This window comes from Phragmitibacter flavus, from assembly GCF_005780165.1.
GTDB classification, from domain to species: domain Bacteria; phylum Verrucomicrobiota; class Verrucomicrobiia; order Verrucomicrobiales; family Verrucomicrobiaceae; genus Phragmitibacter; species Phragmitibacter flavus.
Genome location: NZ_VAUV01000014.1, coordinates 1 through 57,671, shown reverse-complemented (window position 1 = coordinate 57,671; position 57,671 = coordinate 1). Strand labels below are relative to the sequence as shown.

General features: G+C 53.6%; 52 protein-coding genes (1 of these 52 running past the window's edge). 12 read left to right on the top strand and 40 right to left on the bottom strand.

What is annotated here, in order from left to right; genetic code table 11:
* Positions 1-452 carry the 5' end (the start) of an aminoglycoside phosphotransferase family protein gene (locus tag FEM03_RS18155; RefSeq protein ID WP_138087714.1) on the bottom strand. 553 nt of this gene lie to the left of the window's left edge, so the window shows 452 of its 1,005 coding nt (coding positions 1-452); the start codon lies at positions 450-452; the stop codon falls past the left edge of the window.
* 74 nt (positions 453-526) lie between these two features.
* Here FEM03_RS18155 and FEM03_RS18150 point away from each other — a divergent pair, with 74 nt between their 5' ends.
* The gene (locus tag FEM03_RS18150; RefSeq protein ID WP_138087713.1) at positions 527-3,124 is read left to right on the top strand and encodes a DUF1800 family protein; all 2,598 of its coding nucleotides are present in this window, start codon (positions 527-529) and stop codon (positions 3,122-3,124) included.
* A gap of 11 nt (positions 3,125-3,135) precedes the next feature.
* Positions 3,136-4,611 (top strand): DUF1501 domain-containing protein, encoded by a 1,476-nt coding sequence (locus FEM03_RS18145; RefSeq protein ID WP_166442979.1) that lies wholly within the window; start codon positions 3,136-3,138, stop codon positions 4,609-4,611.
* A 3-nt stretch (positions 4,612-4,614) separates the two neighbouring features.
* Here FEM03_RS18145 and FEM03_RS18140 read toward each other — a convergent pair whose 3' ends face one another.
* A complete protein-coding gene (locus FEM03_RS18140) occupies positions 4,615-5,529 on the bottom strand; it encodes a sugar phosphate nucleotidyltransferase (RefSeq protein WP_138087711.1) in 915 nt (304 codons plus the stop codon).
* Positions 5,530-5,660: 131 nt separating this feature from the next.
* Between FEM03_RS18140 and FEM03_RS18135 the strand changes: the two genes are divergently transcribed.
* The 4 genes from FEM03_RS18135 (at position 5,661) to FEM03_RS18120 (ending at position 9,240) form a co-directional block, all read left to right on the top strand.
* Complete coding sequence (locus tag FEM03_RS18135; RefSeq protein WP_138087710.1) at positions 5,661-6,134, top strand: tetratricopeptide repeat protein; 474 nt, start codon at positions 5,661-5,663, stop codon at positions 6,132-6,134.
* A 35-nt stretch (positions 6,135-6,169) separates the two neighbouring features.
* Positions 6,170-7,339: a serine hydrolase domain-containing protein gene (locus FEM03_RS18130; RefSeq protein ID WP_138087709.1), complete on the top strand. Its 1,170-nt coding sequence runs from the start codon at positions 6,170-6,172 to the stop codon at positions 7,337-7,339.
* 134 nt (positions 7,340-7,473) lie between these two features.
* On the top strand, positions 7,474-8,745 hold the full coding sequence (rsmB, locus tag FEM03_RS18125) for a 16S rRNA (cytosine(967)-C(5))-methyltransferase RsmB (protein WP_138087708.1): 1,272 nt from the start codon (positions 7,474-7,476) through the stop codon (positions 8,743-8,745).
* Positions 8,746-8,835: 90 nt separating this feature from the next.
* Positions 8,836-9,240: an RNA-binding S4 domain-containing protein gene (locus FEM03_RS18120; RefSeq protein ID WP_138087707.1), complete on the top strand. Its 405-nt coding sequence runs from the start codon at positions 8,836-8,838 to the stop codon at positions 9,238-9,240.
* 62 nt (positions 9,241-9,302) lie between these two features.
* Here FEM03_RS18120 and FEM03_RS18115 read toward each other — a convergent pair whose 3' ends face one another.
* Both FEM03_RS18115 and FEM03_RS18110 read right to left on the bottom strand, forming a co-directional pair.
* Complete coding sequence (locus FEM03_RS18115) at positions 9,303-9,656, bottom strand: hypothetical protein (protein WP_138087706.1); 354 nt, start codon at positions 9,654-9,656, stop codon at positions 9,303-9,305.
* A 50-nt stretch (positions 9,657-9,706) separates the two neighbouring features.
* A complete protein-coding gene (locus tag FEM03_RS18110) occupies positions 9,707-10,387 on the bottom strand; it encodes a hypothetical protein (RefSeq protein WP_138087705.1) in 681 nt (226 codons plus the stop codon).
* Positions 10,388-10,478: 91 nt separating this feature from the next.
* Here FEM03_RS18110 and fbaA point away from each other — a divergent pair, with 91 nt between their 5' ends.
* Both fbaA and FEM03_RS18100 read left to right on the top strand, forming a co-directional pair.
* Positions 10,479-11,510, top strand: coding sequence for a class II fructose-bisphosphate aldolase (gene fbaA / locus FEM03_RS18105; protein WP_138087704.1), 1,032 nt, complete (start codon positions 10,479-10,481; stop codon positions 11,508-11,510).
* Between the two features lie 187 nt (positions 11,511-11,697).
* Positions 11,698-12,192: a hypothetical protein gene (locus tag FEM03_RS18100; RefSeq protein WP_138087703.1), complete on the top strand. Its 495-nt coding sequence runs from the start codon at positions 11,698-11,700 to the stop codon at positions 12,190-12,192.
* Here the strand turns inward: FEM03_RS18100 and FEM03_RS18095 are convergent.
* The 35 genes from FEM03_RS18095 to FEM03_RS17925 all read right to left on the bottom strand — a co-directional run bounded on the left by FEM03_RS18095 (position 12,189) and on the right by FEM03_RS17925 (position 51,287).
* On the bottom strand, positions 12,189-12,905 hold the full coding sequence (locus tag FEM03_RS18095) for a GDSL-type esterase/lipase family protein (RefSeq protein ID WP_166442978.1): 717 nt from the start codon (positions 12,903-12,905) through the stop codon (positions 12,189-12,191). The genes FEM03_RS18100 and FEM03_RS18095 overlap by 4 nt on opposite strands.
* A gap of 84 nt (positions 12,906-12,989) precedes the next feature.
* Positions 12,990-13,724: a hypothetical protein gene (locus FEM03_RS18090; RefSeq protein ID WP_138087701.1), complete on the bottom strand. Its 735-nt coding sequence runs from the start codon at positions 13,722-13,724 to the stop codon at positions 12,990-12,992.
* A gap of 55 nt (positions 13,725-13,779) precedes the next feature.
* Entirely contained in the window at positions 13,780-15,249 is a 1,470-nt protein-coding gene (locus tag FEM03_RS18085; protein WP_138087700.1) for a DUF1501 domain-containing protein, read from the bottom strand.
* 94 nt (positions 15,250-15,343) lie between these two features.
* Positions 15,344-16,465, bottom strand: coding sequence for a glycosyltransferase family 2 protein (locus FEM03_RS18080; RefSeq protein ID WP_138087699.1), 1,122 nt, complete (start codon positions 16,463-16,465; stop codon positions 15,344-15,346).
* Between the two features lies 1 nt (position 16,466).
* Positions 16,467-17,600, bottom strand: a complete 1,134-nt coding sequence (locus FEM03_RS18075) for an endonuclease/exonuclease/phosphatase family protein (RefSeq protein WP_206171070.1) — start codon at positions 17,598-17,600, stop codon at positions 16,467-16,469.
* Between the two features lie 37 nt (positions 17,601-17,637).
* On the bottom strand, positions 17,638-17,868 hold the full coding sequence (locus FEM03_RS18070) for a pilus assembly FimT family protein (protein ID WP_138087697.1): 231 nt from the start codon (positions 17,866-17,868) through the stop codon (positions 17,638-17,640).
* A gap of 43 nt (positions 17,869-17,911) precedes the next feature.
* Positions 17,912-19,036, bottom strand: a complete 1,125-nt coding sequence (locus FEM03_RS18065; protein ID WP_166442976.1) for a glycosyltransferase family 2 protein — start codon at positions 19,034-19,036, stop codon at positions 17,912-17,914.
* Between the two features lie 4 nt (positions 19,037-19,040).
* Positions 19,041-20,249, bottom strand: coding sequence for a glycosyltransferase (locus FEM03_RS18060; RefSeq protein ID WP_138087695.1), 1,209 nt, complete (start codon positions 20,247-20,249; stop codon positions 19,041-19,043).
* 2 nt (positions 20,250-20,251) lie between these two features.
* Complete coding sequence (locus FEM03_RS18055) at positions 20,252-21,787, bottom strand: ArnT family glycosyltransferase (RefSeq protein ID WP_166442975.1); 1,536 nt, start codon at positions 21,785-21,787, stop codon at positions 20,252-20,254.
* 122 nt (positions 21,788-21,909) lie between these two features.
* Positions 21,910-23,397 carry an exopolysaccharide biosynthesis polyprenyl glycosylphosphotransferase gene (locus FEM03_RS18050; RefSeq protein WP_138087693.1) on the bottom strand — a complete coding sequence of 496 codons (1,488 nt, stop codon included), beginning with the start codon at positions 23,395-23,397 and terminating at the stop codon, positions 21,910-21,912.
* A 125-nt stretch (positions 23,398-23,522) separates the two neighbouring features.
* Positions 23,523-24,065 (bottom strand): polysaccharide biosynthesis/export family protein, encoded by a 543-nt coding sequence (locus FEM03_RS18045; RefSeq protein ID WP_166442974.1) that lies wholly within the window; start codon positions 24,063-24,065, stop codon positions 23,523-23,525.
* Positions 24,066-24,346: 281 nt separating this feature from the next.
* Positions 24,347-25,201 carry a hypothetical protein gene (locus FEM03_RS18040; protein ID WP_138087691.1) on the bottom strand — a complete coding sequence of 285 codons (855 nt, stop codon included), beginning with the start codon at positions 25,199-25,201 and terminating at the stop codon, positions 24,347-24,349.
* 48 nt (positions 25,202-25,249) lie between these two features.
* Positions 25,250-27,022: a hypothetical protein gene (locus FEM03_RS18035; protein ID WP_138087690.1), complete on the bottom strand. Its 1,773-nt coding sequence runs from the start codon at positions 27,020-27,022 to the stop codon at positions 25,250-25,252.
* A 630-nt stretch (positions 27,023-27,652) separates the two neighbouring features.
* Complete coding sequence (locus tag FEM03_RS18030; RefSeq protein ID WP_138087689.1) at positions 27,653-29,899, bottom strand: polysaccharide biosynthesis tyrosine autokinase; 2,247 nt, start codon at positions 29,897-29,899, stop codon at positions 27,653-27,655.
* Between the two features lie 53 nt (positions 29,900-29,952).
* A complete protein-coding gene (locus FEM03_RS18025; protein WP_166442973.1) occupies positions 29,953-30,237 on the bottom strand; it encodes a PLDc N-terminal domain-containing protein in 285 nt (94 codons plus the stop codon).
* 201 nt (positions 30,238-30,438) lie between these two features.
* Positions 30,439-31,791 (bottom strand): O-antigen ligase family protein, encoded by a 1,353-nt coding sequence (locus FEM03_RS18020; RefSeq protein ID WP_166442972.1) that lies wholly within the window; start codon positions 31,789-31,791, stop codon positions 30,439-30,441.
* 111 nt (positions 31,792-31,902) lie between these two features.
* Positions 31,903-32,907, bottom strand: coding sequence for a glycosyltransferase (locus FEM03_RS18015; protein WP_240772834.1), 1,005 nt, complete (start codon positions 32,905-32,907; stop codon positions 31,903-31,905).
* A 419-nt stretch (positions 32,908-33,326) separates the two neighbouring features.
* Positions 33,327-33,905 carry a class I SAM-dependent methyltransferase gene (locus tag FEM03_RS18010; RefSeq protein WP_166442970.1) on the bottom strand — a complete coding sequence of 193 codons (579 nt, stop codon included), beginning with the start codon at positions 33,903-33,905 and terminating at the stop codon, positions 33,327-33,329.
* 295 nt (positions 33,906-34,200) lie between these two features.
* The gene (locus tag FEM03_RS18005) at positions 34,201-34,959 is read right to left on the bottom strand and encodes a class I SAM-dependent methyltransferase (RefSeq protein ID WP_138087684.1); all 759 of its coding nucleotides are present in this window, start codon (positions 34,957-34,959) and stop codon (positions 34,201-34,203) included.
* A 374-nt stretch (positions 34,960-35,333) separates the two neighbouring features.
* Positions 35,334-36,140, bottom strand: a complete 807-nt coding sequence (locus FEM03_RS18000) for a putative nucleotide-diphospho-sugar transferase (protein ID WP_138087683.1) — start codon at positions 36,138-36,140, stop codon at positions 35,334-35,336.
* A 45-nt stretch (positions 36,141-36,185) separates the two neighbouring features.
* On the bottom strand, positions 36,186-37,163 hold the full coding sequence (locus FEM03_RS17995) for a glycosyltransferase (RefSeq protein WP_138087682.1): 978 nt from the start codon (positions 37,161-37,163) through the stop codon (positions 36,186-36,188).
* 108 nt (positions 37,164-37,271) lie between these two features.
* Positions 37,272-38,267 (bottom strand): glycosyltransferase, encoded by a 996-nt coding sequence (locus tag FEM03_RS17990; protein WP_166442969.1) that lies wholly within the window; start codon positions 38,265-38,267, stop codon positions 37,272-37,274.
* Positions 38,268-38,275: 8 nt separating this feature from the next.
* Positions 38,276-38,998, bottom strand: a complete 723-nt coding sequence (locus FEM03_RS17985; RefSeq protein WP_138087680.1) for an FkbM family methyltransferase — start codon at positions 38,996-38,998, stop codon at positions 38,276-38,278.
* A gap of 1 nt (position 38,999) precedes the next feature.
* The gene (locus FEM03_RS17980; protein WP_166442968.1) at positions 39,000-39,881 is read right to left on the bottom strand and encodes a glycosyltransferase family 9 protein; all 882 of its coding nucleotides are present in this window, start codon (positions 39,879-39,881) and stop codon (positions 39,000-39,002) included.
* 264 nt (positions 39,882-40,145) lie between these two features.
* Positions 40,146-41,297: an acyltransferase family protein gene (locus FEM03_RS17975; RefSeq protein ID WP_138087678.1), complete on the bottom strand. Its 1,152-nt coding sequence runs from the start codon at positions 41,295-41,297 to the stop codon at positions 40,146-40,148.
* Between the two features lie 21 nt (positions 41,298-41,318).
* On the bottom strand, positions 41,319-42,476 hold the full coding sequence (locus tag FEM03_RS17970; RefSeq protein WP_138087677.1) for a glycosyltransferase family 4 protein: 1,158 nt from the start codon (positions 42,474-42,476) through the stop codon (positions 41,319-41,321).
* Positions 42,477-42,507: 31 nt separating this feature from the next.
* Positions 42,508-43,524 carry a glycosyltransferase family 2 protein gene (locus tag FEM03_RS17965; RefSeq protein ID WP_138087676.1) on the bottom strand — a complete coding sequence of 339 codons (1,017 nt, stop codon included), beginning with the start codon at positions 43,522-43,524 and terminating at the stop codon, positions 42,508-42,510.
* On the bottom strand, positions 43,514-44,203 hold the full coding sequence (locus FEM03_RS17960; protein WP_138087675.1) for a class I SAM-dependent methyltransferase: 690 nt from the start codon (positions 44,201-44,203) through the stop codon (positions 43,514-43,516). The genes FEM03_RS17965 and FEM03_RS17960 overlap by 11 nt, the downstream gene beginning before the upstream one ends.
* Before the next feature lie 191 nt (positions 44,204-44,394).
* Positions 44,395-45,102 (bottom strand): FkbM family methyltransferase, encoded by a 708-nt coding sequence (locus FEM03_RS17955; RefSeq protein WP_138087674.1) that lies wholly within the window; start codon positions 45,100-45,102, stop codon positions 44,395-44,397.
* 165 nt (positions 45,103-45,267) lie between these two features.
* Positions 45,268-46,584 (bottom strand): ABC transporter ATP-binding protein, encoded by a 1,317-nt coding sequence (locus FEM03_RS25675; RefSeq protein WP_138087673.1) that lies wholly within the window; start codon positions 46,582-46,584, stop codon positions 45,268-45,270.
* A 37-nt stretch (positions 46,585-46,621) separates the two neighbouring features.
* Complete coding sequence (locus FEM03_RS17945; RefSeq protein ID WP_166442967.1) at positions 46,622-47,317, bottom strand: FkbM family methyltransferase; 696 nt, start codon at positions 47,315-47,317, stop codon at positions 46,622-46,624.
* Positions 47,318-47,352: 35 nt separating this feature from the next.
* Positions 47,353-48,654: an ABC transporter ATP-binding protein gene (locus tag FEM03_RS24525; protein WP_166442966.1), complete on the bottom strand. Its 1,302-nt coding sequence runs from the start codon at positions 48,652-48,654 to the stop codon at positions 47,353-47,355.
* 38 nt (positions 48,655-48,692) lie between these two features.
* Positions 48,693-49,553 carry an ABC transporter permease gene (locus FEM03_RS17935; RefSeq protein ID WP_138087671.1) on the bottom strand — a complete coding sequence of 287 codons (861 nt, stop codon included), beginning with the start codon at positions 49,551-49,553 and terminating at the stop codon, positions 48,693-48,695.
* A 299-nt stretch (positions 49,554-49,852) separates the two neighbouring features.
* Complete coding sequence (locus FEM03_RS17930) at positions 49,853-50,395, bottom strand: hypothetical protein (protein WP_138087670.1); 543 nt, start codon at positions 50,393-50,395, stop codon at positions 49,853-49,855.
* Between the two features lie 61 nt (positions 50,396-50,456).
* Entirely contained in the window at positions 50,457-51,287 is an 831-nt protein-coding gene (locus FEM03_RS17925) for a class I SAM-dependent methyltransferase (protein ID WP_166442965.1), read from the bottom strand.
* 643 nt (positions 51,288-51,930) lie between these two features.
* Between FEM03_RS17925 and FEM03_RS17920 the strand changes: the two genes are divergently transcribed.
* From FEM03_RS17920 to FEM03_RS17910, 3 genes are read left to right on the top strand one after another with little or no spacing between them, the layout of a single operon-like run.
* Positions 51,931-52,689, top strand: coding sequence for a class I SAM-dependent methyltransferase (locus tag FEM03_RS17920; RefSeq protein WP_138087668.1), 759 nt, complete (start codon positions 51,931-51,933; stop codon positions 52,687-52,689).
* 57 nt (positions 52,690-52,746) lie between these two features.
* Positions 52,747-53,898, top strand: a complete 1,152-nt coding sequence (locus tag FEM03_RS17915; RefSeq protein ID WP_138087667.1) for a glycosyltransferase — start codon at positions 52,747-52,749, stop codon at positions 53,896-53,898.
* A 42-nt stretch (positions 53,899-53,940) separates the two neighbouring features.
* Positions 53,941-55,185, top strand: coding sequence for a glycosyltransferase (locus FEM03_RS17910; RefSeq protein ID WP_138087666.1), 1,245 nt, complete (start codon positions 53,941-53,943; stop codon positions 55,183-55,185).
* A gap of 8 nt (positions 55,186-55,193) precedes the next feature.
* Here FEM03_RS17910 and FEM03_RS17905 read toward each other — a convergent pair whose 3' ends face one another.
* The gene (locus tag FEM03_RS17905) at positions 55,194-56,333 is read right to left on the bottom strand and encodes a glycosyltransferase family 2 protein (RefSeq protein WP_166442964.1); all 1,140 of its coding nucleotides are present in this window, start codon (positions 56,331-56,333) and stop codon (positions 55,194-55,196) included.
* A 131-nt stretch (positions 56,334-56,464) separates the two neighbouring features.
* On the opposite strand from FEM03_RS17905, the gene FEM03_RS17900 reads away from it, so the two are divergent.
* A complete protein-coding gene (locus FEM03_RS17900; RefSeq protein ID WP_138087664.1) occupies positions 56,465-57,538 on the top strand; it encodes a hypothetical protein in 1,074 nt (357 codons plus the stop codon).
* The last annotated feature ends 133 nt before the right edge of the window (positions 57,539-57,671 follow it).

Below are 57,671 nucleotides of genomic sequence, written 5' to 3'. Positions count from 1 at the left end.
TATAGCCCCTCGTCAAACCCCGGCTCCATGTCGTCCAGATCCGCCGCCGAAAGCTCCGTCACATCAACCTCGTGCAACTTCGCCACCTCGCGCAGCGCCTCGCGATACAACGGCTCCCTAATTTCCCAGGCCTCGTCACGGAACGCATGCAAATCCACCGCCCCCAAATCCTCCAGCCAAACCAGCAATCGCTCCTCATCGTGAGCAAACACCTCCGGAGCCTTCACTCCCAATCCCCGCAACCGTTCGGTGGCCGCCACGAACCGCAGATTGTCTGGACGCACCAGGGTGTAGGTCATCAAAATCATTGACGCCCTCGCCTCATCCGCCATTCGCACCCGGTAAAAGCGGCGGTCGGATCCCCCCTTCAAAATCTCCTCCAGTGAAATCGGCACAATTCCGCCCGGCAACCTCAACCGCGTCAGCTCCAACAAATCATCTTCCGTAAACATCCAGCCGCCATTCTCAAACCATAAGCGCCAATTGCAACAAGCCCCGTCACACTCTCCGAAAAAAGGCCAATACGTTGGCAACCACTTCCGAACCTATGGTGTCGCTGCAAAAACCCCTCGTCCTGTTCTGCCTTCTCGTCTTCTCCTTCAGCAGGACCCATGCGGAACTCGACAAAAACGCCAACTCCCAAAGCGACATTTGGGAACTCCACTTCAACGCCTTCAACCTGACCCCCGGACTTGATGCCGACAATGATGGCTACTCCAACCTCCAGGAAGCCACCAGCGGCACTGATCCCTTCGACCCCACGTCCCTGCCCCAGCTAAAAATCGAAGCCGACGGCTCCTCGATTCACACCTTCTGGTCCACCCTCCCCGGCAAACGCTACCGCATCGACACCAGCGAAACCCTCCTCCCCAACTCCTGGCAACCCCTCCTCACCATCACCGGCACTGGCGAGGAAACCGAACTCCCCCTCGACCTCGCCGATCCCCGACATTTCTACCGCCTCAGCGTCAGCAACCTCGACTCCGACGCCGATGGCCTCTCCGACTGGGAAGAACTGACCCTCGGCCTTAACCCCTTCAGTTCCCGCTCCGACCGACTCGACACCACCGATTTCCAACAGATCAACACCAACTGGAACACCCCCAGCACTGTCACTATCGGCGTGCTTGACCAATCCATGCGCGAAGACTGGCCCAACAACGGCCTCATCGCCATCCGCCGCAGCGGTGGCATCCAGCCCCTCACCGTTTTTTTCACCATCGACGGCAGCGCTGCCCGCGGCTCCGACTACACCACCCTCCCCACCAATCAAATCACCATCCCACTCAACACCCGCGAAGTCTGGATCGAGTTCATTCCCGTTCCCGACACCGATCCCGAAGCCACTGAAACCATCACCTTCACCCTCCAACCCGGCACCGGCTACACCCTGGGTGCGGCCACCAGCACCACCCTCAACCTCCACGACACTTCCACTCAACCCTCCCCCCAAGCGGCCGCCCGTTTTCTCCTTCAAGCCGCCTTTGGACCCGACTCCGCCCCGGTTGGACCCGACACCATTCCGCCCAACGTCCAGGACGTCATCACCCGCGGCTTCTCCGGATGGATCACCCATCAGTTCGACCGCCCCATCGGCTACCTGCAACCCTACGTCGACTGGGCCGTGACCGGCAACGCCGCCAACAGCGCCGGCCTCTACGGCAACTACAAACAATTCGCCTGGTGGCACCGCACCATGGGCAGCAACGCCATTCCTTCCATCTCCTTCGCTGCCCAGGACCCCGATCCCCTGCGCCAGCGCATCGCCTTCGCCCTCAGCCAGATCCTTGTGGTCTCCGACCGACCCGAACGCCTCATCGTTCAGCATCAAGGCATGGCCAACTACTACGATCTCATGGTCAAACATGCCTTTGGCAACTACCGCGACCTCCTCTACGACGTCGCCACCCACCCTGCCATGGGCATCTTCCTCAGCCACCTCGGCAACCGCAAGGCCAACCCCGTCAACCGCATCTATCCCGACGAAAACTTCGCCCGGGAAATCATGCAACTTTTCACCATCGGCCTCTGGCAACTCAACCCCGACGGCACCCGCCAGCTCGACCCCGAAGGCCAGCCCATCCCCACTTATGACAACGGCGACATCACCGAACTCGCCCGCGTCTTCACCGGACTCTCCTTCGGCGACAGCAACGTCTTCAACGCCTACTCGGATGTCTTCACCATGCCCATGAAAATGTGGGACGCCGAACACGACTGCGACCCCAAACTCCTCCTCGGCACCCATCCCCTCCCCGCCCGCACCCCCAGTCCCGGCAACACCGGCACCGCAGGACTCGCCGACGTCAACGCCGCCATCGACCACCTCTTCAATCATCCCAACGTGGGGCCCTTCATCGGCAAACAACTCATCCAACGCCTCGTCACCTCCAACCCCAGCCCCGCCTATATCAACCGCGTCTCCGCCGCCTTCGCCGACAACGGCAGCGGCATCCGTGGCGACATGAAAGCCGTCATCGAAGCCATCCTTCTCGATCCCGAAGCCCGTGATCCCGCCAAAATGTCTGATCCCACCTGGGGCAAACTGCGCGAACCTTTTCTCCGCGTGGTCAACTTCGCCCGCGCCTTCAACGCGCGCTCCACCTCCGGCCACTATCCGCTTGATCAATTCACCACCGATCACCTTCAGGATCCCATGAACGCGCCCAGCGTTTTCAACTTCTTCCTCCCCAACCACAGCCCCCCCGGCCCCATCACCGAGCAAAACCTTGTCGCTCCCGAATTCCAGATCATCAACGCCAGCACCGCCATCACCGGCCCCAACTACTTCTGGAACGCCATCAATGGCAGCCTCCACCGCTTTGGCAACGGCACCGCCGCCTACAATGTCCGCCTTCAATCCGACACCGAACTCGGCATGGTCGTCAACCCCGCTGTCATCAATCAGGACACCCCCTCCGCCGCCAACGCCCTCGATCCCGATCCCCTCCTCCGCCGACTCGACCTCGCCCTCACCGGCGGCACCCTCTCCCCCCATCAATTCCAAATCATCCGCGAAGCCATGCTGCGCATCGGCACCGGCACGTGGCAATGGCATCGACAACGCCTCCGCCTCGCCATCTACCTCATCGTCACCTCCACCGACTTCAACGTCCAACGCTAACGCCGACCGCCATGAAGAAACCGCACTCATCTTCCCCCCTCTCCCGTCGGCGTTTCCTCGGTCAACTCGGCTGCAAGGGCATGACCTCCCTGCCCATCCTCAACACCCTGCTCAACCTCCGCCTCGCCGAAGGCATCGCCAACGCCTCCACCCCTGCCCAGGGCGAATACCGCGCCCTCATCTGCCTGTTCTTCGCCGGCGGCAACGACTCGTTCAACATGCTCGTGCCCCGCGAACCCAGTGCCTACACCACCTACCAAAACTCCCGCGCCAACCTCGCCCTCCAATACAGCGCCAATCCCGCGCAATCCCAACTCATCGAAATCCAACCCGAAAACACCAGCACCTTCGCCATCCACAGCGGCATGCCTCATCTGGCCAGCCTCTTCGAAGCCGGACACGCCTCCTTCCTCGCCAACGTCGGCACCCTTATCGAACCCGTCACCAACCGCAGCGAAGTCGAAGCCAGCCTCAAACGACTCCCACTCGGCCTCTACTCCCATTCCGACCAGATCGAGCAATGGCAAACCGGCATCCCCCATTCCCGTTCCGGCATCGGCTGGGGCGGGCGCATGAGCGACCTCCTGCAGGACCTCAACAGCATCCAGAGCATCCCCATGCAAATCAGCCTCGACGGCGGCAACGTCTGGCAAACCGGCAATCAGGTCTCCGAATACGCCATCACCCCCAACGGTGCCGTTGGCCTATCCGACTACAACTTCGCCTGGCAGCAATACCAGGACCTGCGCAATGCCATGAGCCACGCCGTCGACAGCCAGCTCTCCCAACCTTACTCCAACCTACTCGCACAAACCTTCAACACCCGCAAAAAACAGGCCCTCGACGCCTACGAAATCTTCGCCGCTGCCACCGCCCCTCCCCTGCCCCCCGGCATCACTTTCCCGTCTACCTACGTCGGACAACGCCTTGCCCAAATCGCCCGCACCATCCAGGGTCGCGTCGGTTTGGGAGCCACCCGACAGACCTTCTTCATCCAATGGGGCGGTTGGGATCACCACAGCGACGTCCTTCTCTACCAGAATGACATGCTCCCCCAAGTCAGCGAAGCCCTCAACGCCTTCCACTACGCCATGATCGCCATCGGCACCGCCCAATCCGATCCCACCCTCAAAGACAAAGTCTGCCTCTTCACCGCCTCCGACTTCGGCCGCACCCTCACTTCCAACGGACGCGGCTCCGACCACGCCTGGGGCAGCAACCAGCTCATCCTCGGCGGCGGAGTTCAAGGAAAACGCATCTTCGGCCAATACCCCAACCTCGCCGTCAACGCCGACACCGGCTCCGAAGTCAACCCGCTCGACACCGGCCGCGGTCGTTTCATCCCCACCACCAGTTGCGACCTCTTCTTCGCCGAACTCGCCCTCTGGCTCGGCGTCAACAAATCCGACCTCCCCCTCATCCTCCCCAACATCGGCAACTTTTACGACATCACCAACCCCGCTCCCCCCATCGGAATGCTGCTGTAAAAACTACACATCCACATTCTCCAACGTCCCCCTCGCCACCATCCCGCGTCTCACCACACAATTTTTCAACACCGCCCCCGCCTCCACCCGCGCTCCCGGCCAAAGCACGCACTTCTCCAGTCTCGCCCCCTCACCCACCACCGCCTGCGGCCCGATCACATTCATCCCCACCAGCACCGCATCCGCCGCCACTTCCGCCTCCGCATGCACCGCCTCCGCCGCTCTGCCGCTATCCCAATGCGCCTGCAAATAAGTCGCCCGATCCCCCAAATCACCCCATCCTCCTTCACCCAACACCCCCCCGCCAATCCGCCGCCCCTCCTTAATCAACCTCAGCCACACCGGCACCACCGACTCCACCTTCCCCGGCGTCAACTCCCTCACAAACTCCGCACTCACCACATACACTCCCGTGAACTGAAACGACCCCGCATCCCCCGTCCTCAGCCGATTCAAAATATCCGTCACCAGTCCACGCTCCGCATCAAATGCCACACACAACGACGGACCCGACGATCTCAGCGCCAGCGTCACCAGATTCCCGCTTCCTTCATGCGCCCTCAACAACGGCTCCAGCGGCAAATCTGTCAAAATGTCCCCGTTATAAACCACAAAATCCTCATCCCCCATCAAGTCACCCACGTTCGCAATGCCCCCGCCCGTCTCCAGTAATACCGGCTCATGCCGAAACGTAATCCCCGCCCCCGCATACTCCCCCTCAGGAAACGCCTCCCCGTAAGCGCCCGGCAAATGATGCGTGTTCACCACAAACTCCCCCACCCCTGCCCCGAGCAAATGATCAAAAGCACTCACCATCAGCGGTCGATGAAAATACGGCACCAGCGGCTTCGGCAACTGATCCGTCAACGGTCGCAATCGTGTTCCCAACCCCGCACCCAAAACAAAAGCCTTCAACATACGGCCAGACCTATGCTCCCCAGCGAAAACTTGGCAAGCCCCGCTTCACCGGAAAGTTTGCATTCCCCGTCAACTCCCCACTTGCCAACCCCCAAAACGCCACGCACCTTTCACTCCGATCCCATCCTTTCATGATCGAAGACCACGAGCGCATTATTCTGGCCGCCCACGGCTATCTCGAGCTCGGCATGTATAAAAACGTCTGGCAGGAACTCCATCAGCTTCCCTCCGACGCCCTGGGCCGCTCCGACGTCTTGGAAATTCTCACCCTCAGCCTCATGGGCGAAAAACGTTGGGACGACGCCCTCAACGTCGCCCGCCGGCTCCGCCAGGCAGCCCCTCTTGAACCCAGCGGTTACATCCACGAAGCCTTCTGTCTCCACGAACTTGGCGACACCCGCGCCGCCCTCGACGTCCTTCTCGACGGACCCCGCTCCCTCTTCGACAAATCCATCTTCTTCTACAACGCCGGCTGCTACCACGCCCGCCTCGGCGAACCCGAAAACGCCATCCTCATGCTCGAAAAATCCTTCGAGCTTGATGCCGACCTCCGCAAAGCCGCCCGTCGCGATCCCGACCTCGCCAGCCTCAAGGAAATGCTCTAAAAAACGCCGCTCCTTTACCGACATTCAAAGCCAAAATGCCACCCACCACCGCCGACCTCCTTGCCGCCCTCACCCCAGAATTCGAACGCAACTTCAGCGAACGCAACGAACTCGGCGCCAGCATCTCCATCCATCATCGCGGCGTCGAGATCCTCAATCTCTCCCACGGCATCGCCAACCCCGCCGACCAAACCCCCTGGACCGCCGACACCCTCGTCCCCGTCTGGAGCGCCACCAAAGGACCCGCCGCCGTCGCCACCCTTCACGCGCTGCACACCTCCAACCTCACGCTCGACCAACCCGTCGCCCACCTCTGGCCCGACTTCGCCAAAGCCGGCAAATCCACCATCACCTTCGCCCAACTCCTCTCTCACAACGGTGGCCTCAGCCCCCTCGACGAAAAAGTTTCCATCGAAGACTTCGACGCCGTCATCCAAACCATCGAAAATCAAACCCCCAACTCCGCTCCCGGCACGCAGCAAGCCTACCACGCCCGCACCTTCGGCTTTCTCCTCGACCAAATCGTCCGCCTCGCCACCTCCGCCCCCACCCTCGGCCACTACTTCGACGAAACCTTCCGCCGCCCCATGAACCTCGACTTCTGGATCGGCCTCCCCTCTGAACAAAGTCCCCGCGTCGCCCAGCTCCAACCCGCCAAAATCAAAGCCGGGACCCAACCCGACGCCTTCATGAAGGCCTTCACCCAGCCCGGCAGCCTCACCCAGCGCACCTTCGCCTCGCCTACCGGACTCGGCTCCGTGCGCGACCTCAACCGACCCGAAATCCAGCAGCTCGGCCTCGCCAGTTTTGGCGGTGTCGGCAGCGCCCGCGGCCTCTCCGCCTTCTACGCCATGCTCGCCAACAAGGGTCAATGGCAGGACCAAACCCTCGTCCCCTCCACCATTCTCACCCAGCTCGAAACCACCCTAAGCCAGCAAACCGACGCCGTCCTCCAGTCCCCCGTCGCCTTCGCCGCCGGCGTCATGCGCGATCCCGTCAACGAAGATGGCCAAAAAACCCGTCAAATCTATAGCCTCAGCCCCCGCGCCTTCGGTCACCCCGGAGCCGGCGGCAGCCTCGCCTTCGCCGATCCCGCCCGCCAGCTTTCCTTCGCCTACGTCATGAATCAGATGGAAACCGGTGCCCTCCCCAACGAAAAATCCCTCAGCCTCATCCGCCTCCTCGACCAAATTTGGCCCGCGTGACACAGGCTTGCAGCCTGTGGGTGTGGCAGGCATTCTGCCTGCCCGGTCCAGAGCCATAGGCACCCGCCCTCACCCACCACAACCCCCGCTCGCCAAACCACCCCATCCGGTGTAGTCTCCACCTCTTACACCCGATGCCCAGCCCCAGATCCACCAACGCCAACGCCAAAGCCCCACGCTTCGTCAACACCCGCGAACTCGCCCTCGACATCCTCATGAACTGGGAGCACGGCGAAGAATTTGCCGCCAACCTCGTTGACCGCGACGCCAGCGCCCATCACCTCGAACACCGCGACGCCGCCCTCCTCCAGGCCCTCGTCTTCGGCACCCTCCGCCACATCACCCTCCTCGACCACTGGCTCGAAGAACTCTGCAACAACAACCACCTCGAACACCGCGTCCACTGGCTTCTCCGGCTCGGCCTCACCCAAATCCTCCTTCTCGACCACGCCCCCCACGCCGCCGTCAACGAAACCGTCAATCTCGCCGATGGCAAAGCCCGTGGCCTCATCAACGCCATCCTCCGCCGCACCCTGCGCGAACGCGAAACCCTCCTCGCTCAACTCCCCACCCTTCCCCTCGACGAACGTTACTCCCACCCCGATTGGCTCGTCGACCGCTGGATCAAACAATTCGGTCCCAGCGACACCGAACAGCTCTGTCAGTGGAATCAAAAGCCCGCCACCACCTTCATCCGCCTCAATCAACTTCACCCCAAACCCGTTGAACCCGGCGACCTCAAACCCTCGACCATCCCCGGCTTTTACTTCGCCGAAAATCCCCCCCTCACCTGGCTCCACACCGGTCAGTGCTACGCCCAGGATCCCAGCACCTCGCACGCCTGCCGACTGCTCGATGCCCAACCCGGCGAACTCATCCTCGACGCCTGCGCCGCCCCCGGCGGAAAAACCGCGCTCATCGCCCAAATGATGCAAAATCAGGGCCGCATCATCGCCTGCGACTCCAGCTCCAAGCGACTCCAGCGCATGCGCAACAACCTCCAGCGCCTTCACGCCACCATTGCCGAACCCGTTCTCCACGACTGGACCCAAACCGCCAAACCAACCTTCGGCGACCTCCAGTTCGACCGCATCCTCATCGACGCCCCATGCAGCAACACCGGTGTCATGCGCCGCCGCCTCGACGTCCGCTGGCGCCTCGAACCCGAAGTCTTTGCTGAAATGCAAAAACTTCAAACCGACCTCACCAACGCCATTCTCCCTTTCCTCAAACCCGGCGGTCAACTCGTCTACAGCACCTGCAGCCTCGATCACGACGAAAATGAAATCGTCATCCAAAAACTCCTCGCCCAACACCCCAACCTCCGCCTCGAACAATCGCACACCGCCCTCCCCTGGCGCGATCAAACCGATGGAGCCTACGCCGCCCTCCTCATCAAAAGCTAACTCCTCTGGACCGCGAAGTTTCACTTCGCAGCACCCGTCCCCATCTTCGATCTCTCATCTCCCATCTTCGCCTGCGCAGCAGGCTTAGCCATGCGCGCCGACGTTTACCTCCACCACACCCGCATCTTCAAAACCCGCAGCCAGGCCACCCAGTCCTGTCAGCGCAATCACGTGCGCATCATCGGGCAGCCCATCAAACCCTCACGCACCCTAAAACCCGGCGACATCCTCGACGTCGCCCGCGGCGAACTCAATCTGGTTCTGCGCGTCATCGACTTCCCCCTGCGCCGTCTCAGCGCCCCCGACGTCGGCACCTACCTCGAAAATCTCACCCCCGAAGCCAACTTCATCCAAGCCGCCGCCGCCCGTCGCGAACAGCTCGCCCAAGCCCCCATCACCAAAGCCGCCAAACCCGACAAAAAACAACTCCGCGCCATCCGCGAATGGATGGAAGCTAATAGCCACAATTTTCCCGAATCTCCTCCGTCTAGCTAACATGCTCACCACGCCATTTCATGGTTGGTCTTATTCCGCGCCGACTTGCAAATCAGCGATTACTAACGCTCAACAAAACGTTTAGCGATCAAGCCAACTTTCTCCGCCTCATCGAAAAAACCATTTTCGCGCAGCACAGTCGAAAGGATCTGTAGATATAGCTGTTCAGCAACCAAGATTTCCCACCCAGGAGGAATGGCGATTCGATACCTATAAATTTTGAGCTGGCCTCTTGCCAAGGAGATTTCGCCCAATGTTATTTCGTATTCATCTAAATCCTCTGGATAAGTAACTCCCGAGCCACAATTAGAGTTGCTATATCCGTGCCGTCTTTCCGCAAACTCGACCAACTCTTGTATGCTTGACCAACAAGCAATTGCCTCACGGCATGCAACTTCGGGCTCAGGAGCTACCATAACCGTTTTGAGGCGTTGAGGCGAAGATTTCGATTTAAAACAAACACCCCTCATTCACCCTTCGGCCCAGCAGGCCCGGGCAAAACATCACGGGCACCCCGCTGATAGGCCTCCTTCAACTGTCCCCAAAGCTCAGCTCGTTTCTCGGGCGGGGCCTCCAGCAGTCGCTTTACCAAGTCCGCCACCGCTGGCGAACCCATCACCCGCTCATGCAATCGTCCCTCGCGATCCCCGCGATGCAATCCCTCAAACCGTAACCGGTCCATCACCTTCCGCGCAAACTCCGGATCATTCACATCCGGCAACGGCGGCGGCTTCGGCCTCGATTTCTCCAACAACTTCACCACTTCCGGGTCCACCTGCATCATCGCCGCTTCCATCACCTTTCGATAATCATCATTCGCCTCCTTTAGCCTTTCCCTCGCCGCTTCCACCTCCGGACGGACCCAAACCTTTTCAAACGCCTCGCGCACCTGCTTGCGCTCCGACTCCGACAAATTGCGGAACATATCCCCGCGATCCCGCCCCCCACGACGCTCCGGCCCGCCCTCGCCCGGTCCTCGATCACGGTCACGATCACGATCTCCCGGCCCCTTTTCCCCACGATCCCACGGCTTTTGATTCGGCGGTGGTCCCCCCTCCTGACCAGACACCGGCAGCAATCCAAGCAACAGCCACAGCATAAGCCCCAGTCCCCGCATCACAAAATCGTTCAAGTTCGGCATCATCATCACAAAGGCATCAAAAACCACCCAATGCAAAAAGTTGCTCAATCGATCAAAAGTTGCAACCGGCCCAAATCATGCTCCTTTGCAAGCGACCATGCCCATTGCCACTCCCGCCCAATATCGCGCCATGCTGGACGCCGCCCAAAAAGGTGGCTACGCCTACCCGGCCATCAACGTCACCTCGACGGCCTCCCTCAACGGAGCCCTCAAAGCCTTTGCCGACTCCAAGTCCGACGGCATCATCCAGGTCAGCACCGGCGGTGGTGAATTTGCCTCCGGCATTGCCGTCAAGGACATGGCCCTCGGTGCCATCGTCCTCGCCGAAGCCGCCCATCGCCTCGCTGCGCGCTACGACGTCCTCATCGCCCTCCACACCGACCACTGCCATCCCAAGAACGTCGAGAAATTTCTCAAACCCTTGCTCGCCGCCACCGCCGAACGCCGCGCCGAAGGCAAAGGCAACCTCTTCAACAGTCACATGTTCGACGGCTCCGAGCTCCCGCTCGAAGAAAACATGCGCGTCTCCAAGGAACTCCTCGAGCAATGCGTTGAGCTCGACATCATCCTCGAAATCGAAGCCGGCGTTGTCGGCGGTGAAGAAGACGGACACGACACCTCAGGCGTCGCCAACGAAAAACTTTATACCACCCCTGAGGACATGCTCGCCGTCTACGAGACCCTCAACGGCGTCGGCCAGTTCATGTTCGCCGCCACCTTCGGAAACGTGCACGGTGCCTACAAACCCGGTGCCGTCAAACTCCAGCCCACCATCCTTCGCGACGGCCAGAAAGCCGTGACCGACAAATACGGTCCCGAAGCCGAAATGGACCTCGTCTTCCACGGCGGCTCAGGAACCGCCCTCGAAGAAATCCGCGAAACCCTTGGCTACGGTGTCATCAAGATGAACATCGACACCGACACCCAATACGCCTTCACCCTCCCGATCGCCCATCACATGTTCAAGAACTACGACGGCGTCCTCAAACTCGATGGCGAAGTCGGCGACAAAAAAATCTACGACCCGCGCAACTACCTCAAAAAAGCCGAGCAAGGGCTCTGCGAGCGTCTCATGCAAGCCTGTGACGACCTCCTCAGCACCGGCAACACCATCTTCGGCAAAGTGTAAACGTTGAAGGCTCGTCCCCGAGCCTTTCATCCAACCTCAAGGGCCGGGACGGCCCTTCTACTTTCCAGCCGCAGGCCACCACCTGCGGCTTTTTTGTGTCCAAAGCCTCAACCCCATCCTGCCGCGTATCCCATCCACCATGAAAAACCCAGCCATCTTCCGACGTTGCCCTCCCATGCCAAGCCCAATGCTCAACCAAATAGCAGCCCACGTAAGGAGGCTCACCTTATCCGTCATCCATCCACTCATCCTCGCCCTCACTCTTTTCCTCACCAGCTGCGCCATCCCCTACAACCACGCGTGGAACCAAGCTGCCGCCACCAGTTCCACCACCGCGCCCACCGACCTCTCCGGTGCCTGGCAAGGCACCTGGCGAAGCGAGGGCACCGGCCATCACGGCAAACTACGTGCCATCGTCAGCCCCGACCCCGACCCCAAACAGCCCAACGCCTGGACCTTCCGCTACCATGCCACTTGGGCAAAATTCCTTAGTGGCGGCTACAAGGCCCATCACATCGCCACTCCTCAACCCGACCAAAGCTACAAAATCTCCGGCGAACAGAACCTCGGCAAACTCTTCGGCGGCATATTCAAATACGACGGCAATGCCACCTCCACCCACTTCAAAGCCACCTACCAAAGCAAAGCTGACCACGGCGTATTCGAACTCACCCGTCCTTAGCCCTTCGCCTTTTTCTCCCACTCTTCCCGCAATACCGGCCCCAAAATCTTCTCCCACTCCACATATCCTTCAGGGCTCAAATGCAGCTGATCCTTGGCAAAAAATCGGTCAATCGGCTGCCCATTCTCATCCTCGAGATATTGGGCAGTCTCCACCCACCGGGTCCAAGGCCGCTCCGCGCACCACGCCTTCAATTTTCCATTCAACTCCCGCACCTTCTCGATCTGCTCAATCCGCTTCCGCGAAATTTTCACCGGATTCACAAGGACCTTGGTCTCTGGCAACTTGCGGTTCACCAATTCCAAAAACCCGGTGAAATCGGCGAGCGCCTCTTCCACCGTCAGCTTCGCATTGATGTCATTGCTCCCGGTATAGACCACCAACACTTTCGGCTCATAGCGCAGCACGACCTGATCTGCATAAACGATCAAATCATTCGCCACTGATCCTCCAAATCCACGATTCAGCACGGGAAGATCCGCAAACGCTTCCCCCAACTTCCACAACCGGATGCTGGAACTGCCGGTAAAAACAATCCCGCCACGGGGAGGCGCATTCTCCAGTTCTTCCTTGTCAAACGCCGCAATCTCCTTCGCAAATCGCGCCGGATCAGGTCGCTTGGTTTCCGACAAAACCTTCGACTTCAATGGGGCTACCGGCACCTCGCCCTCCCTGCAGCCCACCACCAAAATCGCAGCAAGAAACCAAACCAAGAAGCCAACCGGCCAACAAAAGTTCCTTTTGCTCATAACATCCCCATCGAATCAGTATTCTCGACTCACGACTTCCGAAATTTCTCATTTCGCGTTCGCCGCCTTCAACTCTTCCACACGCTTCAACGAAGCCGCATCCAAATTCGCCAGAGGATAATCCACCTTGCTGCCGTTCGGCATCTGAAACACCACCTTGTCCGCCGCGATCGCAATCACGGCCGCCTGAATGGTTTGACCACCCGAATTCGTCCAGGCCGCCGCCACCGGGGTTTTGATCACCACCGCCCCAGGGGTGCTTGCCGCTGTCATTGCTCCCGATGCAGCTGCTGCAGCCGCAGGATTTTTGTTGGCCACCTCCATCTCCGTTCCAAATGCCTTCACCGCCTTCTCGTCAGCCGCAATCAACTGCTCCGCCGTCATTTTCCCCAAAACTACTCCGGCATCGGAGGACGTTACCATCAGCTTCGGATACGCCTTGCCCAAGTCTGGGCCGGTCAAAATCCCATACAACGTTTCTCCCATCCGACCCTTGGCCGCCGTCATCAAATTCGACATCACCACCACCATGGTCGCGTCCTTTTCCATCCCCCAAAAAGCACGGCTGTTCGCCTCTTTCACTGACTCCTCCTCCGTCCGGTAATCAATGACCAAGATCGCCAGCGGTTTTTTCTTTTTCACCGCCTCCTCCTTCGCCTCATCGAACGTGTAAACTCCCCAACGCCCCTCCTTCTCCTTGGGAATCGCCTTCACTTCAGCTTCGGCCAAACCTTGCAGACTCAAACCAGCAACCAGGGTAAACAAAAGTGCGCGCGCGTTCATAAGTTCCGATCCTATAACAAATCCTCAACCGTGCCAACCCCTTGATTGATTGACCTCAACCAATCAACTGCTTCACCACGTGGGCGGCCTCAACCCCCGTCAGTTTTCCGTCCAGCCCTTGCGATTTGAACGAGAATTTCTCATGCTCAAACCCCAATAAATGCAGCATCGTCGCGTGAAAATCCCGAATATGCACCGGATCTTTGACGATGTTGTAGCTGAAATCATCCGTCTCGCCATGCACCACGCCCCCCTTGGCTCCACCACCCGCCATCCACATCGTGAAACAACGCGGATGATGATCCCGCCCATAATTGGTCTTGGTAAGCCCGCCCTGACTATAAATCGTCCGCCCGAATTCCCCGCCCCAGACAATTAGCGTGTCTTCAAACATTCCGCGCTGTTTCAGATCCTCAATCAGCGCATGGCACGGCTGGTCAATGTCCTTGCACTGCGATGGCATCCGCCCGTTTACATTGGAGTGGTGATCCCAGTTGTTGTGATACACCTGCACAAACCTCACGCCCCGCTCCACCAGTCGGCGCGCCATCAACGTCGTGTTCGCAAACGATCCCGGCTTGCGTGCCTCCTCCCCGTAAAGTTTAAAAATGTGCTCCGGCTCCTTGCTGATGTCCGTCAACTCCGGCACACTCGCCTGCATCCGAAAAGCCATCTCATACTGCTGAATCCGGGTGTGTGTCTCCGGATCACCCACCGCCTCATAGTTCAACTGGTTCAACGAATTGATCCCATCCAAAGTCCGGCGGCGCACACTGCTCGGCACCCCTGGCGGATTATTGATGAACAAAATCGGATCGCCCTTGCTGCGGAAGCTCACCCCCGCGTGCTCACCCGGTAAAAAACCCGCCGACCACAACCGCGATGAAATCGCCTGCTCCTGATCCCGATTCGTCGGCGTTGCCACCAACACCACAAAGGTCGGCAAATTCGCATTCATCGACCCCAACCCATAGGACGCCCAGGAACCCAAACACGGCTTCCCCGGAATCTGGTTCCCCGTCTGCATTGCCGCAATCGCCGGCTCATGATTGATCGCCTCCGTATGCAATGACTTGATCCAGCAAATATCATCCGCCGACTTCGCCAAAAACGGCAACATTTCCTTGTTCATCCACATCCCGCACTGACCCGCCTGAGCAAACTCATACTTCGACGGTGCAATCGGGAACCGAGTCTGACCGCTCGTCATGGTCGTCAACCGCTGTCCCTTGCGAATGCTCTCCGGTAGATCCTTGTCATACCAGTCCTTCATCGCCGGCTTGTAATCAAACAAGTCCATCTGCGAAGGGCCGCCCACCATGTGCAGATAAATCACCCGCTTCGCCGTCGGCGGAAAGTGCGGACCCAAAGTCCCCAACCCGGTTGCGCCACTCGCCCCAGCCTGCTGCTGCATCACTGCCTGTCCAAAAAGCGATGACAACGCTGCATAACCCATCGCATTTCCACCTCGCTTAAAGAAGTGACGACGAGTCTCAAACAACCGATGGTCATGCAACAAGTTCATAATAAAAAAGGTTAAAATCACCACCTCGAAAAATCTCTTCAATCCCCCCCCCTCCTACTGATACGCTCAATTCAATCCGGTTTTTACCGGCTATTCAATCCTTCCCGGCAATTTCAGACCCCTGGGCACCAGCAGACACGTCTCCACTTTCCCGCCTCGCCACCCTCTGACCTGCCTCACCGCGCCCCGCCAAATCCTCCTCATACTGCTTCAACGCCCTCCGCTCATGCCGCAGCCTCATCCACCCCTCCGCCCAGTAAAAAATCCCCGGCATCACCAACTTTTGAAACTTCACCACAAACACCTCCACCGTGCTCCTCATAAAATACCAAAACTGCCTCCACGACTGCAAATTCGCCTTCAACTCCCTAAACCCAGCCACTGCCCCACTCGCCCGGCACACCCTCAGCGTCAACATGCTCAGAGTATTTCCATAACCCCTGTCAAAATAATCCCCGCTGGCCCCATACCTCTCCTGCACATGCCTATACATTAAAACTTGCGACCGCGCCATCCGCACGCCGTTCCTTGACATATTCCGCCGATGACTCCGATAGCCAATCAGATACTGAGGCACACACACAAACTTAAATTGATGGGCCAGTTTTAACTGTAGCAAATAATCCTCGCAACCCTGCGCCCCTGCCTCATGAAGAGAGGTATCGTAACAACCGACCGACTCCAAACAAGCCGCCCTCATCATCATTCCGCTCCCATTTCCCACCAGATTGGTCGCCAGTTGCAGCTCAAAAACATCCCCCTTTTCATAATAAAGATACGACCGGCTCCGCTCCCTTCCCAGCGCATCAATCCGGTAATAAGGCGAATAAACCACCCCTGTATCCTCCCCCTCCCTCTCCAATGCCGCCACATGCAACTCCAATCGCTGCGGATGCCACACATCATCCGCGTCAATTGGTGCCACATACACTCCAGACGTCCGCTCAATCCCCGCATTTCTCGCCGCCGCCACCCCACCCCGCACTTGTCTCACCAATCTGACCCGCACATCCCGTAACGCCACTTCTTCAACCAACCCCGCCGTCCCATCCGTCGACCCATCGTCCACCACTATGACCTCAAAATTCCCATAACTCTGCCCCAACACCGACTCCAGCGTCGCCCCAATCGTCTCCTCCGCATTGTGTGCCGGGATCACCACCGACACCAACGGCCATCTGCCGCCATCATCCATAAACAAACGAACGAACAGCAATTCACCCCTCGTCCACCCACGTCAACTGAGCCGCCAACGCCCGATGCTGACTCGGCTGCTCCGGCTCCACCATGTTCCACTGCGGCCGCCAATGCTCACTGCACAGAATTTTGTCAATCCGCAGCCATGGCCGACGCAAAGCCAGAGGATTCCCCGTCCTACCTGGAAACGTATATCCCCCCCCCCAACCCGCGACCTCATGGGTGTCAATCATCTCCTCCGTCAGCAACTGATGAATATAACCTGGTGCAGGCGCATTGAAATCCCCCGCCACCACCATAGGCAGCTTCTCCTCACGGCATGCCTTGACCACCACCTCAGCCGACTCCACCTGCCGATCCCAAAACTCCTCATAAGCGCGACGTTTCTCCCCCCCCTTCGTCCCCGGCACCCCCAAAACGCCCCACAAAAAAGCGCCTCTCCGCATCGCCAGCAACGCATCACGCGGCGTGCGCAAATGCACCGAATAAACCGCCACCTCCCGCCCGTCCCAGTCAATTACAAACCTTCCCGCCACCGCATGCCCCTCGTGAACCACCAGCGACGTAGATAAAACCGGGAATTTCGAAACCAACGTATATTCCCCCACACTATCGCCGAACTTGAATGCCTCATAACCCTCCGCCTGCAAAAACTGCGAAGCCCTCCCGCGTGCTTCCTGAAACACCAAAATATCCGGCTTCACCTGCGCAATAAACGGCCGCTGCGAAGCCCCCTGACTCTGGCCTCGGTTAAAACTAAACACCGTCAATGATCTCCCCCGATCCTTCCCGACCTCCACAACCCTATGCCATGACCACCCCGCAAGACCCGACATCACCACCGCCCCCGCCAGCCCGCCAAACACCAAAGACTTCCAATCCATCAACAAGGCCAGAGCCAGCAATGGCACCAATGGCAAAGCCCAGGTCAGCCATGGCACATACAACAAGAAGGCCATAGTCAAATTCCCCTCGCCCAACCAGCGAAATCCCATCCACAACCCCACCAAAAACAACACATACCCCCCCACCAAACCCCTCAACGCATAACGCAACCACCTCCCGATTCGCGCTAACAACAACAACCGTTTGCTCTCATCCAGCAGCGCCTCACCCAGCCCCACCCAGACACGAGTTGACCAAGATTTTGACACCTCCTTCATAAATCCAAACCTGCTACCCAACAGAAATTCAGGGGGTCTCAGCCGGCAATTTCTCCCCGTCAGGTTTCACATCACCCGTCTCCACCTTCATCCCCTCCTCAACCACCGCAGCCGGAACCAGAGCCGGAGCCGACAAATCCTGCGGAGGTCGGTTCGCTTTGCGCCACAACGCAAAACTCAACCACACCAGCACAAACAAACACACCAGCATCGCCAGCGTCTCCAACAATGTAAAACCAGCTCTTTTCTCGTTCTTCATAAATTCATGCTCAACGGTTTCAACTCCACGCCTTCTTAGTCCACTACCGCGCCTTGCGCAATACATGCAAACCGAGAAGTCCAATCGCCGACAACGCCGGAACCGCCAAAAAATGCACCCATACAATCAGCTCATTCGCATGGTGCAATCCGCTGAAGCGATTCAACGCCCACTGCATCGTGATCCATAACACCACCGCCCCAATCCCGAGCAATAATCCCAGCAAAAGGAAGAACAAGATCCCCTCCTCCATCTCAATCAACTTTCGAGTGATCCCCAATGGCGGATCATTGCTGCGAAGATACAACATGCAGCTGAACAAATACAATTGCGCTCCCATCATCGCCCCCAACATCACCAACACCTGACTGTGCACATCAAAGATGTGAATGCTTCCCACCCCGATCGGCCCCAACAATGCCGCCATTGCCTGCAACAACGTCGCAAATATCAACAACCCCAGTCCTGCCACCTCAAACAACCTTGGTCGCTCCGACAAAATAAACAACAGGTGCCGCATCCCATCCCTCCAGGTCCGCAGATGGGGCATCCTCTCCACCGGACTCGGTGTCAATCCCGACGGAATCTCCACACTCTTCGCGTCATTCTTCAGGGCCTTGATCAACAGCTCTGAGGCAAACTCCATCCCGGTGGCCCGAATGTTCCATTTGTTGAAGGATTCACGTCGAATACAACGGAATCCCGAATTGCAGTCGCTCAATTTCCCGCCAAACAAACGGTTGATCAACCAGGTCAACACCGGCGTTCCCAACCACCGATGCAACGGCGGCATCGCGTCCTTCTCAATGCGCCCTTTCAACCGCGAAGCGATTCCCATGTCCGCATTCGCCTTTCTCGTTTCCTGGTAGAGACTCAAGGCGTCCTCATAGAGATAGGTGCCATCCGCATCCGCGAACATCACATAACTGCCTTGCGCGCCGTTGATCCCGCCGCTCAAAGCCGCTCCGTAACCGCGCTCCGGCACCGGCACCACACGGGCTCCATGCCTCTCAGCAATCAACCTCGAGTCATCCGTGCTGCCATTGTCCGCCACCACCACCTCGAACCGAAGTTCTGGATCTCGCACCAACGAACCGCGCACACGGTCAATACACGCGCCTAAAGAGCGCTCTTCGTTCAAACAAGGAAACACAAAGGTTAGATCCATAATGTCATGATTTAAGCTGAAAACTCTTTTCCGAATCACTCTCCACGGCTGTTTCCAGAACCGACTGATAAACCGCGGCAGTTCTCTCCCAAGACAGGGTGCCGCCATACTCCGCGATCCGCTTCCCGTCCAATGGCGTCTCCAACAATTTTTCCATCGCCTGTGCGAACGCCTCCACATCATCCTCTGGAGTCAACAGCCCCTTCCACGGCTCATCCACCACTTCATGTATCCCGCCCACATCCGTCGCCAACACCGGCAATCCACAAGCCATTGACTCCAATACCACATTGGGCAGCCCTTCGTTCCGACTGCTCAAACACAACAAATCCGCCGCCCTCATTCTTTCTCCAATTTCCACCGCCGGCAATGGTCCTAGAAATGTCACCTGACCCGCCATTCCCAACTTCTCCACCAACTCCTTCAATTCTTTTTCCATTGGACCTTTCCCCGCAATCAGCAATTGCATCCGCCATTCCGGCCTGGCCCTTACCACCTCCCCGAATGCCCTCACCAACAATCCTGGGTTTTTGACCGGCAACAAATTCCCCACAAACAAAACCACCTTCGCTTCCCCTCCCAATCCTCGGTTTTCACGCTCACCGCCGAGCCCATTTCGATGGAACACCTTGCTGTCCACTCCATTAGCCACTGGCTTCAATTTTTCATTCGGCACCCCCGCCGCTTCCAACAATCGCGCCAGTGACTTGCTTCTGGTGATCACCGCCACGCTTTGTTCCACCGCCTCCAAGATCAAAGTTCGTCGCCTGGCCACTTTCAGATAGCGATGCACATCCGACCCCTGCGCGATCAGCACCAACGGCAACCCCAGCTTTTTTGCCAGCGCCGCCGCCGCCCATCCATCCGGATACAACCAACTCGCCATCACCACATCGAACTCCTGCTTCCCCCGCTGCACCTCCATCGCATTCTCCAATGCCCGCTCCATGAGCTGATGATTCACCAAGTCCCCAATCCTTGGCACATAACGGACCGGCACAAAGTTCGGCGCGAAGATCTCGTCACCCGACCGTGGATTCCACGACTCCTTGCCTGACGACAACCATGCTTTCAGTGTTGGTCTCAAAGCAAGCACTCTGATCTCCCACGAATCGGACAATCGGTGCAACACCGTGGCATTGTCCAATCCGCGATAACGTTCTGTTTCATCCGGGAACAGATTGGAAATGAACAGCAACCTCGGGCGTTTCATACTTAGACCCCATCCCCCACTCTTTTCGGTGGACCAATCCGCCGGAAGATCTGCATCGATCCAAAATCATTGACCGCCCGCTGCACCTTCACCTCGCGCCATTGGCTCCACTCACCATCCGCTGCCTTCAATGCACCCGTGAGCTGACCAAAATAAGCGGGCCGATCCACCTCCGCCACACTTTGGTCGACCAACACCCACTCCACCCTTTGTTGTTCCAAATATTTCAACATCTCCTGGTCACTGGCAAACAACTCCTCATTTCCCCTCCCCAGCCAGTCAATCTCCGCCAACACCTTCGAAGCCCTCAACATTCTGAACCCTTCCAGCCCTCGCATGCCTTCATCAAAAGCAGCTGCTGCCACCATGGCCCCTTCACCCCTTGCATCCGAGCAGATCAGCATGGTGCCATGGTCTGCTATCCCCTCCTCATGAACCATCAACACCCCATTTGAAAACCCTTTCACTTCTTTGGCCAATTTGGGCAACGAAACCAGACTCCCCACCGAGATCCCCATCACCAACCCAACGGCCCCCACCTTTACCAATGGCGGCCAGCTGAACCAATCGAGCCACCGGCTCATGCTTAGCACCACCAACAACATCATCGGTGCACTCAACGGCAGAAAATATCGCGAACTTAGCCCGGCTGGAACCGACATCATCATCACCGCTCCAGAGAGGAGCAAAGCCCACAAAGCAGCTTCCACGAAACCAACTTTACTGCCACTCCCCCATCGCCACACCAACTGAACAAGAGCAATCACCATCACCAGCGCCAGCGGCCACCCATAGTTGTCCACAAACGCCCTCCCGTAAAATGGCAGTGCCTCCATGAAATGGCCCGCGGGCGACAATCCGCTCATTCCCTCCTCAGTAAATCGGAAAGAAAACCACTGCCAAGGCAGCGCCAGCAGCAACACCGGCAACGGTGCCAGCCATAGCGAAGGTTTGATCAACAGTCTCCATTCTTTCGCCAATCCAATCGCAATCGGAGGCAAGAGTGCGAGCATCCAACCCGAACCTTTGATGAGAATCGCCATCGAAGCAAAAACCCCAAACGCCAGTGCCCAAGCCGCCTTCGGTTTTCTCATGAAGAGCGCAAACGCCCCGGTTGCCGCCAGGCACATCAACACCAGAAAGAAATCGGCCATCACCAGCATCGACAACTTCAACACCGGCATCGTCATACACCAGGCTACACCCGCCACCAACCCCAACCAGACCGACATTGTCCTCGATCCAAACCATACTAAAAAGGTCGCCACAGAAGCTGCGAGAACTGCCTGCAACACCAGCAAGGTTTGGATCGATGAAAACAGGGTAAGGACTACGGCAACCAGCGCATAATATCCCGGCGGGTAATGTCCCAACGCCACTTTTGGATAGCGAGCATAATACGCGTCGGCGAACTCCAACGGATGGCTCCCGAAGGAATGAACCACATAGTCCCGCACCATCAGACTTGTCACCGCATGCGCCGCCTCATCGGGGTCGCCTCCCAGGTCGCTTTGCCAAGCTCCATGTTTGGACTGCAAAATCGCGAATCCCAAAAAACAGCAGCACCAAAACAGGAAAACCCATCTCATTGACGCGACTCCAGTTCCATTGGAAGACTTCCACGGAGCAGGGTTTCGAATTGGATTGACTCCTGCCACACTCACGCATTCACCGCCGTCGTTCCCGGCAGAGGGTCAGAAATCCCCCCTGCTTCCACTTCCGCCAACAACCCAGGACTTAACAGGCTCCACTCTCTATCTGCATGCACCGCATGTTCCCCCATCGACTTCACTCCCCCAACTAAAACGGTGCGCACAGTCTCCAGCAACACGAAAAAATCTAGGAGGAGGCTCATGTGCTTCATGTAATACAAATCAAATTCTAGCTTCCTCCAGGCATCACCCGCACATGAACCGTAAGGATAGCGAACTTGGGCCCACCCTGTCAGCCCCGGCTGAATGAACAACCTCTCCCGGTAGTGAGGGATTTTTTGCTCCAACTCGCTTACAAACACCCCTCGTTCCGGCCTTGGTCCCACAAAGGACATCTCACCGCGTAATACATTCAGTAACTGCGGAATCTCGTCCACTCGGAACTTCCTCAACCACTTACCTGCCGGAAACACTCTTTTGTCGTTGGCCACCGACCATTTAGGTCCATCTTTTTCAGCATCGACGTGCATGGTTCTCAATTTCACCACCTCAAATTTTCGACCAAGCCTTCCCAACCGTTCTTGACGAAAAAACACCGGTCCCTTCGATTGGGTCTTCACCAGCAACATTCCAACGAAAAGAAACGGCGACAGCATGACCATGAAAGCCAACGATGCCGCGATATCAAACAAACGCTTCAACCTCTTCACATAAAAAAGGTTAGACTGTGTTGATGCTCTAAAAAGCCAGCTCTCCGTCACCATTTGCAAGGGAACCGCTTGAAATACCTCCTCACACAAATCAGCGAGCGAGAGCACATCGATCCCCTCGTATCTCCACCGACGCAAGAAGCTCGCAACTTGCGGCAATACCATGTGTCCGTCCCTCACCAGAATAACCGAGTTGGAGCTTAGATCAATTGGTTGCCCCTCTTCGAGCGTTCCCAATATCGGTAACTGACGCTGTGGACGATAGCCGCCGACACAGATCAATCCTTTGATCAAGGTGCGCCGACTATGTCTTGCAAGGATCTCCGCAGCCAACTCGTCATCTGTGTCAGCAACCAGACAAACGGCACTCTCACCTGGAAGTCTAGAACGTCCATGTTCCACTCCATGATGGAAACAGCAGATCGCAACAGTGATCGGAAATCCCATCAACAATACCCCGCGCCCGATTCTCAAATCATACGAAACCGCACCGACTGTAAAGATCACCAACAACGCGGCCAAGATTGCAAACAAGAGCCACCGAAACCTCATCCATTTGCCAATCTTCGCTGGTTCCTCAGTATACAAACCACCGATATACAGAACACAAGGAAGGACAATGGAAGCCAGCCCTATGGCAGGTAAATATAGAAGCGTTTGGATCGAAAAGTCATCGGTAAACCGAACCAAACAACCAAACAAGAGTCCGACGTGAACTGCCAGCGCATCCATTAAAAAATGGGCTCCGGCGGAAACCAGCCTCTTGGACACTCTCGCTTGTGGCATACAGAATTATTGGATTAAAGGTTCTCTACCAGCTCAGAAACCACCTTATCCAAATAACACCACCCCCTTATGTCCACAACCTCATTAACCAAGCATATCTTGCGCAAGAGCTCCGCAAATCGTTGCTAGAAACCGAATACTTTGGGGGGAACATTAATAATATCTCCATCTCCCAATGGCACATCACTCGTCTTGCCCTGCTCAATGGCCCGGACATCCACCACCTGTTTGCGCCGCAACCCCGCTGAATCCTGCCGCATGATCTCCACTTTCGATAAATTCCCGAAATTCGAAGGCCCGCCAGCCATCAGTAGCGCTTCATAAACTCCCGGATTCCGACCCGAAACCACCGGGATCTGATGTTGCCCTGGACTCCCCACCTTGCCAGTCAAGAACACCTTGATGCGCGGCTGCTGCGCCATCGCTGCCTGAGCATCGGGCCCGGAAGAAATCAACTCCACAAAAACCGTGGCCTTGGTCAATTGCGACCTCTGCAAAGACTCCCGCATCTTGCGCTCCGCGCCATCCCTCGTCAGACCCAACACCGGAATCCGACCCAACTTGGGAATCAATACATAGCCTTCAGGCCTCACACTAAACTGCCCGTTAAAAGAGGTATCCTCTTCAACCATCAACTCCAGCCCGTCTCCCACTCTGAAGGTTGGCATGACCTTGACCGTCGACGCCGAAGGTCCGCCCGGAAGCATCGGTGGCGGCAAAATCCCGTCGTCCTTTGATGCACACGAGCCAAGCAAAACCACAGAACCCAAGATACTAAACCATCTACGGAAGTTAGACAGTTGTCCGACGAGCCTAAAGTGAAGAGAAAATGCTGACATGAGAAATAGAAGTTTGAGTTTGGCCTCGCTAAACACCAACCAAGGCGGTCAGCAGATTAGCTGACCGCCTCTCGAAGGAACTCAATAGAAAGCTAAAATGAGACAGGAAATCACTTGGTGGACGGACCAACATTCAGCCAAACACCTTCGGCGTTGTTGTTGATGAATTCCTTCTGCGCAGCCTGCGGAAGCACCGTGAACAGAATGTGATCAAACGAAGTGCGGAAGCTCTTCAACAAGACCTTCCTCGACTCCACAAATTGTTGTGGCGACGAACCAATCTTACGATGGGAACAGGTCAGCAACAACCGAAGGTCGCCGATATGATTTTTCGAAGAACTAACTCCTTCAACATACACAATCCGTGGAATCGCATCGGGAAGATTGTATGGATAGACACGGTATTGCGTCGTGAACTCTACATAACGCTTGTCAGGATTCGCGCTATCAAGAAGCAGCTCCGTGCGGCCAGAATCGCGCCAAACACGAATCCGACCCGTGGAAGAAACCTCTTCATCAAACGAACCAAACTGGCCCGAACGATCACTCCGGTTGATCCCCGCCACTTCAAGTCCGATCACCACCTCACCATCAAAATCCACACGATAAGGCCTCACGCGAATGACCGTTTTGGTCATTTCACCAACCCCGACCTGCAGCCCAGGAGGCGTCCCTTCAAATGCACCACCATCAGCGGGATCAGTATTGCTGATATGGCCGTCCATGTTCATATCCGCATCCATATCCACCTTCGCAATGGCGCGCTCGGAATCTTTCCAACTGTTCACCCGCTGACCGTAATATTTGTGAAAACTGGACGGAATGTCCATCGAAGTTTCGGCGGCCTTTAGGGGACCTTGCACCGGAACAATGTCCTTCTCGCCCGCCATCAACCATGGCGACAAGATCACCAGAGATGTCGCCGTCAATAACGTCCGTTTAGGCTGAGTTGCTTGCATTTTCATAAGATCTGCTTTGTTTATGGGATTTAAGTTGGGAAGGAAACAATTCGGTTAGAAATAACGCCTAATACTTAACCCGACGAGGTGCTCATCAAACCCACCGCCTTCAAACTCGGCGTCCTCATATTGATAGTATCCCTCTAACGTCAATCGAGACGTCAACCGTTGAATCACATTCAGTCGATACAGCCAACGCTCAGTATCTTGCACGCCATCGGCGACTTCGTTAGTTTCGTAAACCGCAGAGGCGGTGATGTTAGTGTAACCCAAAGGTCGATAGCTAAGATAGGCACCGTAGCTGTATCGATCGTATTCTTCAACATTGAACCGGTCTCCCGAGCGTCGCTCCAATCGTTCAGACTGCTCCCACTGGGCAACCCCGGTCAGCGACAACTGGTGCGTGATCTTGAGGGCGATGTAATAGCGGGCGTAGGTTGCGTAGACCGTCTCGGGTGAAAAGGCATCCTCAAAAATATTCTGCCCAAACGAAACTCCGTGTGCAATCCCCTCCGAAATCGTATGGTTCAGACTGACATACCACAACCAACTTTCATTTTCTGCTTCATCCCCCGTCTCCCAAAGATATCCTCCGCCAAATGCGGTGTTAATATTTTCGGTAATTCGCCCCCTAAATCCGAGCATCACCTCATGTCTATAGGTTTCATGATCGCTGGTGGACGCATCATACGTGAGCACAGGCGCAAATGGAATGACGTTTCCTTCGTATCCAAGCAAGGCACCGAAGTGATCTCGGTAAGCGTGATCTTCAAAGCTGAAGGTCCTCCAAAAATCCGTATGATCAGCCTGCAAAGACAGCCTCCAGTCCTCCGTAAAAACCAAACTGGATGCGCGGCCTAATATCTGATTGGAGATCCAGGCGTCATCGCTGCGCACATCAAATCTGGAACTTCGCTCCGGGCTGTAGAAACCGAACGAATACCGCCCAGCAAAATCGACACCATCTTGACCGTCATCCAGACCCAAGTCGTAATTCAAACCTGGATGCACAGCAAAGGTGTCAAGCAAGAGAAATTCCCACGATCCCGCCTGTCCCTGCCAATGCATATTTAGAGTGAACACCGGACCACCACCACCATCGAGCGAGGTTCCAAATCCCAACTCATTCTCCAGTGGCAGATAAATGAAATTTCCCAACGCGGAAATGTAGAATGTTTCAGTGATCCGCAAATAGCCACGAATGGCAAAATCGATGTAGGCAGCGGTATCATCCGTGTCGAGCTTCTGGGCGGAACCGTAAGGGCTGTAATCCGTCCAAATCGCACCCGCCCCAATCCATAGAAGGTCAAAGTAGAGCGGGCCAAGTTTCACATGCGCCATTTCCGGTTCGAAAGTTCTGGTGATCAGCGGGGGAATTTCCCCATCTAACGCTATGGATGCGCCTTGCAAACGGCTGGATTCAATCACCAATGTATCTTGAGGACCAAAAAATCCCAAAAAACGATCCACTGGCGCAAGGATATTCCTATGTTGACTATAGATCGAATTGTCTTGCCGATCATACGGAAATATCCCTGTAGCTCCCTGCAACTCGGCATCCGGTCCCTGGTGTGAATTCATCCCCCTGGGATAATCACGATCAGCGAGATACAAAAGATCGTCTTGAGTCGGAAAAAATCCCTCCGCCTGCCCCACCAACGTGTTCTCGTGAGTGGATTCCCCTTTGGCCACCAGAACCAACTCGCCAGAATCATTCGAAGGCAGAATCTCTTGAGACCGGGCATTCTGCACCCCGGCAACCATCCAGGCGACACTCGACATCATTACCGCTCGTTGCAGGCCTTTGTTGATTAATTCCAGATTCATAGCGGAAAACTTCTTAAGATGTGCCCTTACGGGCTCTGCCTTTGAATTAGCCCCGCCTTAATACTTCATCAATGATTAGATGCAATAAAATTCTTTGCCCGTCTAGAAAGTTTTGCTTTTCAACAGTGCAGGATACCGGGTTCCACATTTACTATCTTCCACTGTAAGTCAAAAGGTCTTAACAACTGCGCATTAATTGCGAGAGGATCTACCTGAGCAGGCATCAATCACCCAGCCCTATAAGAACTTTAATAAGTTGGATAAGATCAGCTAATACTCAATCACAACTCAAGGCGAAATCAGAACAGGGGCAAATAAGGCTCTGTTCTTTGAACTTCGGGCGGGACATAGGTGGCTTTGGCTCGAACAGGCGTTCCGTGACCACCGTAGTAGGGGGAAGAACTGCAGCCGGTCAGCAAAAGCCCCACAGCCATCGCCGCAACGGCAGCCAAACAAGTTTTAAGTTCTACGCTATTCATTATTAGTGATCCTTTCTAACGGCCTCTAAGTCATCTTTTTACTGCATGCGACATCAAAGTCAAGCCTCCCCTCAAATAATCATTCGCAAGAATATTTCTTAAAGCCTTTCAACCCGAGAAATAGTTCAAAAGCCAGGCTAGCTTCACCGGCTTACACGACGGCTTTTCCGCCAGCCCCCACACCCTCCAGATCTTCGTAGTAAGAAGCCGAGTAATAGTAGTAGTTGTAGTAGTTCTTTGCCTTGTTCAAGTCGAGATCATTCAACACCATGCCGAAGAAATGCGCATCGGTCTTTCTCAGCAGTGCCACCGCATCCGACACGTCCCTCCGGGTAGTTTTCTCAGCACGCACCACCATGATCACCCCGTCAACAACAATACGAAGCGCAGCCGTCTCGCTCAATCCCAATACCGGCGGGGTATCGATTACGATTTGATCGTATTCACCCCGGAACCGCTCCACCAGATCGACAAATCCTTTTTGGCAAAGCAGCTCAGTCGTTCCTGTGATGATCGGACCCCGAGGAATCACATCCAGGAGAGGGTTGGACGTTTTGAGCACGGCTTCCTGAACCGGAAACCGATTTAAAAGAAGCTGCGTGATTCCAATGTCATTTGCCACATCCAAAACCTGATGCACACGTCCGCGTCGCAAGTCACAATCAATCAACAGCGTGCGTGAACCCATGGACTGAAAAGCCCAGGCGAGGTTCGCCGCTTGACTCGTTTTCCCCTCAGAAGGTCTGGCACTGGTAACCATGATCACCTGTGATTTGCCTTTTGAATTGGGATGCAAAAGGATGTGGCTACGAATCAGCCGGAAACTCTCCAACAAATGGTTGGGGGATTTCGCGCCGATGGAGGGAGACCTCGCAATGTCCTCTAATACCTCTTTGGTGGTTCGAGGGATCACTCCAACGGCAGTCAGACCAGTCACATTTTCCAACTGCTGCAAGGTCTCAACCCCAGTGTGCATCAGATTCACCAAAGTCGGCGCGCCAATCGCCCCCCCGATAGCCAGCATCAGGGAGATCATCAACAGCTTCATTTTGTTCGGCGAAGTCGGTTCCACATCCCGCAAGTTCACAAATTCCTTAAAATGCATCTCCACCCAATCGAGATCCTGAGTAAACGAGATCATCGACAACTTGTCCGACAATTTGTCCCGCGCCCTGCCCCACATCGCCCGGCCCTGCGAAGCGCTCATATACTGCTCACCGGCCAGCCCTGCCTCTTCGTTGGTCTGATAATACTCGGGCAACCGCTTTTCAAGAGTGGCAATTTTTTGGGTTTGCTGTTGAAAATCAAGCTCGAAGCGCCGGCGCATCACTTCTAACTCAGCAGCCAAAGCACGGGTGTTGTTGGCGAGATCCTCTTCCAATCCTTTCACGATTGCATGTGCTGGCAAGTATCGTTTGTTCGCCTCCATCAGCTCCTCCTCAATCACACGACGCTTTTTCTCCAAATCTTGCCAGGGTCGCAATCCCTCCACCATGTTCGGCTGCACGACAAATGACGCAGGCACAGGCTGCGCCGGAGCTCCTTCCGGTTTGTCCACCATTCCCTGTTGCGACTGCCGACGCAATAGATCCCCCACCCTTAGCTCACGCTCTTTCTCAAATGCCGTCAACATCGACAGTTCCGCGAAAATCTGCTCCGCAGTCAGTTTCTCCGGCGCGGTTCCTAAAGTTCCACGTTGATCCAGACTTAACCGCACTTCCTCCATCCGACGAACCACTTCTTTGGTCATGATCAACTCCGCAGGAACCATAAAAAGCCGTGACTGCTCGATTTTCACCTCAGTCATCCTGCTCTCCCTCTCAAGCTTGGACAAATCCTTGTAGCTGTCCACGGCCAACCCCTCGAGCGTGTCCACCTCCCTCGCATAACGAATGAGTGCCTCGTTGCGGTATTTCGCCCAAGCCTCCTCCCTTTGTGCCCGGTAAACTTCAATCAACTTCTTCGCAAACACTCTCACCACTGCCGGATCCGGACTCATCACAGAAATTTGCAAATGACTCCAGTTCATCGTGCTCGCACGCACCCTCAACTGCTTCGACTTCACCGCCTCAAACGATGCCGAGGGCCCAACAATTCCCAGCTCCTTCGCGGCAGCCAGAACATTGCTGTCGGAGGCCAGCTCCCAAGGCAAATACTTCAGCGCTGACGTCTGGCTTCCAGCCGAATCCCCCATCCCCTTGTCGCTCAATGGTGATCCGAACACCCTGAAATAGATGACCGCATTGGAAGAATAGAGGGGCGTCGTGTAGACGAAGTAACAAAGTCCTGCCAACACCCCCAAACATGCCATGATCACCATCAGTCGACCATGCTGGGCATACGAGAGGGCATTTCCAACCGCTGCCGCAAAATCAAATTTTTTCTTAGTCGTATCCATAAACTAGTCTCGTCTATCTCAATGAAATTTGTGTTGACTTCAATTTCTCGCATTCAAGCTCCTGCACCCTTGCCCTTGGAGGAAACTGTTCTTGGAGGACCCACGACAAATTTCAAAAATGAATAGTCGAACCGGGTGAGGCACCACAACAAATACAACAACAACCCAATTCCCGGCAGCGCCACCACTAACAGCAGCCAAATAAATCGAACCCACAAACTGGAGGCTTGACTGCGGATACTGAAGAACGTGGCAAAAAGCATGAGCGCCCAGACTGTTCCAATTCCCCAGTAGATCATAGGATGATCATTGATCGCATTCGCCTCGATAAATCGCATCAGGACATCTCTCATAAATTCAGCAGTAAAATTCTTACCTGGTTTTCGTTTTTCTATGATGAGAAACTTTCATTATTTCAACTGGAAATCCGTGGGAGTGTCGCCTCTAGTCTCCAATTCGCAACGACAAACACCTTCTATTTGTCACTGCGTCCGAGCAAATACGCCAGGGTATCCCCGCTCCCTCCGAATAAGAGAACCCTATAGGTTTGCCATGATGTAGTCCCAGATCCAGATGGTAAGCCAAGTTGCACTACCCGCGACCATGAGGTCCAACCACCCAAAACGATTCCAAAACTTCTTAATCTGAGGGACTGAATCCGATTTGACCAGCCCAGGCCCGCTCGCCTGAAATATAAGAACCGGCGTTAACTGGGCGACTGGTGCCTTATCCAAGAATTTTGCCTCTTCTAGCCTGGCAGCCTCAGCTTTGGCCTCTTCGGCCTTGGTCAGCTCTTCTGCTACTGTGAGCCGATGTATCGCCGCAGCGACGGCAATCATCAAAAAATATTCCGTGTGATATTGCCGATTGATCATCCAGCCTGAGATCATATTGGCTGCAATCAGCAAAATCAACGCACGTCGACATCGCTCCTGCTCTTCGTCTCGCGGTCGCAGCACCAAAAGGGTGCGCAGCGCCACCAACTGTGCCGCTAAATAGAGAAACAATCCGTAAATCCCCAAATCCGCCGCCACCTGCACGTAACTGGAATGCGTAGCCTTTGCTACGATGACCGGTCGATTTCCCTCCGCAACCCACGGTATGAATGCAATAAACTGCTTCCAACCAACTCCTGTGGCGTGATCCTTCGTAGCCTGCCTTGCCTGCTCCCAAGCCATCAACCTACCCAACACCCCCTCATCAGCTCGCAAATTGCCCATCTGCTCCATTCTTGGCAAAAAGCTCAGCGCCCCAACCCCCAGCACCGCCGCCATAGCGATCGCCCCTATTTGCACAAATTTGGGGCGCCCAATAACGAAAATCAACACCGTCAGCATCCCCCCCACCACATAAGATCCCTTGGACTGGGTCTCCCACGCACACATACCAGCCAGGATCATGAACGCTGGAAACATCACCGCACGTTGAAACAAACTCCCCCTCCAAAACCAAAGAACGTAGCTCAATGGAATGGCCGCCACTACTGAGTGACCAAGCGCATTGGGGTTGTTATGCATCCAAGTTCCCAAACTCAATCGGCCTTGCATGGAGTCCGTTATAGGCTTCCCACCAGTGATGTCCAATCCATAGAGACTCAACACCCCCATCAGCGCCAGAGCCAGCAACATCCAGTTCCACCATTTTAGGTAGCCCAGCACCTTGTCCCAAGATGACAGTGACTGGACCGTCAATCCATAAAACACTACCAATGGAAAGAAACCAGAAAAGACGCTCACCCCCGCCGGAGCCGTAAAAACCACATAGAGAAAATACGCCAGCACAAGCCAGTCATGCGGCGTTTTGAGAATGCCCCTCAGCGGCGTCCGCGAGCGCATGTCACCAAACAAAAGCAACGCCACCCAGATCAGCATCACCGGTCGGATGATGTTCACTCCGATCAACCCCGGAAACCAATCCTGTGGACGAACATACCAAAGAAAGAGGAAAAACAGTGCAAACCGATAGGCCATATGGAATTTTAAAATGTCTTCCTCAAAAAATAATCAGCCTGCCTTAGCGACGGCAACCGAACGCCGACCGCCGAACTGCTCCAGTAGACCCCCAAAGACTGCCGGGTCAACCTCATTCAAAAATTCGTAATCAGGCAAAAACCGCTCTTGATCCACCACTCGGGAATAGCTCGCATACGGACGCCATTCAATCTGCGCCAAATCATGGGTCCACGGACGCCCGGCAGAAATTTCAGAATTCCTCACCGTTTCATTTAGCCGGGCTCTGGTAATTTCATGCGTAATTGATTCCACAGCCCACTCCCTCGGCTCCAACTCAGGCGCCAACTCAAGCAATCGCAATAGATCGCCGCCCAAATGGCCCGGTCTCAACAACAATCCCGTGCGCCTATTGATGTGCGCTGCAGATCCCACGTGCGCATCCGCCCTCATGCCCAGCGCGCAACCAGCAAATAGCGCTTCCACCGCAGCTACACACCCTCCTTCCCGGCGACTAAAAATGAGCGCCACTTTGGCATTGCACAAATGATTCGATACCTCATTAATTCCCAGTGACTCATAAAAGCTAAGCCTCTGCCGGACACCATAAAACTGAGCAAGCCGCTGGATGTAACCCATGTCCCGTCCCCCTTCCTTCTGCCCGATCAGCACGACAGAAAGATGATCTGGCAACTCCCCTAGCGCCTTGAAAAATTCCCAGTGCCTTTTAAATTCACCCCAGTTGGCCACCATAATTATATCCGTCTCACGCTCCTCAAATTTTTTTGGCGTAAACACTTCGGGATTAATCCAGTCGCACGGCAACAAACCGGTGCTGATCAGATTTGGATGCAATTCTTTCACCTGCCACTCCTCCTGATGATTGCTCACCTGGACAAACAGTGACTCCGTCAACTTTGCCCCCGCAAGACACAACAGCGCGTAATCCGTCGGCGACCAACTACTGGCAAAGACCAGATGATAGCTTTGCTGCAGTTTCTTAAGTTCCAAATCACCAAGACCCAAAAGCATCCGCGCCAAATTATACTCGAAATACATCAGCAACACCCCTCTCTCCTCTCGCGAGGAAGGTGACTTCAACACAATACTTCGCGTCAAACCGGGGTCCTTGCTCAAAACACCCTCATAACGGCCACTGCGTCTTACAATGCTTGCCCAAACCTCGGGGTTGTCGAAACCACGGCACATTCGCAACCATTGCTTCACTGGCAGCCAAATTCCATACGGGGATGCAATCTCGAGCCCTCGCACATACCGCCACAACCGGGACTCCACATTCCCAGAAAAGCACCCCCAAACTGCACAGACACTCCCAGCCAAAGCACGCAACATGGCAGAATGCTTAATGCTGTCAGAAAAGCGGAGCTTCAATTCTCGCAGCTTTCTCCGACCGTATTTCTTATCACTCATATCATCAAGCGCCTACCGAGCCTGCCACCAAATGTAAACCATCAAGGTCACGATACAACACGACGCTCAAAAATCGCAATGTTCGGAGCATACGCCCACGGTCTCCACTCCGGGCGACTCGCCAAAATATGCTGACATAGGAAATTTACCCCCGAAAACAAATCTACATCGTGAAAGGCGACAAACCCACCCGGTTGAACCAAACTGCCCCATGCCTCAAAATCGTAGAGCGCATGCAAATATTCATGCATGGCATCTATAAACACCAGGCTTATCGGCGCACCGTTCCAAATTCTGAACGCTTGATCGGAAGCCGCCCTGATATGGCGCACATTCCTCAAATTCGAGGTATGCTGCCGAAACAAGCAAAAGTCTTTCTCATGCCCCCCTTCACCAAGATACGGATCCACTGCAACTACTTCCCTATGTAACCCAGCCACCAAAGCCAACGAACGAGTGGTGACCCCCCTGAAACTACCGATTTCAATAATCGGACCACCCAACTCATTTGATTCACGAACCGCTTCAAGCAACAATTCGACTTGCGCCGATGTCACGCTGGTATGCTCAAGCTTTGCACCAAGATCAGAAGAAATAAATTTACCCTCAACAGTGAATTCAGGCACTAAAGATCGTCTGCGCAACAGTGCTAAAGTCTCATAAAATCGCCTCGGTATTGTCCATTTAATTAATCGAACAATACTCCCGCGAGGCATATCGCGATACTTAGATGGGCGACGCAATGTATTTAAGCACATATGGAGTAAATGTGGGTGATCTACTCTAACTCTACTGAATCTCCTGGGTGAGGAATTTTCGCTTTATTTGTCTACTCGACTACAAGCACCAGGTCAAAGCCAACCGCAATTTTTCACAAGTATCAACTACTTTTTGGACCCCAAGCCCCACTCACTTCAGACGTCAGCGAAGTTTCCTCAAAACCAGCCATCCTCTGGAAGCGTTCCTGTCCTCATCAAGGGCTGTCAATAAATCAGCTTCTGTAAGACTGCTTGCGACGGACCCGTAATCCTCTGCGGCTCTCTTGCCAACTTCTAAAAATTCATGCGAATGCGTTCTCGCAAATCGTTCGATCATTGCCTTCAGATCATCTCCAAAATCGACACCTTTACGCTCATGCATTTCGATCACGCAGTTGGCCCTAAGAAGACTTCGACATTGGACCGGGTTGATTAGGTCCCACTCTCCCCCCTCAATGTCACAAATGATTAACCCTCTGGAATCCTCATCCTCAAGCAATTGGTTAAGAACTGTGTGGTCACAGAGCTTCCTCTGAATCACATTCCCAACTTTATGCAAATCCACTAAACGCCGTTGCGCTCGAGTAGCAAGTGGATCAATATCGAACGAATAGATCACAGATTTAGTCAACTTTGAACCCAACAGGACGGAGTAGTATCCCTCGGCAGAGCCCACGTCGATCACAAGGTCTGGAGGATCGGCAAAAATTTCCTCCCAAACATGATGCAACTCCGATTCATAGCTTCCCAGCCATTTGGGAACTATGGGACCGCAAAACCCAATCTCATCAAGGTAGGCCATCCCTTTAAACGGGCCACTCAACACACGAGGCCTCTCCGTTCCAAAAAGCAATGGCTTCACCCGCTCTTGAAAAGCTCCATATCTTTTTCGACAACGCCAGTAAAGGCGAAACGAGAACATAGACTGGCTGATAGCCGGGTTTAGGCGGTCTAAGAAGGGTTTGAAGTGTCGCCAAATGAATCCAACCATATAATCCAAAAGATTTTTGGTGCTAAGTAGTCCAAGAATGCTCCCAATTGGAGAGATAAGTAGATCTTAGATGCCAGTGCCCTTTCCAAATCGAATCGGCACCCCGTATCCATGCGAGGCGATAAATTGGACTGAGACCTACAATGGATATAGAATTCACAACCACTACGCACCTTTTATTCAGACACGACGTTTTCAAAAACTGCATCGAAAACTGTGAAGTGCGAATGTTCTAATTTGATATTTATCTACCTTCACTCTCAACGCACGTGCTTCGACCCTTGACAAAAACGCACAAATTCATTTTAGGTCAATCGCCGCAGCCTTCGAATGATTGCATCCCAAATACCTTCGTAACCCAGGTCATTCATTCGCACTGCGACCGTCTTCAGTCGATGGAAAATCCAAGCACCGAAATACTTTATGGTTACAGGGCCGAAATAGACTGGTGGATGTCCAGTGTCATGCCCAAACAACTTCCCTAACTCCTCGACATTCCGGCTACGATCATGAATTATCTTGGCTACCGCGAATCCTCCCAATACTACTGGATAATTTGTGCGGAAATTATACTCATGGGGCAAAATGTAGTGCATCAAGTCGCTGTGGAAGAGGGTGTATCTAAAGGCAGGTTGATCCACCTTCCTCTTGTGCCGGAATGTCGTCATGTAATTGCTCTCCCACTCCCGGAAGAATGCCCGGGTCTTTTCATTGTTGTTATACACTACTACCCCGGTATTTAACGCAGGAAATGCCTCAGGAAATTCCTCAAAAGCATACTCGTTGCGGTAAACCTCATGGGAGATTGCAATGTCGTATTTTTTCAGGGGCCAGAAGATATCCTCGCATGAACTGCACATGAAAGTATCCGAATCCAAAAACAAGGTCTCTTCATAAGGGGAGTTGGCCATCGCCCTCATCTTTGCGACTCTCCCGAGTTCGTCAGATGGCGCAGGGAAGACCTGATCAAAGAGGTGCGAAGAATCAAGGTTTTGATCCGTCCAAATTGACATGGGGATTGACGGCATGACCGAGCGAACCGAAGCCGCCGATTTTAGCGCCTCAGATAAATGCTTGCTGCCGGTGGCAACATAAATGATTCCTCGTTTCATGGCCTCAGGGGCTATCTTTAAGCATTAATCGTTCGAGGTCAGACATCAAACGGATCCGGCATTCGAAAGTCCTAAAAGGCAGTCCCTTCCACACACCCACAACCGACGAAGTCTTGTTCCATGTGGCAGACTGTAAGTTTTCCGACTTAGTGGGAAGGGGTAACGTAAAATGCTCGCTACAATATGTTTCAGAGCCTTCGTGTGGTCAGGCAGGTCGCGATACATGCCGGATGCCTGGTAATGAAAAAAGGCGTGCACTTTCGACCAAAACAAAATATTTCGCCACGGTCGAACATCTGAATCTTTCACCGCCCGAAGGCATTTTAACATGCCTGGCAACTGCCGGTTAGGATCTGCACTCATGTTCAAACCATGAATCGTATAATTTAGCAACCGTGCGTTCATTCGGCAGATCCGATATGAGCGGGAAACTCTGATGAAGAATTCCCTGTCTTCACTACCAAGTCGCCCATACGAGACATCAAACAACCCCGACCTCTCAAACACCTCACGTTTGATTAAAGCGAAGGGCAGAAACCGCTTGTGTGGCCTCGAAAGAACTAGGTCTTCCCAAACAACCTCCACGTCTTCGCCTTTTTTGTCTGCAACGCCCGCAACGATCACCTTGCCGGTTCGATCAATAACATTTTTCTCGCAAGCGACGACCCCGTATTCAGCCGGGAGTTCAGCAAACTTTTTGACCATCTGACTGACAGCAAATGATTCCATCCAGTCATCCGCATCCAAAAAAATGATGAATGCACCTTTCGATCTAGCAATACCTTCGTTTCTGGCACCAGCCAGACCCTGATTTCTTTGGCTGACCAACCGGACTTTCGGTTCAAACCTAGCCGCTAACATGCCAGTCGAATCTGTCGACCCGTCATCAACAACAATCACCTCTATTTCTGGATGATCCTGCCCAAGCGCAGACTCAATCGCCCGGACGATGAAATTTTCATAGTTGTATGCCGGGATAATGATTGAGACACTCAATTCACTGTGGGTTTTTTTATCTTCCATTTTCAACAGATTCCAGATCAATCTGGCTGATTTTTCACAGGGTATTCCACCCTATATACTCCGTAAAAATGCTGCGTCGACCGAGCAATCAACTAATCGTCATTGGACTCAACAAATTCTTTTTGAGCGTTTCTTTTGAAGCGTATACTGGCAATGATACAACGCTATCAGGGCCACTGTTTTGACCGCTTGCTTCCACTCATAAATTCCTCCAGAACCCAAAAGAAATCTGAGCGACGCCGATTCAGCCAACCGCTCCTTAAGATCGCTGCTTTTACGTCTCTCAATTGCCTGTGCTAGCAACCCCTCGAGGTTCATGGCCGTATGCCCTCTTAACATTCTTAGGAGTTTACGCGTAAAATAGATCCGGCTCAGTTTTGCCAATCTTTCGGCAGTAATTTGATTCTGCTTCGCAGGCGAATCGGTCCGCATCCTGCACACAAACCGGGTGAAGTTTGAATGCACCTCCGGCTCATACCAATAATCTTCTTCTTGCGCGAGGGCCCGGCCTGTTTCTGCCACATGCACATCATAACACTCTCCGCTCATTGAGAGATCCAAGTTGCTTTTCAGCGACCAAAAATAGCTCAAGTTTCCTAGGCCGAAACCGAAGAAGCACTCTTCGATTCTCTCTTTCAACTCAAGGCGGCGACCAACATCTCCATACAAATCACGCATGGGCTCACGCCCGGTGTTTGTTTCTATTCCTGCTTCATCAAGATCAATAATTCGGTAATTTCTAACAAGAATTCTAGCTTTGGCATCATTCAAGACCTCAACATTTGAACTCAGAAGCCTCTGGTCATACCAATTGTCGTCTTCCAAAACACATGCATAGGTGGTATCCTCAAAGAACGGAGCTTTTCTGAATGCATAGTTGATATTGAGCACTCTCCCCAGATTGCTAGAATTAGGTTGGTAAACCACCCGCTCATCATGAAGGCGTTTCACCACCTCTTCACCCTCACGCCCCTCGGAATCATCCAGAACCACTGCCCGCCAGTGAATGTGGTCCTGCAAGAGCAGTGACCGCAAAGCCCTTTCGAGCATGACGGGCCGCCTGTAAGTGGGAACTCTAATCTCAACGATAGACTCGTTATTCATAGGGAGATTCATTTAACCCTGACAAATAGGCCGTTGCACCAGGACAAAGGGTGACCGCGCCTGGCCTTTTGATAAAAGTCCACCAATTGATAACCTCTGGATTGGAGGAAATCCATCACCTCAGTCGCACGACACTGTCCTTGATACAAAGCGTCAAAATTAAGTTCCAGCAGAATGGCTTTCACCCTGCCGTCACAAAGAAGTCGATCTGCTCCCCGCAGAACGGCTAATTCAAATCCCTGCGTGTCCAACTTTAGAAGGTCAATATGCGCCACGCCTTCATCCTCAGCAAATTGATCCAGGCGCATAACCTTTACCTTCTCTGTGCCGATGCTTTGATGCGAGGCTTTTGGCCCGGCTTCATCGATTTGCAAAAACGAATTCAGAACCGATTCTTCATATAGGGTAAACTCGCTGGTGCCGTTCTCATCGCCAAGCGCGAATGGATGAACGTGCACGCTTGGAGGTCGATGCAACTTGGCCAATACATCAAGATTCGCGCGAGCCGGCTCAAACGAATGAATGATGCACTCCGGAAAGATGGATTGATATTCTCGAATCGTTTCACCCCAGTGTGCTCCAACATCAAAACATGTCGGATCGTCCTTCCCAACGACCAGACGCAGATCGTCTCTAAAATGGCAACCGGTGATGGGGTAAGAACAATAGCAAATCGTTCGATTAAACCGCTTTAATATAAGCTTCGGGAAATAGCTAAATAGTTTTGACATGTCAAATTGCTTTCATTGCAAATCCGGAGGCGGTGTTACTCCCTTTTTTCAAAATTTTATGTATTTCCTCCACGACCATTTTGGGTGTAATCTCTCGAAGACAGCGCCGATCATAGGGGCATGGAGTGCGCAACCAACACGGGGCACACTTCACCTTAGTTCCAAATTGATGCGCTAGTGGGTAGGGATGATTGCCCAGCTCGTATCCACCAACGATGATAACTGAGGGAATTTGAAAGGCGTGGGCCAAATGCATCCCACTGGATACCGGACCGACAAATAGACTAGCCCTCCTAATCGTTGCAACGTATTCATTGATGCTCGTAGCTCCCACCATCGTCCTAAAGCGTGGATGTCGGGGAGGTGATCGCAAAACACTCTCATTCCCTACCTCAACAATAGCCCATTCTGTCGGAAGCATCTCAATTAACGACTTCCAGTTCTCCCCGATCCACTGTTTGTTCAACGTCCAAGCGCTCGCAGAGGTCTGAACAACAATAACAATTCGGTCATCTGCCACTTCTACATCCTGCTCAACAACATATTTCTCATCAAGGAGGATGGGAAACTCTAACAATCGAACCCCCAGTTCTCTTCCCATTTGTTCAATGATTGGGAACCGGTGTTTCGCCTGGTAACGAATCCCAATGCCCGCAGACGGGAGATTGCCTTCAGTGAATTCCACAATCTTAACTGCCCCTCGCCCTCCACCTATCACGTTAATATGTCGTGCATGAAGCGTGATATCAGCTTGAGGAAATTGCTTTACGAGGCCCTGCGCCGCACCCAAAACCATTATTTCATCACCCAACCCTGATGCAACTGACCAAATATGAATCGGTTCGCGACGCCAGCGTGGAAACAGACTACGCCAGAACCACACTAGGTGGCGAAGACAATGTTGACGTCTTAAGGCCACTAATCTCCAAATTCTTCCTATTGGCGTCGCAAAGCTCATTGTCGGATATCTAAATCTATTGGGGCTCCGTCTTACCCATTCGTCGCATCACTTCCATTTTCGAAGTCTTATATACTCATCATCAGGATCCCAGAGAAAGCTAGCATTGCAAGATCACAGGTTTTCAATATTACTCAGCGAATCTCCCTGTTTGGCTCACACATCTGGTCGATTGAGGTTTGACCAGATTTACGAACTAGTGCTCCAATGGCCATGCCATTGGAGCAGCCGTTCCTGCCTCCAATGCTCTATCCGACGATCAATTGCCAACATATAAATAAGAGATATTGCTCCACTTATAGCGCATACGGTCAACCAATGGGCCGCAGAACTGATAAATCCCGCTTCCAAATAGGTTTTGAATTCGTCAACCTGTGTCAGCCTGATAACCGAGATATGCACGAGATAAATTGGATACGAAAATTCGCCCAAAAATCGATCCCATTTCACCGACTTGGTGTGATGAAACAGTATCGGAAGTGCAATCAATATCAACGCGAAGAGAGCAATCTCTGCCCCTCGATAACTTACCTCAGACCAGTAGCGATAGAGCCCAAGCCAGGTGATCAGGGCCACAATTACGATCGTCAAAGATTTTTTATCTCTGGAAAAACCCATCCTGGCCGTCCATCGAAACAGGCGCCACGAAACAATTCCCAATACAAAATACCCCGCTTGAAACGGAACCCAAAAATCGATCGCGGCGGACCAGAGTGGCCCCAATCGGATAAAGTGGGTCGCTACGACGGTCGGCAAAATCACGAAACACAAAAGTTTCCAAGTCGTGACCCTGACCAAGAACGGAGCGGCCAGATAGAACATGAGCTCACAGGATATTGACCATGCATGCGACATTGGGAATGCACTCCATCCCCGCCAATCGCCAACTGTCGTGACAGGCCCCGAAACGGGAACTAGCCCGTTGCCACCCTGATACGAAAACAAGTGCATTAAATCCACACCGATGCCGCTGACCTGACAAAATCCATAGACTGCCAGAAGATCAATCCTGCCTTCAGTGGACAACTGTTTGCAACGTTCCACCCACATATCCCACTGGATTGAGGCCCCGTGTTCCATTCCCCACGCTAAGACAAGTTCCAAAATAAGTGCCGTCCACAACGCCGGGAAAATTCGATAACATCGATTGGAGTAGAACAACGACAAATTCACCCTGCTATTAATCTGGTATTTGTCTGAAAGGATCAACGCCATGTAAAAGCCTGACACTGTGAAAAAGATTTTCACCGCGAGGTTACCGTTGATCAAAGTCAATTGATTTGCTGGCATGGTGTGAGCCGCCACAACAATCAGTGCCAGAATTAGTCGGAACGATCCCATCTTATACTCCCTTCGAATATCCTATACCCTATGGTCAGTGACCATGCCTTTTGAACCGAGGGTAGATGTGAGTCTCTCATACCGCAGGCAGACTTCATTCATATCCGGATGTTGTTTGGCAATTTCAAGGCTTCTCATCCCCATAACTCTCCTCAATTCTTTATCTTGTCCGAGTTTGACAACGAATTCGGCAGCGGCTTCGTGATCTTTGGGACTAAACAGGAATCCATTAATTCCATGCTGCACCAGTTCGGGAAGCGCGCCTGCATTGGTGGCCACAAGAGGTTTTCCTCGCATCATTGCCTCAAGACATGGCAAACCAAACGACTCAAACAGCGACGTTGTGAGATAGATGCCACATTGTAGATACCGATCAGCAAGTTCATCCTCGCCGAGGAAACCTTCGAAAATTACTCGGCTTGCCACATCAGGGTCGGCCCGCAATCGGAACGCACGCTCGTAGAATCCATCGCGGTCCAGCCCGACGAGAATTAATTTCCACTCCGGCAGTTCTCGGAGAAAAATTTCGGCAGCGTCAAACATGACATCCGTGCCTTTGCGAGCCATCAGAGCGCCAACACACAGAATTGTCTTGCTGGATGGCTCTGCAAATTTTGGTTGCCGCACTGGTGGAAGAAAATGCGGCACTACACACACGCCTCGGACATTGCCAAGGTTCGCCAACTTTTTCGCATAGTATTTGCTATGCACGATATTGATTTTTGCCCACCGGCATGCCAAATGTTCTAACTTCGCTAGCGCTCGCTGTGGCCGGGTCATCGGTAACCCTTGTGCCTCTAATGAATCTTCCGTCGATGTGTGATGACGAAGCGCCACCGGCAGGCGCAGCAAAATTGGTATTGCACCCAACCCCTCCCAATTAGGAATTTCAATCCGACTGAAATGGTATTTCCGATGCAGGATTACCAGCACTATTCCTAATTGGACAGACTCGATCCATGCGGGGAACAGTTTCGATGCAATGCGGACAAATTTAATCGGGCGATTGTGCACCCATACCTTCCCATCGACGAAGTCATGGACATGATGAACCCTAGTCGCAACAACATGCACCTGATGGCCCATTGAGGCGAGAGCTTCTGCATGATTTGCTGTCGAAGAATCAATTCCACCATATGGCTCTGATTTATATCGAGGACAGACAAAACAGAAATTCATTTTGGTTTATGGTAATCCCCTCTTAAAACCCTTAATTCTCACCCAAAGCACCTAGAAACAATTCGGCGGACTCTGGAGTGACAATAGTTCCCTTACGCACCCTGCACCCCTTCAGAACTCTCCTAAAAAAAAGACGCCGATCAAGCTCCCAAATAAACTTTCCCTTCATGACAAATTCAATTGGTGACTTTCGCAATTGATACAAAAACCAGCCGGTCCCATTCTCATAGCGCCGCCAGGCAGCATCGGATAATCGCCGCATCGCCTTACTGTCCAAGTTCCACTGTTGCCTTAGGAGCGCCTCGTTCCTCTGGACAAAATCAACAAAAATTCGATGATAAGTCCTGTATCCATCAAGGCTCCAGGTTGCTGACGCCTGACCTTCGTGAACCCTCCAAGTTGCCAGACGGCCCGGCACATGCACTGCTCCGCCGTGAACACTAGCTCTCAGTGCCCAGGCCCAGTCACCACTGATGCCATATGTGACGGGAAATTGCCCTGCAAGATCAAACAGCTCTCGCTTGAACATAAGTCTGCTAAAACTCCCCCACGTCACTCCGCACAGCGCCATAAGTGCAAATTCATACCATCCTGCGGTGGCAAAGCGATCGCCATTCATTCGAGATTTTATAATCTTATCGTAGATTGTCGGTCCTTTTCCAATCTCTCTCCCATCGGCATCGATGACCACGCATTCACAAGCAGAGACCATGGCCCCGGGAGAATCTTTAAAACCAGACAGTAAGGTTTCGAGAAGCATTTTGTCTCCAGTGTCGTCAGCCGTGGCGATGTGGACATATTCTCCCTGAACACGCTTCAAACATTCATTCCATCCAGCGTATAGTCCTTCTCTGGGAACTTGATAGAGCCGCACGCGTGGATCACCATCGAATGGTTGTAAATATTCCCAAGTCCCGTCATCCGAATAGCTGTCACAAACAATCAATTCCCAATCATTTACCGTTTGGGCAAAAATGCTGTCAATACGCTCCTCGAGAAATCGCCGTGCATTGAGAGTCGGAAGGCAAATGGATATTTTAGGCACCATTCTTTACGGCCTCCAAGTTGAGACTCACAGGAATCACCGTCTCGCCGACTTTAAGGACTGCGGTTGAGCAGTCGGTTGCCTTACCCAATCCAACATTAGACGGATTCCATCTCCTCACGTCTTCAAACCCGCCGTTTTCCAACATGCTTTTCAAGAAGGTTTCGTTGAATGTCGTGTAGTGGAAATTTTGTGCGTAGTCTTGCCCGCCCATTAGAACACCTTGTATGCATTTGATGTCATTTTGTGATTTGGCATATGCGCTCAACACAGCATCAAAGTCTGGAACCGCTATTCTCAGTATTCCTCCAACTTTCAATACACGACGCCACTCAGAAAGTGTCTTTTCAATTTTCCTGTGCGAAATATGTTCCAAGCAATGACTCACATAAATAAGGTCAATGCTTCCGTCTTTAAGAAAGGGGAGTCTATCCACATTGGCCCGATGGTGAACATGTGGATGCGCCCGTAGATCCACATTAATAAATCCTGGGAGTTCCAAACTTCCACAGCCCAAGTGCACGAACAACATGTTGTCAGAGTTCTTAGGGTATTTATGTAAACCGCACAGGTTTTTAAGCTCCCACCGAACGAGATTTATAGCGTTGTAGTAAGAGAATCGATACTGATCTCTCAAGCTGCTGGGCAGCAGCTTTTTAATACTTTGGAGCGGTGATGTCATTTATAAAGATGGTTTGATTCGTTTGGCTCGCGAATGAACTTGTTTTCTCCACCGTCTCATGTCGCTTGATTCAGGTTCATGGGAATGACGTGTTTTCAATTCGACTATGTTAAGTTCCTCCACCAGGAGAATCATGTGATAAGAAGAATGGCTTAATTGAACGTCAAATTTCATCCCGTTCTTAAGAAGCGTCAAAAAGGGACTTGGTCTGGCTTTTCCTTGTTTCGATAAACAACGTCAAAATAGCTTCCGCCGGCTTTTCGTTCTGCGAATCGTTTGCGCGAGCATTCTTCGAATCCTTGAGTCTTCAAAAAATGAGAAACTTCGTCTACGGTGCAGCATTTCTCATACGATTCAAAATCCGCCACCTCTAGTTTGATATACCGAAATTTTTTCAGCAATCCTCCTCCACCTTTTAAGATCAACAATTCGGCCCCTTGGACGTCTAAGACGAGTGCTTGATACCTACTCAGGTCTATTTTCTCTGTCGTAACAAGCTGGTTTAATGTAATACTGGTGAGCGTGATGGCGCTAACATAGTCGACCGTTGGCCAAATTTCCCTATGTTGCTTTAAATTCAGGATCGATGATGACATGCCGCCATTGCTCGCAATATTTAACACGTAGCTGGCTCCATTGATGTCGCTCAGTAGATACTGGTAAGCGACTTGTTTTTTCAGTCCGGAAATGTTTTTGGTGAGTTGTTCGAAAACATCGGGAATGGGTTCTACCCAGATGACATCCAATCCCAACGTATTGTAGTGAAGCCTTTCCTGTCCTGTGTTTGCTCCAATGTGAATAACGCCGGTCACGTTTTTCAGAAATTTGTCCTGATCTTTCGACATCATTTTTTTCAACTGCCCGAATAAAGATCGAAGAAAATTTAGGCTCATTTGCATTGATGCTGTTAGCTGGAAGGGGTGTTTAATTTTCCGTTTATTCGGCAAGTTTCATCATTGATGATTTCTTGGACGACTTTTTCGGGGGGGTGCGACTTCCTACTCAAAATCTGCACCGACTGTGAACAATTGTCATCGGGTTTCGAAACTGTTCCATCAAGGGATTCACGTCAGTCCCCCCTCGACTAGTCGGACATTGTCTCCCAGCAAAGGTATTTGTCCAAATCCGAGGTCATTCCTAAAATTCCAATGCGTAGGACCCATGACACATGAATCGATCTCTAACTTGATACAACTCGAAAGATAGTGATCCCATGCAACATTAGTGATTGAAGTCGCAATATCCATTGTGTATTCTCCAGCGGCTAATCGCATAGGTTCTGACGTGAACTGGAGCGTATACGTTCCTGCTCTGCTGGGGAGGGATTGTCCGGTGAAAAGTTGTAGCGAGAACATGGCCAACTTTTGCCCGGTTATATCTATCAAGAATAATTCAATTGAGAGATTCGGGGATCCATCGGTCGTAAACGTAACATTGACGTCGATAGTAGTTTGATCACTCGCTTCAACTGCTTTGTTTGGGTGCTTGTTTGTGTTTTGGACCTGGAGAATTGTGGTGTGTTTGCCAGTTCCTGAAGGAGTGAATATGACTCCGTTCTGCTTGGTCGCCGCTAGGTAGTCGGATATAACGTCCTTTGTTTTTCCACTGGACTGGATTGTTCCACTTGACAGAGCGATCGCACGTGTTGTGAGCCCGTTCACCGCCGCCATGTTGTGGCTGACAAAAAGGACGGTCCTCCCATGCCCGGCCACGTCTTTCATCTTCCCCAAACACTTCTTCTGGAACTCGGCATCTCCCACAGCGAGCACTTCATCCACGATCAAAATTTCGGGCTCCAAATGAGCGGCGACCGCAAATGCCAGCCGCACATACATTCCGCTGCTATAACGCTTCACGGGAGTATCCAAAAACTTCTCAACCCCTGAGAAATCGACGATCTCATCAAATTTACGTTTCACCTCGTCCCGGCTCATACCCAGAATCGCCCCGTTCAAATAGATGTTCTCACGACCGGTCAATTCGGGATGAAACCCGGTTCCCACCTCCAAAAGACTGGCGACCCGGCCCTTGATCCCAATGCGTCCGCTCGTAGGTTCGGTGATGCGGCTGAGAATCTTCAGAAGGGTGCTTTTTCCTGCCCCGTTCCGCCCGATGATGCCCACCACTTCCCCGCGTTTGATTTCAAAAGAAACATCTTTCAACGCCCAGAACTCCTCCTGACCTTGACTCAACTGGCTGTGGCCATGGGACGATGTTCCGGTGGCCCGGCTCTGTTGAAAACCTGCTCTCAATCGGCGAAATGGCGAGCCGATTAATTCCTGGATGGCATGACGCAAACCATCCCCAGATCCCCGGCCGTTCTTGTGGCTGATCAAATACTTTTTGGAGAGGTTTTCTACCTTAATGACAGTGTCTGACATGAAATTGATTTAATCGCTGCGCTGAACGCAATTTTCGCTAGTCCCTTCTAAAGACGTTCACATACCCATTCTGCAGGACGCCTTCAAACCCGGAATTGAGCACACACCGGATCATTTCAAACATGGAATCGTAACCGGTTTGCACGGGATGGAATTCAACGACCAACAATTTGATTTCGGTGGGCAGATGACTCCAGTCAATCGCGGTCTCCTCTCCCTCAATGTCCACGACCAGCACATTGGGCTTGGCCGCCAGAGACTGCCATAGCGTGGTAAATTTGCATCCGGGAACTCGGATATTCTCAGTCTCTTCAAAACCCAGACAAACACTGTCACTCCAAAAGTCTGGCCCGACATAAAGGTCCACTTCTTCATCTTTGGTGGTGACAGCAACCTTGAGAACTTGGGGAGCAAGACCATTCAACCGGTAGTTTTCCTTCAAGCATTCGGCCGTTCGTGGATTCGCTTCAACCGATACCACCGACGCCGCGCCACAATTTTTCAGACAATGCAGGCCGATGAAACCAATCGCACTGCCCAGTTCCAAGACACGATCCCCTTCCTTTACCCAGGTCGCACATGCATCAGCCTCCATCAACTCATACTCACCCTCAATCAACACGGCACGCATCTTGGGACTCATGCCCTCCAGAGAAAACTGAATGCCTCGCAGCGTGATAACGTTTCCCGTGCTGTTGGCACTGTTTCCCAGATGCTCCTCGGTAACCTCCATTTTGGCCGACGGATTCCCCCATTTGCTGAACCATCTCAACATGAAATGCTTCCCTGCAAAATCTCGACTTTGGACGGCGGAACCATCGCGCCGTGTTCTCTGACATGGGGAAACGTCCGTCCCTCCGTGGGAGATTCAACAATCTCAAACCGCAGCACGTTGTCCACACTGTCAAATGTTTGAGTATTATGACTGCCAACCCACAACGTCATTGAATACCATCCAGGAATCAGTGGCGGAAGGTCAATCGCAAGCTTTAGCTTGATGGCTTTTTCCGATTCAGAAATGAACGGTTCCAATTCCGGCAGCGCCTGCATCAAAGCCATCCCCGTCGAATCGAGAATATCCACAGCTATAAACGCCTTCTGGCACCGCTCCCGTCCCACTAGGTCAAGCGTCAGCTCCAGAACTTTGCCCGACTCTCCATCCTTCATCTCAAACATCGCGCATTTAACATAAAGAAGCGCACCGACTCCGTCGTCGTCCCTAAGCCAATGTTGACTCTTTCCCCAGCCATCTCTCCCCATATAGAAGTCGATGCAATCTGTGACCTCACCCTGGTGTTCGATCCGGCCCTTCTCCAGCACCATCCCACGGTCGCACAAAGTCTGCATGGCCATCATGTTGTGACTCACAAACAGCACCGTCCGGCCATTCCCCGCCACGTCTTGCATCTTGCCAAGACACTTCTTCTGAAACTCTGCGTCACCCACCGCCAACACCTCATCCACAATCATGATGTCCGGCTCAAGGTGCGCAGCCACCGCAAAGGCCAGTCGAGCATACATCCCTGACGAATACCTCTTAACCGGTGTATCAAGAAACTGCTCAAAACCCGCAAAATCAACCATCTCATCAAATCTCGATCGGATCTCCTGACGCCGCATGCCTAGGATCGCGCCATTCAGATAAATGTTCTCACGACCTGTCAGTTCCGGATGAAAACCGGTGCCAACTTCCAACAAACTTGCAATTCGACCCTTGATCCCGATGCGCCCAGTGCTGGGTTCAGTGATGCGGCCGAGAATCTTGAGCAGTGTGCTTTTCCCCGCCCCATTCCTGCCGATAATACCCAGAATTTCTCCACGCTTGACCTCAAAATTAATGTCGTGAAGCGCGTGGATCTCCTCCTTTAGCTTGTCTCTTGAGCACACCACTCTGAAAGTCCGATCTTTTGCCACTTCTGATTTTTTACCCGCCCTCATAAAACCAAAGGGGGCCATCACCGCAGCCTGAACCAGATGCCGCAGATCATTTCCGGAAGTTAGGTCACCACAACGGTTGATGAGATATCTCTTGGAAACATTCTCAACCTTTATGACTGCGTCGTTCGCCATGAAAACTCGACATCATCCTCTCTGCACATCCCGTCGGCTTAAATGACATCCGCGAAAGTCCGTTCGGTTTTGCGGAAATACCAAATGCCACCAACCAGCGCCACCAGAGCAACCCCCAGCGACAATAGGAAGCCTGGCAAATATACACTCGATTCGCCGCCCAAAATCGCCCACCTAAATCCATCAATAACACCGACCATCGGGTTAAGGCTGTAGAGCAGGAAGGCGACGTCACCAAATTTCTCGCGGATGACCGCGCTGCTGTAGGCAACGGGAGAGACATACAGTCCAAACTGCACAATGAATGGGATCACAATCCGAAAATCGCGAAACTTCACGTTCAGCGCTGTCACAATCAATCCCGGTCCCAACGCCGCCAGGAAGGCCAGCAATACAAATGCTGGAAGACATACAATGCGCCAGCTTGGGACAAACTGATACCAGATCATCATGGCGATCATGATGAGGAATGAAATAAGAAAGTCGACACACGCCACCACCACCGAACTCGCTGGAATGATCAGTCTCGGGAAATACACCTTGGAGATCAATCCCGCATTACCCACCAGACTTTGGCTGGATGAACTGAGCGCGTTGGAAAAGAACTGCCACGGCAACAACGCGGCGAATACCATGATGGCGTAGGGAGCGGTGCCCTGAGAGGGCAGTCCCGCGACTTTTCCGAAGATGATGGTCATGATGACCATTGAAAAGAATGGCTGCAACAGAGCCCAAGCAGCACCGGCAACGGTTTGCTTGTAACGCACGGTGACATCGCGCCACGCAAGGATAATAAACAGCTCGCGGTAGCGCCACAGATCCAGCCAGTAATGCTTTTCCGTGCGACCCGCTTCCAGCCAGAGATCAAACTCAGCTTCAGGTTCGGGACCAGTGACCATGACAGGAGATTCAGCCATAAATTAACTTAACTGGGGCGCATCAGCAAATCCAGCGCTTGCCGCCATGTTCTCGTAAACTGTTGCCACGTCATCCGCCTGGTTAGCACGAACCTCACGCCATGCAACCATCTGCCCAATAGGTGCGGCGCCACCGCCGGTTGTTGGCGCAATCGCATTGCCAGCACATACACACGGCTAAAGTAATACTTCGGTAGATGGCCTTCTTTGTGCAAAAGATGACCGACTTTCAATTCCGGCAAAAACCTCATTCGGCAGGCATGTTGACGGGCTCGAAGCGCCTACTCCGTGTCCTCTCCACCTTCAATGGGCGTTCCCAATCCAAGCTCTTCATTAAACAATCCAGTCTTTCCAACAACATCCGCACGGAAAAACATCGTCACGGAGCTGCTATGCCACATCTGGCGACGCAAAGTCAAACGCTCGCCCATCTTCGTCGCGTCTCCCATTGGAACCACCGGCCCAAACGGCACCTGTGTGGTGACGACATAATCCATGCCGGCCGCGAAAACTCCGCGCATTGCCCTCCAAAACCCAGCCGGATAAAAAGCATCATCGTCAGGAAATCCGATAATGGCATCCGACGGTGGAGGATTTTCAGACAAATGAATCAAAGCCAGATTACGGTTCTTTGAATGTGGCAGCAGGGCAGGTTCCCGGTAAGTCTTGATCCACCTTTTGTTGAGAAACTCCGGCAGTTCCTCGCCCTGGTCGCCATACCAAACCACATGCATCATCAGCCCGTTTCGCTGCGACGACAGCGATGTCACCAATCTCCTGATTTTGGCATGCGACGACTGCGTCGCCCGGGTTTGCGTAATCAAGTGAATGCTGGGATTCGGCATATTGGCATGACCGATACATAGGACTGCTTCACTAACCGGACTAGCCGCACAATGTTTCCCTACGACTGGCAACCGTCACAGCTGGAAAAAGCTTTGCCGCCAAGGCCCCACCCTGCAAGGAAGGAACCGTATCAAACAACCATTCGCCCAACCAGACGCCACTCCGCACCCACCCGCTCTTCCAAGGCCGACCAAGGCGAAAGATGGCGGTATCTCCAAATTGATGACGCCTCAACGTTTTAATCATCTCCCCATAGGTCCACTCTTGAAAATGAAAACAGTTGAGTTCCTTCCCAAAATATCGGGATACGTCATGCGGTCCTGACAACCGGTGAGGCGTGTCGAAGACATACCAGCCGCCTGGTTTAAGGAGACGGCTGACATTCTCGAAATGCGGTTCCACATCGTCGGGATGCAGATGCTCCAGAAACTGGTAACTGAAAATTACATCCGCACACCCATCGGGAAGGGGCACGGTTTCTCCATCGTAGACGACCAGTTCAAAATTAGACGGAGAACGATCCGACATTGCCCGCTGGTCGGAGATATCGATCCCGATTACCCGTTTGGCAATCTTTGCTGCTTCGAAACTCAATCGACAATCCCCCGGAGCGAATTCGATGAAGGTGTCACCTGATTCCAAAAATGGACGTAACAGGCGCATTTGATTGTCCACATTCCGTCGGCTTGCCTCGGGAGACTCCGTGCGAGTAAGGCGTGGATGATCGGGGACCCTGGCAAAGAGTTCAGTATACAATGCCCCCAGCAGTTGGGGCCGCTCCGCACGAGTGCTGTGGCGGAGCCGACTGGCGAGCTCCTTCTCCACTTCATAATGCACCCTGATTCGTTCTATGGGGCGTGTATCAGACATAATTGAACCACTAACTTTTTTCGACGCTGGCTTGGTCAGATTTGAGCCCATCGGAACAGAAGAGTTTCACTGGGACAAACTGCCGTCCTCGGTGGCCTCTTTTGCCATCGGACAAATTTCTCGGGGTTGTTGATTCGTTGCCAATACAGGTGCTAGCGGCGCACGGTGTATAGCAAGAGTTGGGCTCAACACCAAACGAAATTTCTTTTTCATTTTAAGTTCCTGCCTTAGGGATACCCTAGGGAACTGTTCTAGGTCAGCTGGCGGCTCCACAAAAGTTCAGAATGGTCCGTCCAAATTCGTGGTCCCCTATACACCAGGCTCAAAATGAGGGACTTGTGCAACCACAGCAGGTCAGTCGAAATGGAATATTCTGGTGTCAATGTGCTTATCTCATCATAATTTGTCATTAGAGAGATTAAAAAATGGCATGTTTTTAACCTGGTCGCTGATAAGTGACAGAAGGAATCTCCCTTATGCCCAAAAAGCGCAAAATTAGGCGATCATCTCGCAACAATTGCATGGTGTTTAAATCATTCAATTGCCTCGCTTGCGTTTCTCAATTTATGTTCCACCATCGCCTCGCGTGAAAGACATCATCGGAAACCGCAAACGAATCCAGCTGGGCCAAAAATTGCGCCTTATGGGACTGACCCTAAAGGAGAATGGCCTGCTTTACACCTTGTTGCTGAGCGGTTATTACGGCGGCAGCGGCCTGTCCAACCTCGCCTTTGAGCGCATGCAAACGCTGCGTAAGAAAAAGGGATTGCCAGGGCTGAACAGTCGCAGCCTGAACACCCAAATTTGGGACGACTGGGACTGGCAGGCAGGAGGAGACGAATGGACTCCATCACCCGAATGGAAAAGCTCGCTGGTGAAGTCGATCCTGCTGCCCAACGTGCCTCAGGGGAGCCGCATCGTCGAAATTGGCCCTGGGGCCGGACGCTGGACGGAACACCTTATCCCCCTCGCCAGTGAATACCAGGGCATCGACATCTCGAGCAAATGCGTAGAAATTTGCTCCGCGAAATTCGCCGCCCATCAAAACGCCACATTCCGAACCAACGATGGCAACAACCTGCCGGGTGTTGCGGATGCCAGCATCGACGTCATCTGGTCATTCGACGTTTTTGTTCACATCAATCTCGCCGACATCGCCACCTATCTGGACGAGTTTAAACGTGTCCTGAAACCCGGTGGCGTGGCGATCATCCATCACGGAACCACCGCCGGCCACTCAGGCGGGTGGCGGAGCGATGCCACGACGGCTGAGCTCAATGACCTCATCGTCTCGAAAGGTCTCGTGGTAAAAGCTCAGTTTGGCGATTGGGAAGACGACGGAAAACGCTTCGAAGTGGGCCTTTACCAAGATCAAGTGACGGTCATCTCCAAGCCCGCATGATGTCTGCAAACCTGGGCCTGCGGATGAGTGTTCCATTCAAGCGCATGCGCATGGTCCATGAAGGCTGATCCCGCCAACGAATCAAGCACCCTAAACCTGCGGGTTCTCCATGTTTTGCATGGATTGCACGCCGGCGGAATGGAAAACGGAGTGATCAACCTTGCGCACGGACAGCTGCAGCGTGGTATTTTTCATGACGTGTGCGCTCTCACCACATCGGGTCCCTTTGCTGATCGCCTGCCCGCTTCCAGCAAAGCTTCCCCGCTCAACAAACCCGAAGGCTTCTCCTTCAAGACCTGCCTCAAGCTGCGACGCCTCATCCAAACTACCCGCCCGGACGTCGTGCATTCCCACAACTCCAGCGGGCTGATCTACAGCGCTTTCGCTCTTGCGCTACCGGGAATCCGAATTCCACTGCTCGCAGGTGAACATGCCCAGCTCACGGCTGGAGAGAAGGCACCCCACCGCCTGTTCATCCGGCGCTGGCTCTATCGACTGGCTTGCAAAAAGATCCATACCGTGTCAGCGGGACAGCGCGACGAGTTGCTCCAACTGAACTTGGCGGCTCCAGAAGCCATCCTCTCAATATCCAATGGCGTCGATACGGAACGCTTCCACGTCCAATCGAAGGAAACAAAAAAGGCCGCCATCAACCTTCCTGAGAACGCCCTCGTTCTCGGCATGGTGGCACGACTGGCTCATCACAAACGGCATGATCGTCTGCTGGATGCCTTCCAACAAATTGCCCCCAATCATCCCAAACTGCACCTCGCCCTCGTCGGCGACCGGGGCAATGCCAAAGAGGCCATCCTCGATGCCATCGGTGCCCATCCCTTCAAAGATCGCATTCATTGGTTGGGCATGCGCGACGACCTGCCCGAGGTCTATCCCGCCTTTGATCTCCTCGTGCTGCCTTCGGAATCCGAAGGCATGTCCAATGTCTGCCTCGAAGCCATGGCTTGTGGCGTTCCGGTCGCCGCCAATGACTCCTGCGGCGCCACCGAAATCATCGTCGATGGCGTCACCGGCGTCATCCGCTCCATGCCAGATGCCAGCGCCATTGCCAGCCATCTCGAATCTTGCCTGTCTGACCCGTCAGTCCTCCTCACCTGGGGTCAAAATGCCCGACGACACATTGAGCGAAACTTTTCCATCGCCAGCATGATGGATCGCTATGAGAAGGTCTATCGCGACCTGCTCATCCGCTGACCACCCGAAATCCAGCATGCCTACCTACCTTTTCCGCAACCCATGGGCCTGAAAATTCTCTGGATCAAAACCAGTCCTCTCCACCCGTTGACGCGCGGTGGCGATCTTCGTTCCTTCCACATGCTGCGGTGCCTGAACAAGGATCACCACGTCGTGTATTCTGGCATGACCTCCGGACCAGTGCAAACCGAAGGAGCCAAACAGTGGCCGCTCTATTCTGCCGAAGCGCATTGGAATGATCACCGGGAACCCACCAAAACCAGCTGGTCCTTTCTGTTCGGCGCAGCATCGAATGCTGTCTTCAGCCGACTTCCCTACACGCTCACCCGCTTCCAGTCGAAGGCCTGGCAAGCCCAAATCCGCAAACTGATCCAAGAACAAAAATTTGATCTGGTGATTTGCGACTTCCTCGCCCCCGCCCCCAGCCTGCCTTGGGATGTCCTGCAAAAGCCCGGCTCCCCAGCGCTCGTGCTGTTCCAACACAACGTCGAAAGCCTCATCTGGCAGCGCCGCGCCGAACACGCGTCGAAGTGGTCGGGATTCTACTGGCACAACCAGTGGCAACGCATGGAGCGTTATGAACAATCCATCTCCGCCAGATTCGATGGCGTGGTCGCCGTCTCCGCAGAAGACGCCCGCTTGTTTCGCGAACGCTTTCAATTGGACAACGTTCTCGGCGACGTGCCCACCGGAGTGGACGCCGCCTACTTCCAAGCCGTTCCCCGACAGATCAGCGACATCCCCACCATCGTCTTCCTTGGTTCCATGGACTGGCATGCCAACGTCGATGCCGTCGTCCAGTTTGCCGCCCACGCCTGGCCGAAAATTCGTGAGGCGATCCCCGACGCGCGCTTCCAAATCATCGGTCGTGCCCCGCTTCCACCCGTGCAGAAACTTGCTGAAATCCCTGGCATCGAAGTCACCGGCACCGTGCCCGACGTTCGCCCATTGCTGAGAAATGCCCATGCCATGGTAGTGCCCCTCCGCGTGGGAGGCGGGACGCGCATCAAGATTTACGAAGCGATGGCCGCCGAAGTCCCCGTCATCTCCACCAGCATCGGAGCCGAAGGCTTGCCTCTTGTGGCCGACAAAGAAATCTTATTTGCCGACACCGCCGACGAGACGGTTCATCAAGTGGTGCGTTTGCTCAACAACCCATCCATGGCCAAGACAATTGCCAGCAACGCCCTGGCTCGCATCACCCGGGAATACACTTGGGAAGCCGCCACCAAGTTGTTCGAAACCCACTGCCTGGAAGCCCTGCAACGCGCCAAACGTCGGCAGTGAACCCACGCTTATCGCGATTTTTGCCACACCCTCTGGAAATCATTCCGAAATCTCAGATAAGTGATCAACGCTGACAGGCAACTCCACTGCAACACCAGAAACGCCGATGGAATGGTAAAAACCTTGTGCTTGAGATTGGGAAACCTCCAGCCGAGGAACCCAAGCAAATACAAAATACCCTGACCAGCTGCAAACAGCTTCACCAGGGGCGACCCAATCCCGAATATCGTCAGCACCGCAATGGCGATCAGTATCCAGGGAACCGCCAGACGCAGATACTTGTGCGAGATCACCTGCCACCAGATCCGGCAACGCCAGGGCACGATCCAGTTTGGATACCGAAACATCATCTGGTAGTTCCCCACCAAGGTCCTCAGCTTGCGACGCTTTTCATGATCAATCGCCAGCGTCTGAGGATCAAAGGCTCGCGCATCGCGCAAAAACAGCACCCGTTTCCCCTTCGCGGCAATGCTCATCGGGATCACCACATCATCCAGCAAGGTATCCTCAGGAATCGGTGCATACAGGTGCCGTTTGATCGCATAAATCGCCCCGGTGCAGCCAACCGAAGCATCAAAAATGCCTTCCCATTCACGCAGCTTCTTCTCCAGTTTCCAATAGACGTCCATCCCCTTGCCTCCGCCAGCTAAAGAAGCCGCAATCTCCAACGACCCGCTCACCGCGCCAACTTCCTCATCTTCCAAAGACTCCAAAAACTTCACCACGACATCCGACTCAAATGTCTGTCGCACATCACAAAAAACGACCACATCGCCTTGAACCTGCTCCAGTGCCGCATTCAGACCCGCCGCCTTGCCGCGTTTTGACGGCCACGAAATCACTTTCACCACCTCACCGCCATAAGCTCGCGCCAAAGCCTCGCTGTCATCCTCACATCCATCACACACCACCCAAATTTCTCGATCCACCGGACACTCCAGCGACAGGAGGTTGTCCAATCGCGCGCCCAATCGGGATGCTTCATTGTGGATGCAGAGCACCATGCTCACGAGCTTCACCTTTTCACTCTCGTCTTTCCCTTTCCTCCTGGGGAAAACTCGCGCCAACAGCGCCATGATCGCAGGGTAACCCACATGAATATAAACCAATCCCACCAAGAGAGTTGCAATGGCCAGAGAGTATTCCATTTTGTCGATAAGCGTCGTGTCCTTTAGCTGCGAACCCTCCCTCGTGCAATGCCTGAAATCCCCGTCCATCTACCCTCGCGCCTGATGTTTTTGCAGCGCTGCATCATGAACGCCACCCCGCTCCAAGTCTCATGATCAAAGGCTTCGACCAGTGGTTGCTGCCCCATTTGCGGCAAAAGATTCATGCGGCTCCCGTCACCGATGTGATGCTGGCGGTCTGCGATCACTTTGAACCTTTTCATCACACCGACAAAGCTGGTGCCCTTGGCCGGATGAAACTCTGGCGTGAGAAGTGGCCGACCGTGGTCGCCCAGTTCAAAGATCACGACGGCATCGGCCCACGTCATTCGTTCTTTTATCCGATCGAACAATACGACCGGGACGTCATCAACGAACTTGCCGCGCTGTGCCGCGATTCCGGCGGCGAAGGCGAAGTGCATCTGCATCATCACAACGACACCGCCGAAAATCTCATTGCGACCTTGGATAAGGGCAAAGATCAGATGGCCTCGCACGGACTCCTGTCCCGCGACCAACGTTCCCAAATCACCTACGGCTTCATCCACGGAAACTGGGCCCTTGATGACTCTGATCCCACCGGCAAGGGCTGCGGCGTTCGCAACGAACTCGCCATTCTCAAACAAAGCGGATGTTATGCCGACTTCACCATGCCATCGGCGCCGCACCCAACGCAGACCAACATCATCAATTCCATCTACTACGCGCGCAGCACGCCGCATGGGAAATCTCACAATCGCGGCGATCTCGTCAATGCAGGTCAGCCCCACCCTCATCGCGATGATCCCGATCACCTGCTTTTGATTCAAGGTCCCCTCGGCCTCGAATGGCGGCGGCGCAAATGGGGCGTTCTACCACGCGTTGAAAACGGCGACCTCACCGGCACCAATCCTCCCTCCGCCTTCCGCGCCCGGCGCTGGCTACAGCTCGCGCCCTCACTCGTCAACCGACCCGAATGGCGTTTCATCAAACTCCACACCCACGGTGCCATCGAGCGCAACCGCGAAGCCTTCCTCGGTGACGCTTCCACCCGCTTCCACAGCCAGCTTGCCGAACTTGCCGACGAAATCGGGTTCCGGCTCCACTACGTATCTGCCCGCGAAATGACCAATATCATCCTCGCTGCCGAAGATGGTCAGAATGGCGATGCGGGCCAATGGCGCAACTACCGCTATACCAAAGGGTAGTCTTTTATAGGGGTAGGGACGGCGCATTGGTTTGCGCCGCCCCTCCCTCCGAACCGGACTGGCGGGTTTCCCGCATCCGGCTCTCCGATTGTTGAGTGCTGACAGTGGTTTCCCACTTGCGTCAGGTTTCAGG

What these genes read in the sequence shown, in the direction of transcription:
- FEM03_RS18145 (WP_166442979.1), top strand. Translation starts at nt 3,136, where the DNA reads ATGAAGAAACCGCACTCATCTTCCCCCCTCTCCCGTCGGCGTTTCCTC.
- FEM03_RS18140 (WP_138087711.1), bottom strand. Translation starts at nt 5,529, where the DNA reads ATGTTGAAGGCTTTTGTTTTGGGTGCGGGGTTGGGAACACGATTGCGA.
- FEM03_RS18135 (WP_138087710.1), top strand. Translation starts at nt 5,661, where the DNA reads ATGATCGAAGACCACGAGCGCATTATTCTGGCCGCCCACGGCTATCTC.
- FEM03_RS18130 (WP_138087709.1), top strand. Translation starts at nt 6,170, where the DNA reads ATGCCACCCACCACCGCCGACCTCCTTGCCGCCCTCACCCCAGAATTC.
- rsmB (WP_138087708.1), top strand. Translation starts at nt 7,474, where the DNA reads ATGCCCAGCCCCAGATCCACCAACGCCAACGCCAAAGCCCCACGCTTC.
- FEM03_RS18120 (WP_138087707.1), top strand. Translation starts at nt 8,836, where the DNA reads ATGCGCGCCGACGTTTACCTCCACCACACCCGCATCTTCAAAACCCGC.
- FEM03_RS18115 (WP_138087706.1), bottom strand. Translation starts at nt 9,656, where the DNA reads ATGGTAGCTCCTGAGCCCGAAGTTGCATGCCGTGAGGCAATTGCTTGT.
- FEM03_RS18110 (WP_138087705.1), bottom strand. Translation starts at nt 10,387, where the DNA reads ATGATGATGCCGAACTTGAACGATTTTGTGATGCGGGGACTGGGGCTT.
- fbaA (WP_138087704.1), top strand. Translation starts at nt 10,479, where the DNA reads ATGCCCATTGCCACTCCCGCCCAATATCGCGCCATGCTGGACGCCGCC.
- FEM03_RS18100 (WP_138087703.1), top strand. Translation starts at nt 11,698, where the DNA reads ATGCTCAACCAAATAGCAGCCCACGTAAGGAGGCTCACCTTATCCGTC.
- FEM03_RS18090 (WP_138087701.1), bottom strand. Translation starts at nt 13,724, where the DNA reads ATGAACGCGCGCGCACTTTTGTTTACCCTGGTTGCTGGTTTGAGTCTG.
- FEM03_RS18085 (WP_138087700.1), bottom strand. Translation starts at nt 15,249, where the DNA reads ATGAACTTGTTGCATGACCATCGGTTGTTTGAGACTCGTCGTCACTTC.
- FEM03_RS18070 (WP_138087697.1), bottom strand. Translation starts at nt 17,868, where the DNA reads ATGAAGAACGAGAAAAGAGCTGGTTTTACATTGTTGGAGACGCTGGCG.
- FEM03_RS18065 (WP_166442976.1), bottom strand. Translation starts at nt 19,036, where the DNA reads ATGGATCTAACCTTTGTGTTTCCTTGTTTGAACGAAGAGCGCTCTTTA.
- FEM03_RS18060 (WP_138087695.1), bottom strand. Translation starts at nt 20,249, where the DNA reads ATGAAACGCCCGAGGTTGCTGTTCATTTCCAATCTGTTCCCGGATGAA.
- FEM03_RS18050 (WP_138087693.1), bottom strand. Translation starts at nt 23,397, where the DNA reads ATGCCACAAGCGAGAGTGTCCAAGAGGCTGGTTTCCGCCGGAGCCCAT.
- FEM03_RS18045 (WP_166442974.1), bottom strand. Translation starts at nt 24,065, where the DNA reads ATGCCAACCTTCAGAGTGGGAGACGGGCTGGAGTTGATGGTTGAAGAG.
- FEM03_RS18040 (WP_138087691.1), bottom strand. Translation starts at nt 25,201, where the DNA reads ATGAAAATGCAAGCAACTCAGCCTAAACGGACGTTATTGACGGCGACA.
- FEM03_RS18035 (WP_138087690.1), bottom strand. Translation starts at nt 27,022, where the DNA reads ATGAATCTGGAATTAATCAACAAAGGCCTGCAACGAGCGGTAATGATG.
- FEM03_RS18030 (WP_138087689.1), bottom strand. Translation starts at nt 29,899, where the DNA reads ATGGATACGACTAAGAAAAAATTTGATTTTGCGGCAGCGGTTGGAAAT.
- FEM03_RS18025 (WP_166442973.1), bottom strand. Translation starts at nt 30,237, where the DNA reads ATGCGATTTATCGAGGCGAATGCGATCAATGATCATCCTATGATCTAC.
- FEM03_RS18015 (WP_240772834.1), bottom strand. Translation starts at nt 32,907, where the DNA reads ATGTATTTCGAGTATAATTTGGCGCGGATGCTTTTGGGTCTTGGTGAT.
- FEM03_RS18005 (WP_138087684.1), bottom strand. Translation starts at nt 34,959, where the DNA reads ATGTTCTCGTTTCGCCTTTACTGGCGTTGTCGAAAAAGATATGGAGCT.
- FEM03_RS18000 (WP_138087683.1), bottom strand. Translation starts at nt 36,140, where the DNA reads ATGAAACGAGGAATCATTTATGTTGCCACCGGCAGCAAGCATTTATCT.
- FEM03_RS17995 (WP_138087682.1), bottom strand. Translation starts at nt 37,163, where the DNA reads ATGGAAGATAAAAAAACCCACAGTGAATTGAGTGTCTCAATCATTATC.
- FEM03_RS17990 (WP_166442969.1), bottom strand. Translation starts at nt 38,267, where the DNA reads ATGAATAACGAGTCTATCGTTGAGATTAGAGTTCCCACTTACAGGCGG.
- FEM03_RS17985 (WP_138087680.1), bottom strand. Translation starts at nt 38,998, where the DNA reads ATGTCAAAACTATTTAGCTATTTCCCGAAGCTTATATTAAAGCGGTTT.
- FEM03_RS17975 (WP_138087678.1), bottom strand. Translation starts at nt 41,297, where the DNA reads ATGGGATCGTTCCGACTAATTCTGGCACTGATTGTTGTGGCGGCTCAC.
- FEM03_RS17970 (WP_138087677.1), bottom strand. Translation starts at nt 42,476, where the DNA reads ATGAATTTCTGTTTTGTCTGTCCTCGATATAAATCAGAGCCATATGGT.
- FEM03_RS17965 (WP_138087676.1), bottom strand. Translation starts at nt 43,524, where the DNA reads ATGGTGCCTAAAATATCCATTTGCCTTCCGACTCTCAATGCACGGCGA.
- FEM03_RS17960 (WP_138087675.1), bottom strand. Translation starts at nt 44,203, where the DNA reads ATGACATCACCGCTCCAAAGTATTAAAAAGCTGCTGCCCAGCAGCTTG.
- FEM03_RS17955 (WP_138087674.1), bottom strand. Translation starts at nt 45,102, where the DNA reads ATGCAAATGAGCCTAAATTTTCTTCGATCTTTATTCGGGCAGTTGAAA.
- FEM03_RS25675 (WP_138087673.1), bottom strand. Translation starts at nt 46,584, where the DNA reads ATGTCAGACACTGTCATTAAGGTAGAAAACCTCTCCAAAAAGTATTTG.
- FEM03_RS17945 (WP_166442967.1), bottom strand. Translation starts at nt 47,317, where the DNA reads ATGGAGGTTACCGAGGAGCATCTGGGAAACAGTGCCAACAGCACGGGA.
- FEM03_RS24525 (WP_166442966.1), bottom strand. Translation starts at nt 48,654, where the DNA reads ATGGCGAACGACGCAGTCATAAAGGTTGAGAATGTTTCCAAGAGATAT.
- FEM03_RS17935 (WP_138087671.1), bottom strand. Translation starts at nt 49,553, where the DNA reads ATGGTCACTGGTCCCGAACCTGAAGCTGAGTTTGATCTCTGGCTGGAA.
- FEM03_RS17925 (WP_166442965.1), bottom strand. Translation starts at nt 51,287, where the DNA reads ATGTCTGATACACGCCCCATAGAACGAATCAGGGTGCATTATGAAGTG.
- FEM03_RS17920 (WP_138087668.1), top strand. Translation starts at nt 51,931, where the DNA reads ATGGGACTGACCCTAAAGGAGAATGGCCTGCTTTACACCTTGTTGCTG.
- FEM03_RS17915 (WP_138087667.1), top strand. Translation starts at nt 52,747, where the DNA reads ATGAAGGCTGATCCCGCCAACGAATCAAGCACCCTAAACCTGCGGGTT.
- FEM03_RS17910 (WP_138087666.1), top strand. Translation starts at nt 53,941, where the DNA reads ATGGGCCTGAAAATTCTCTGGATCAAAACCAGTCCTCTCCACCCGTTG.
- FEM03_RS17905 (WP_166442964.1), bottom strand. Translation starts at nt 56,333, where the DNA reads ATGGAATACTCTCTGGCCATTGCAACTCTCTTGGTGGGATTGGTTTAT.
- FEM03_RS17900 (WP_138087664.1), top strand. Translation starts at nt 56,465, where the DNA reads ATGATCAAAGGCTTCGACCAGTGGTTGCTGCCCCATTTGCGGCAAAAG.